The organism is Ochrobactrum sp. PL_is501, from assembly GCF_055816895.1.
This window is the reverse complement of the sequence record NZ_JBVPGR010000036.1, coordinates 115,344-169,670: the sequence shown is the minus strand read 5'-3', so window position 1 is coordinate 169,670 and position 54,327 is coordinate 115,344. Positions and strand designations below refer to the sequence as shown.

Genomic DNA, 54,327 nt, shown 5'->3' with positions numbered 1-54,327 from the left:
GGGAATGGCGAAAGGCCCGAGCGGCTCGACTCCCTTAATATAGAGCGTCACCTTCTGGCCCTTCGGTGGCGCGGGAAAGACGCCGTGCCAGACGCCGACGACCTGGCCCGTGCCGAACAGGGAAACTGAAGCAGGCGCGAGCGGCTTGCCTTCGGAATCCTTCAGCAGAAGATATTTTTTGTCGCCTGCGAGAAGATAATATTCATTCTCGTAGTCTTTGTCCGACAGTTCTCTGTAAAGCGTCGTCGAAACACTCCCGCCTTCCTTGGCATTGATGAAACGGACCTTGACGGTCACCTTGTCGCCATCAGCCACGACACCGCTCACCTCTGCGGTGGCCTGACCGCTGCTGTGATAGCCGCTTGCTATGGGCTGTCCGGTTGTCGCCTGGGCATTGGCAATGTGAGGAAGCGTACTGGCCGAAAGCAGGGCAGCCGCAAGAACGGTACGGGATAGAAGCGCCATGTTTATCGCTTTCATCTGTTGGGGGGGCTTGGAAATAGCGAAACCGGATGGACAACATCTGGCATTGCCAAGGTGGTGAAAACAAATAAGCGGAGCAGTTCACGGATGTGACTGAAAGGTGAACTGCTCATGATGCGTTGCAGAAACCTAGCAGGCAGACGAAAGAGATCGTGTAAACTTTCGAGGCAGCCATTAATATTTGCGTGACCGGGAATTTTTCTCATTCGGGTGGCAATGATTGCAATCGTGATCGCAACCAGTGTTTAATTTCGCACTTTCGGGTTGAGCTTGGCTCTGGCGACTGCTAATCCGCCCGCTCCCCGATTTCCTCCAAAAAAGGTGCAGTAATGACGAAGGCTGACCAGAGCCCATTTGATGGCGTGACTTTGGGCATCGATTTCGGCACGACCAACACGGTTCTTTCCGTTGCCGCGCCGGATGGCACGACTGCCGTTCTGAGTGTGCCGAAGGATGGGGTTGATATTACCGGCTACCGTTCGGTTCTCTGCTTCTGGCAGGATCGAGAAACCGGGGAGCGCACCGTCGAAAGCGGGCCGTGGGCGATGGACGTATTCGTCAATGCGCCGCACTCCACGCGCATGCTGCAATCGTTCAAGACATTCGCGGCCTCGAAATCCTTCACCGACACGCCTGTTTTCGGCAAGCGGTTCAAGTTCGAGGATATCCTGACCACTTTCCTCAACACGGTTGCCGCGCGGCTGGGCGACCGTCTGCCGCCAAAGGGCAATCGCGTGGTTATCGGAAGGCCCGTGATCTTTGCGGGCGCATCGCCCGATGAAGCGCTGGCCATGCAGCGCTATGAAAAGGCGTTTCGGGCGTTCGGCTTCACCGACATTCATTATGTTTATGAGCCTGTCGCCGCTGCCTATTTTTATGCGCAGGAACTGACAGCCGCATCCACTGTTCTGGTGGCCGACTTCGGCGGCGGCACCAGCGACTTTTCCATCGTGCGGTTCGACGTGGGCAGGCAAGGCTTGAGCTTCACGCCGCTCAGCCAGACGGGCGTCGGCATCGCGGGCGATACGTTCGATTACCGTATCATCGACAATGCCGTTTCGCCGCTGCTTGGAAAGGGGACTGAATATCAGTCCTTCGGCAAGAGGCTGACCGTGCCCAACCATTATTATGCAAATTTTGCACGCTGGAACACGCTGTTCCTGATGAACTCTCCGGCCACCATTCGCGATCTGGACGAACTGGCCCGGCAAGCGGTTGACCCGAAGCCGCTCGAACATTTCATCAACCTGATCGAGAACGATTACGGCTACGAAATTTACCGCGCCGTGTCGGACCTCAAGGTGCGCCTTTCAACGCAGCGCATGTCGGAACTGCACTTCAAGGCCGACGATTTTGAAATTCGCACCGACATTACCCGCAATGATTTCGAAAACTGGATCGCGGAGGATGTGCGCCAGATCGAAAACTCGGTGCAGCAGGCGGTCGACAAGGCAGCGCTGGAAACCTCGTCTATCGATCGGGTTTTCCTCACGGGCGGCACGTCTTTCGTGCCGGTCATCCGCACCGTGTTTGAAAGCCGCTTCCCCGATGCCGAGGTGACAAGCTCGAACCAGTTCGATTCCATTGCCAACGGCCTCGCCTTGATCGGGCAGAGCGCGGATATCGAACGCTGGTCGGTCAAGAGTTAGTGCGGTTTCAACGATCCCGTTAAAGCAGGAACCGCTCGAAAAGCATTTGGAAGATCAGGGCAGGATTTCAATCGGCGTCCCGGTCGGAACCCTGGCCCATATGTCACGCATTTCCGCATCGGTGACGGCAATGCAGCCATCAGTCCAGTCCCAGAGCCGGTGTGCCGATGCCAGCCAGCCCCAGCCATTCGGCAGACCATGGATCATGATATTGCCGCCCGGTGCGTGACCGGCTGTCGCTGCGGCCTGCTTGTCGTTTTCGTTCGGATAGGAAATATGCAGGCTCAGATGCGCCATCGAACGCGGGTTGCGCCAGTCGATGACGTAACGCCCTTCCGGTGTCTTTTCATCGCCTTCGCGCTGCTTGTGCCCGCCATCGCCGTTGCTGCCGAGCGATATGCGATAGGTGCCGATTGTCCTGCCGTCGCGAAGCAGGAACATCTGACGACTGGCCTTTTCCACGCGGATCGCATCGGCCTGCTGGTCGGACGGTGCGGCAAGGGGAGGCTCGACGAGGCTGATCCGGGCCATGACCTTCGTATAGCCGAACAGGCCAATAGCGATGAGCGCTACGGCGAAAAGGATTTTCTTGGTCATGCCCCACACTTCGAATAGATCTGTATCCGGTCGCTTCTCACCAATAATTGGGGCCTTCACAAGGCAACTATGATCTGTGGAGCCGTCCCTCCCACTTAGCACTACAGTTGCATTCTTCGTGATGCCGGGCTGCAAAAAGCAATTTGTCTGCGTTCCGGTGCTCACGTACCTTTAAGTACGCTCCGCTCCGGTACTCGAAAATCACTCTTTTCGCCACGGCCTGACGAATTTGCAACTGTAGTGCTAGGAAGCGGTTGCCGTATCCGCGAAACAGGTGGCGATTTCCTTGTTGGCGCCGAGCTTTTCAGCCCATTTGACCAGATCGGGTATCTCGCTTCTTTCAGCCATCCCGCCCCAGACGTCCTTCAGTTTGGGTGACTTGCCGGAAAGGTCGAAAAAGAAATAGCCCGGATCAGCCACCGGAACATCCGCATAGGCGACCGCCCAGTTGCCATATTGCATGAAGCTCTCAATGTTGACGGAAGCCGGTTTGACTTTCTTGCCGAGGCTTTGCGCGATGAGAGACCTGTAGTCCGTTTTCTGTTGCTTGGTCAGTGTCGTCGTCACGCCGTCACAGGCAGATTTGGCGAAGGCACTGCCGGTCGGAAGAGCCATCGCAACAGCAAGCAGAAGCGCCGCACGGGCAGGCGAAAAATATGTGTTCATTCTTTCCCTCAGAAAAATGTCCACTTCATTTAAGCAGCATAACCAATCCGTCGCCGATGCATAAGGGGATTTTGACAGGCGCATTGCCGATGCGGAACAGCGCCGATAAGGTCCGGTCACTAAAATATAAAGGAGTCGGTCTTTTTATGCCAAGTGATGCCAAAGCCGGACGTTTCACCGACGGTCTTCGTCAGAACGCCGAACCATTCTGGTCGCAAGCCGTCGGCCATCGCCTTGTCAGCGAAATTTATGCCGGTACGGTCGCGCCCGATGTCATGACGCGCTATCTGGTGCAGGACCATCGGTTCATCGACTGCTTTTTATCACTGCTGGGCGGAACACTCGTCAATTGTGACCGGATGGAAGCCAAGCTGACTTTAGGCCGCTTCATCGGCATGATCAGCAGCGATGAAAACTCCTATTTCGAGCGCGCTTTTGCAAAACTTGCGGTCTCCGACGCCGAGCGTTTCGATGCGCCTGACGCGGCGCCAACTGCTGCATTCAAGGATCTGATGCTGGAGGCTGCGCGCTCCGGTTCCTATGCGGTCTGCCTGTCAGTGCTGACGGTCGCCGAATGGCTTTATCTCGACTGGGCTGAAAAAGCGCCGAAGCCTTCGCCTGACGATTTCATTTTTTCAGAATGGATCGTGCTGCACGACAATCCATATTTTGTGGAGTTCGTGGGCTTCCTGCGTTCGGAGCTGGACCGGGTCGGCCCGGCGGCGGAAGAACGATGCCGGCAGTTCTTCCGCCGCGCAGTAGAACTGGAAAAGGCATTCTTCGACGCCGCCTATGAGAGCCGCAACTAATCAGTTACTGGCGGCAGGGAAGGGGCAATTGCTGTCTCCTTCCTCGCATTTGAGGTATTTCTTGAGGTCGTTGATGCGCTGTTGCGTAAGGCCGGACAGGCAGATCGAATAGGCCATGCCCGAAATGCTGCCGCCGCCCGCTGTCTGCATGTCGCATTCGGCATCACGAAACGCGATCCAGGCGCGCTGCGACTGAACCAGCTTTTTCTTCAGGTCGGCATCGTCGGCGCGGCGCTGCAAGGTCTTGAACACCTTGTTCAGCTCGGCATCCGACTTTTTGTAGGCTTTGCCATAGCATTCATTGAGTGCGGCTTGCGAACTGGCGTTCTGGCAGTCATCGGCCTGTGCCGTGGCAATGGCCGCAAATGAACTCAACAGGGCGCCAAAAATCCCGATTTTCAACCCGCGCATAAAATTACCCCCAAGGCAGTGATCACAATATCGCAGATAGAGCGGCTGTCGTGAAAGAAAAGATGGCAGCTAGGATGAGGACTTGATCAAATCCTCATCCTCATCCTCATCCTAATCCTCAAAGCGGCTCGATCCCTCACGGTCGCGCTCATAGCCATGCATTGCGGGGAAAGACGGCAGCCAGCTTTCGCGGCGGATGGTCCACAATTCATAGGTCGGCTTGAACTGATCCGGTGCGTTGAGCGAGCCGAGATTGATTTCGATCTCATCGCCGCTGTGTCCGAAAACGGACGACCCGCAGCGCGGGCAAAAATGGCGTCCCGCATAGTCGCGGGTTTCACCCTCGACCGTAACCGCGGTTTCGGGAAATATCGCAGAGGCGTGAAACAGTGCGCCGTGATGCTTGCGGCAGTCGAGGCAATGGCAGATGCCGACCCGGTAGGGCTGTCCCGCTGCTTCGAAGCGAACATTGCCGCACAGGCATCCGCCCATGACCTTTTCCATGATGCACCTCCTCATCGTAGCTGCCCGGTATTCGCAAAGCAGGATTCGCTTAAACCCTGCATTAACCATATTCGTTCATGGTTAACGCGCTGCTGATAATGACTGTATTCGCCAGAGCTGCAAGCGCGTCCTCACCCATCGGACAAGGTTAATACTCCGTTATCGCCGCATCGGTTTAGTCAGTGTGAGTGGAGTGTGCGGTGCGTCTTGTATCTTTACGAGCGCTGTTTGGTCGAAGGAAGGCCGTTGTCGAGCCGGTGTGGCATTACCCTGTCACGGGCTATTGCCCGGAAGAGGGGCGCTATTACGCCGTCCGTGCAAAGCCGCGCCAGACAGTCCATAAGCCGCACCGGCTGGTGCCGCTGGTTCTGGCGGTCATGGCATATCTTTTCAACGCCAATACAATTGCCTTTCAGGACATGGCAAGCCTGGTGCCCTCGGCCGACATGGGAACGCACCGCTGGACCGCCTTTGTCGCCAAGGCGCCGGTCGGCTCCGTCCATCAGGCCGAAATGCCGTTCGTGGATGCAACGACCGTGACGGGCAGCATCGCCGCCAACGGCATCGAAGTACCGGGCATAGGTCGCGTTGCGCTCTCTGGCGGACGCAAGACGGCAAAGCTCGGCACGGACGATCCGAACCCCGACGAAAACCGCATCAATCGTTCCGACAAGACGGGTCGCCTGGTCTCGGTTAAGCCGAAGGCCCCCGCCAAGGCCTTCACTGCCGGCAGCATGTTCGACAAGATCAGCATGATCACGCGTCCGCCGGAAAAGACGGACACGAAGATGGCTTTCTCCAGCAAGCTGGAAGGCAAGGAAATCGGCATCACCATGGCTTTCCATGCGGTGAAGCCGCCAAAGCCGCGTTCTGAAATGCCGACCCAGCTTGCCAAGCTCATTACCAATGACCAGCCGGATGTGCTGGCCCTTGGTTATGCGCCTGCAACGCCGGATTATGGCAAGACCTCGCCTTTCGAAAGCATTTTGAAGCCGCAGCCCGACGAAGGCCGCTTCGTGCCGCCGATCAGCGAACAGGATCATGAATGGGCGGCTACGCCCCTGCCGCCTTCCGCTTTCAGTTCGAGCGAACAGAAATGCCTTGCCGAAGCAGTTTATTATGAAGCGCGCGGCGAAACGGTGAAGGGACAGGTTGCGGTCGCCCAGGTTGTCCTCAACCGCGTGCGCAATCCCGCCTATCCGGGAACGATCTGTGGCGTCGTCTACCAGAATCGCGACTGGCTCAATGCCTGCCAGTTTTCCTTTGCCTGCGACGGCCAGAAGCACCGCGTCACTGAAATGCCGCAATGGCGCATGGCGCAGCAGGTGGCAAAGACGGTCTCGGCTGGCCAGATATGGCTGCCGGAAGTCGGTTCCGCCACCCATTATCACGCGACGTATGTTCGCCCGTTCTGGGCCCCGACCATGAAGAAGGTCACCAAGATCGGTCTTCACGTTTTCTACCGGACCTATGGCGGCGGGTGGAGCTGAGCGCCCATCGCCGGATTTCAACTCACGTTTTTGTTAGCGGACTAAACGGTCGAACAGGCGCATAAGATCGGCTTTCATCTCAAGCCGGGTATGGTGCAACCATCCAAAAACGATTCCGTTTTTTTAGCCAATAATGTGGCCAATCTGGTTCTTTGGTCGGAAAATGAGTCGCACCAATATCTAAGCGCTTGAGATTATTTGATAAAAAACCTTCTGGACCAATGCTTGCACCGCCTTGACTAGCGGACGGCGTGTCAATATGTTGCGCGCAACTTGGAAATGGGATTGAAAACCTCGTATTTCTTGAAAAAAGGAGCTGCCAATGGCGCGCGGGACTGAACCCGGAAAGCCATCCGGTGCGATCAAGAATACGAAGAATGAACCCGGTTCCGGGGAGCTGGATCAGCGTTTGAACCGCCTTGAGGCCGAGCTGGCCAAAAAGGGTGTGCTCAAGCAGCCAGTTTCCGAGGATGAGCGATCGGCGACGGCAAGTTCGGTCGCGCAGGCCATGAAGATTTCCAGCGAGTTCATCGCAGGGGTTCTGGTCGGTGCGCTGATAGGCTGGTTCATCGATCGTGTCGCCGGTACGTCGCCCTGGGGATTGATCGTATTTCTCCTTCTGGGCTTCGGTGCGGGCGTCCTCAACGTGCTTCGTTCCGCTGGATATGTTGCCGAACAGGGCGGCATCAAGTCTAGCGCGGAACAGAACGACAAGAAATAGGGCTTGACGGGCTTCACGGTAAAGTTCGTTCAAGTGTAAGTGAACAAACGGGCCTTCTGGTCCGAGACTGAAACGCCTTTGGGCAGCAAGCTTGCCTTCAGGTAGCAGAGTTGCCTTCGGGCAGGCCAAATTGCCTTCGGGCAGGGAAGACAGACGAGGTTAAGGTGGCGAACGATCCGATCCATCAGTTCCAGGTTTCCCGGTGGATTCCCATCGACGTAGGCGGTGTGGACCTTTCGTTCACGAATGTTTCGGCCTTCATGGTCGCAACCGTCGTGGTCGCATCGGCCTTTCTCTACCTGACGTCTTCGGGCCGTGGCCTGATCCCGACCCGTCTTCAGTCGGTGTCGGAAATGGCTTACGAATTCGTGGCCACCAGCCTGCGGGATTCCGCGGGATCGAAGGGTATGAAATTCTTCCCCTTCGTCTTCTCGCTGTTCATGTTCGTTCTGGTCGCAAACTTCCTCGGCCTTTTCCCGTATTTCTATACGGTTACCAGCCAGATCATCGTGACCTTCGCGCTTGCCGTTCTGGTCATCGGCACGGTCATCGTCTACGGTTTCTTCAAGCATGGTCTCGGCTTCCTCAAGCTGTTCGTGCCGAGCGGCGTTCCCGGCATCATCGTGCCGCTGGTTGTCGCCATTGAAATCATTTCGTTCCTGTCGCGTCCGATCAGCCTGTCGGTACGTCTCTTCGCGAACATGCTGGCCGGCCACATCACGCTCAAGGTTTTTGCGGGCTTCGTCGTCTCGCTGGCAGCCCTCGGCCCCATCGGCATCGGCGGCGCTGTCCTGCCGCTCATCATGACGGTTGCGATCACCGCACTCGAATTCCTCGTAGCCTTCCTGCAAGCCTACGTGTTTACCGTTCTCACCTGCATGTACATCAACGACGCAGTACATCCGGGACACTGAGTTCAAGCCGGCGGGCGACCGCCAGAACTGAAATCCGCGCTTATATTCAATCCAGAAGGAGCTTAACATGGAAGCGGAAGCAGCAAAGTACATCGGCGCCGGTCTCGCCTGTTTCGGTATGGCCGGTACGGCTCTCGGCCTCGGCAATATCTTCGGCAACTACCTCTCCGGCGCTCTGCGCAACCCGTCCGCTGCTGACAGCCAGTTCGGCCGTCTGGTGTTCGGTTTCGCCGTTACGGAAGCTCTGGGCATCTTCTCGCTGCTCATCGCGCTTCTGCTCCTCTTCGCCGTCTAATCAACGGTCGCAAGAAACGGGCTGGCCGCGATCTGTATCTCGAATGCAGCGCGGCTGGCTTTTGCATATGACGTCTGAGTAAGGCGCGATCCTTTTCCATCTGGATCGGATTGTGCTGGATTAAAGGGGAAATCTGGATGTTCGTGTCCACGGCGTTTGCCCAAACCGCCACCGAATCGCAACCGGCACCTGCTGCTGGCGAGCACGGCGCAGCCGATGCTGTGCACACCGAGACCGGGGTCGCCAACGATGCCGGACACGGCAGCGGCGTATTCCCGCCGTTTGATTCCACCCATTATGCTTCGCAGCTTCTGTGGCTGGCGATCACGTTCGGGCTTTTCTATCTTTTCATGTCGCGCGTGGTCCTGCCGCGCATTGGCGGCGTGATCGAAACCCGTCGCGACCGCATCGCCCAGGATCTCGAGCAGGCAGCTCGCCTCAAGCAGGATGCCGACAACGCTATTGCTGCCTATGAGCAGGAACTGGCCCAGGCCCGCACCAAGGCTGCTTCGATTGCAGAAGCTGCACGCGAGAAGGGCAAGGGCGAAGCCGACGCGGAACGCGCTTCCGCCGAAGCAGCGCTGGAAGGCAAGCTCAAGGAAGCCGAAGAACGTATCGCCGCGATCAAGGCCAAGGCCATGAACGACGTCGGCAATATTGCCGAGGAAACCACGGCGCAGATCGTTGAACAGCTTCTGGGCACCAAGGCCGACAAGGCATCGGTAACAGCAGCCGTCAAGGCCGCCAACGCCTGAGGAGAGGACAATGGACGCTACATTCTGGGCACTGATTGGCCTCATCATCTTTCTGGCGATCCTCGCCTATCTGAAGGTTCCGGGCATGATCGGCCGGTCGCTCGACGAGCGCGCAGACCGTATCAAGAACGAACTGGAAGAAGCCCGCACGCTTCGCGAAGAAGCCCAGCAGCTGCTGGCTGAATATCATCGCAAGCGCAAGGAAGCCGAAAAGGAAGCAAGCGACATCGTTGCTTCCGCCGAGCGTGAAGCCAAGGCGCTTCTCGAAGACGCCAAGCGCGCGACGGAAGAATATGTTGCACGCCGCAACAAGCTTGCCGAGCAGAAGATCGCAACGGCTGAAGTCGATGCCATCAATGCAGTTCGCGCTTCGGCAGTCGATCTCGCAGTCGCTGCGGCTGGCAAGATCGTTGCTGAAAAGGTCGATGCGAAGGTCGCAGGCAACCTGTTCAAGGATGCGCTGGCGCAGGTCAAGTCGAACCTGAACTGATCACGGCTCGCATAGTTTTCAGAAAAACGCCGCCTCGAAAGGGCGGCGTTTTTGTTTTACGTGCGGAAGTGTTTTTAAAACCGCTCTGGTCCGGGACCAGTTTTCATTCCGCCCAGGCTGCGGAACAGCGCGCGGTACTCTTCCAAGGCGAGATCATCCAATGCTTCCGCTTCCTGTGGTGTGAACCATCGCAGCTCCGTGTGCTCGCGGTCGCGAATGGCAGGCTGACCGTCCCATGCGGTGGAGGTATAGAGATGGAATGACGCAGTCGGATTTACGACCTCTATAGTCGTGAGAAAAGAAAACGAACGCAGCGTCAGTCCAAGTTCTTCCTCGATTTCACGCCGGAGCGCGCTTTCGAAACTCTCTTCTGCTTCCACGTGACCGCCTGGAAAGCTCCACCGGTTCGGATAGACGCGGCGATCAGAGCTGCGGCGCCCCAGTAGAACGCCTTCGGGCCCGATGAGAACTACGTTGACGATATCCGGCATAAGGGCTCCTATGGTCCGAAATGAAGTCAGTGTTCGTTATCGGTCAGTTGCGCAAGCGGCAGCTCTCCCTGTGACTTGACCGTCTGAATAGCGAAATTGCTCCGAATGTCGATGACGCCGGGAAGACGCAGCAGCGTGCCAGACAAGAACCGCTCATAGGCGGCGAGATCGGCCACTACGACCTGTAACAGAAAATCGGATTCCCCGGATACGAGATGACAGGAGAACACTTCAGGCAGAGTTTGCACCGAAGTGCGGAACGCCGTTGCTGTCTCCTCGTGATGGCGCTCCACCCGGATGCCGACGAAGACCGTCAGCCCAAGCCCAACCGCATTGCGATCCAGGGCTGCGTGATAGCCCCGAATGACGCCCGCCTTCTCGAGCATCTTGACGCGGCGCAGGCAGGGAGAGGGCGAAAGACCGACTTTTTCTGCCAGCTGGACATTGGAAAGCCGGGCATCTTCCTGAAGTGCAGTCAATATCTTGCGATCGATGGCGTCTAGTTTGATTTTTGGCATGATCTCGCAACTTCAGTTGATTCATTGGCGGATTATACCAAAACAGTAAGATTTTGCGCCACAAATTGCAAGGACATGCGCTTCCGTTCGTGGATATTATCGAACGTGCAACTGTTTCGCAGTCGGTTTTGGGAACTTTCGCGCCACGGTTAGCTTGGCATGATTTCTACAGGCGATAGCAATGAGCGAGATGTGGTTATACGCGGGGGCATTGGCTGCCGCTTTTCTTATTCCGGGACCGGATATGATCCTGTTGCTCCAGACCGGCGCAGCGCGGGGCAGGGGCCATGCGCTGGCAGTTGCGGCTGGCCTTGCAATCGCGCGCACCTGCCATGTGGCTCTTGCCGCACTCGGTCTGGCGGCGCTTCTGCATGCCTTTCCTGTCGCGTTTCAGTGCGTGCGGATCGTAAGTGCTGGGTATCTGGTCTGGCTTGCTATCGGGATTCTGCGCCATCCCCTGCCGACAGTGGATGCGGTTGGCGGCCTGTGTGAACGGCGGTCCTATCTGGCTTCGGCCCGCAAGGGGCTTCTCACCAATCTGCTCAACCCGAAAGCGCTGCTTTTCTGTTCCGTCCTGCTGCCGCAGTTCGTTCACCCCGCAAATGGCAGCATCGCGCTGCAATTTGCGGTTCTTGGCGGCATCATGACGACGGTCGGCTTGTTGTTCGACACGCTTTATGCCTTTACAGGCTCCTCGCTCGGAACCCTGTTCAAACGTTATCCCGCTATACAGTCGGTCCAGCGCTGGGGTTTTGCAGCGCTGCTGTTCGGCTTTGCCGCCAAGCTGGCGACGGTTTAAACGCCGAAGCGATCCTTGATGGGGGCGAAAGTGTAACGGTGGATGCCGGGTACGGGGCCAGCAGTCTCGATGGCCGCCCGGTGCCTTTCGGTGGCATAGCCCGCATGAATTTCCAACCCGTAGGGTGGATGCGCCGCACCGGCCCTGATCATCATGCGGTCCCGCGTGACCTTGGCGACGATGGAAGCCGCAGCGATCGAAATGGAGCGCTGATCCCCTTTGACGAGAGCAGAACCCGGGCAAAGAAGTCCCGGCGGAACATCGCGGCCATCGATCAGCGCGTGGCAGGGCCGCAGCGTCAGGCCGATGGATGCGCGCCGCATCGCTTCAAGCGCTGCCTTCCGGATATCGCTTCCGTCGATGCTGCGTGCGCTGAGGCTTGCAATCGAAACCGTTATGGCCTTCGCCAGAATGACGTCGTAGAGCGCCTCGCGTTTTGCAGCCGTAAGCCGCTTGGAATCGTCCAGCCCGTCCGGGAGATTGTCGATATCGAGCACGACGGCAGCGGCAACCACCGGGCCAGCCAGGGGGCCGCGTCCGGCCTCATCTATGCCGACGATATGTTTCAATCCACGTGCAAGCAGCCTTTTCTCTTCCGAGAAGTCAGGCGCGATCGGGATATCAAAGAGGAGCGGAGAATCAGAAGCCGAGCGTTTCATTTGGCGGCAATGCTCGCATTGCTTCCGATTCTCCGCAAGGGCCCTGCTCGAGGATGGTGGCGTGAAAGCAGGCAGCCCCTCCGTCTGAAGGACAATCAGACGGAAATTCAACAGGCAACTGGCAGGCTGTGCAGGATTGGCACCGCTCCAACTATTTGTTTCATCGCATCATCCAACGCAAAACCGGCGCACACTTTTGCTGAAAATGCTCTAGAACAGCGAAAGCTGCTTGCCTCCCTTTTCGACCGGCTCGAACAGATCGGTACGTAATTGAAGGCGGCGTGCATTGAAGCCGAGCTTGCGCGCGGTGATTTCGAAACGGCGACCGATCTGCCATGCATAGGGGCCAGTGCCGCGCATGCGCTTGCCCCATTCGGCATCGTAATCCTTGCCGTCCCGCATGGAACGCACCAGCGACATGACGTGCCGGTAGCGATCCGGATAATTGCGCAGCAGCCAGTCCTTGAACAAGGGCGCGACTTCCAGCGGCAGGCGCAGCAGGACATAGCCTGCCTCGCGCGCGCCTTGCGCATAGGCGGCATCCAGAATGCGCTCGATCTCGTGATCGTTGATGCCGGGAATGACCGGCCCCATCATGACGGAGGCTGGAATGCCCGCATCGGCGAGTTTGCGGATGGCCTGAAGGCGCAGTGTCGGCGTCGAGGCGCGCGGTTCCATCGTGCGCGACAGATGAGCATCGAGCGTCGTGACCGACAAGGCGACCTTGGCCAGCCCTTTCTCCGCCATGCGGCTCAAAATATCGATGTCGCGCACGACGAGCGCGGACTTCGTCACGATGCCGACCGGATGATTGGCCGCCTCCAGCACTTCAAGAATTTCGCGCATGATGCGCCATTTCTTCTCGACCGGCTGATAGGGATCGGTATTGGTGCCGATGGCGATTGTCTTCGGCTGATAGCTGGGCTTGGCCAGCTCGCGCTCCAGAAGACGTGGGGCATCCGGCTTCGCAAACAGGCGGGATTCGAAATCGAGACCGGCAGAAAGCCCCATGTAACTATGCGTCGGCCGGGCAAAGCAATAGATGCAGCCATGCTCGCAGCCGCGATAGGGATTGATCGAGCGATCGAAACTGATGTCGGGTGAATCATTGCGGGTGATGATCGTCCGCGGCTTTTCGATCTGCACATCGGTCTTGAACGGCGGCAATTCCTCAAGCGTGGTCCAGCCGTCATCGAAGTCGTGGCGTGTGGTCGGCTCGAAACGCCCGGTCGGATTAATGCCCGCGCCGCGCCCACGCCGCCGGGCGTGATCGATGCGCAAGCCGGCCTCGCCGATCACCGCATTGGCGTGATCCGCGCGCCCGCTACCGAAGGCAGCCCTGTCGGCCTGCTTGATGATATCTGCCTGCTGGATCACTTCCATCTTCGTCTCCCTGAATGGAAACATCTGGCCTTGTACAATCACGGCGACAGCGAACCCTCAGGTCCGGCAACTCTTCCGTTGCGCGTGCTGTGCCGCCATGCGACTCTGTTCTGATGAATCTATTCCTATAATAAGAATTAGAACAAAGCAAGAACATAAAAGTGTCAGCTTTCCGGTCACACGTTCTTGATATATGAAGCGCTCATGTTATCCGTCGTCATCGAGACCCTGAATTCTGAACGAGCGTTGGCTCACACGCTTTCGGCACTGGTGCCGGCTGTTGTGGAAGGTTTGCTGCGTCGCGTGACGGTAATCGACAGGGGATCGTCGGATGAAACCGCTCTGGTCGCGCTGGGTGCGGGCTGTGCGTTCCATTCCGAAATGGATATTGAGGCGGCGCTCGATGAAATCCGCACGCCATGGGTGCTGCTGCTGAGGCCCGGCGCTATCCCGCAGGAAGGCTGGGAGGAGGCGCTGCGTCGCCATATGGAAAATGGCGGCGGGGCCGCGCGCTTTTCATTGCCGGAAGATAGCGGTTTGGGGACGGTCCGCAAAATCTTCGGCCACAAGGCGACGCTCGATGCCGGACTTCTGGTGCGCCTGGATGTGGTAAAGCCGCTCCTGCTCGATGGCGTGGCGTTCGATCAGCTTCCGCAGCGTTTGAAGCCCATCCGGCTCAAGCATTCCATCCTGCCGCCCGACGAAGACTGAACAAGCAAAAGGGGAAGCTCGAAGCTCCGCTTTTCAACCGACATGCGGGTTTTCAGGACGGGACGCTTTGGGTCGCGATTACGAACCAATCGGGTCTTTCGGCTGAGAGATGTCCAGCGGCCCGTTCGGTGGCAGCAATGTCCTCGTAGATCGCATAGCAGGTGGCGCCTGAACCCGACATTTGTGCGTAAAGCGATCCGCTCTCGCGAAGCAGGTCGAGCTTGGCGCCGATCCGCGGTGCAAGTTTCAATGCCGGGGACAGGAGATCATTGCGGGTTGTTTGCAGATAAGCGCAAAGAGAGCCGATATCCGGGTGCGAGCCAAGTGCCAGCGCCGGATGATCGCGCTTTTCAAGCGCGCGAAAAACATCTGGCGTTGCAACGGCAGTCCCGTCATTGACGAGCAGCATGGGCAAGGCGGGGAAGCCGCTGACCGGGGTTAGCTCTTCACCGATTCCGCGGGCGGCAAGCGGCCTCCCCTTCGATGCGCCATGCAGACACATGGGCAGGTCCGCGCCGAGGGCGAGCCCGATTGAGGCAAGCCGCTCGAAACCGAGACCGAGCCTCCACACCTCATCGAGTGCGAGCAGGGTTGCGGCTGCGTCGCTCGATCCGCCGCCGATGCCTGAAGCAATCGGAAGGTTCTTTTCCAGATGGATCGCGACAGGCGGCGAAATCCGCTGTGTCTCGCCGCGCAGCGCCTCGCGGGCCTTGAGAATCAGATTGCCGCCGTCGAGCGGTATGCCCTTTGCGAAAGGACCGCTGACCGTAAAGCTGTCCTCTTCCGCAATTTCGACCCGAATAATATCGCCATAGCGCGCAAAGACCACCAGCATGTCGAGCAGATGATAGCCATCGTCACGACGCCCCGTGACATGCAGCGCGAGATTGATCTTGGCGGGAGCCAGACGCGTCACCGCACGCGGAGAACCGGCATCGGCATGTGTTTCGGTTTTCGGGAACATGTTCATTTCTGCTGGTGGACCGGAACACGAGTGACGGCGATCGCACCGCTTCGCCGGCAATTGTTCGTGGCGGAAAGGTCAGTCCTTCTTGACGTAATATTCGCCGGTCTTGGGGTCTTGCACCAATGTGCCGTGAGCCCGGTTCTGCGCTTCCTTTTCCGCCTGACGCACGCGCTGCGACACGCGCGCGGCTTCACGCTTGAACGAGCGGTAGCCGTACCAGGCGGCGGCGATGATCAGCAGCAGAAATATGAGCTGGGGCATGGCCTCAAGTCCTTAAGGTTGCGCATCGGATTGCCGGGTCGCGAAGGCCGAAACGCCGTATATTCATGGAGGGGCGGGAAGCGGCCCGCCCCGCTTTTTGACACCATATCATGGTGAAACGAAGGAATTCAAAGCATTGGTGGGAAAATCGGCGGTGTTTTTCGCAAGCACGTTATTTTTCCCATTATTATTCAAAGCCCGTAACGTGCCCAAAGCGCTTTTTCCTCTGCTACCGAAAGCAGGCCGTCGCCCAGATGCGCGGCGATGGAAGCCGGTTCAAGATTGCCAAGCGCCATATCCACGCCGGGAACCTTGCGTCCCAAAAGGCCGCGCTTCTGTTCAGCCAGCTTCAGCTTGACCTTGTCGCCATAGGTTTTGCGCAGGAAGCTGCGCATGTCGCCAAGCCCGTCGATCAGGCCAAGCTGTTGCGCCTTGATGCCGGTCCAGAACAGCCCGGTAAACAGGTCTTTGTCGTCTGCAAGCTTGGTTCCGCGCCGTTCCTTCACCATGTCGATGAAGGTTTCGTGGATTTCGAGTTGCAGCGATTTCAGCCGCTCGATGTCAGCCTTCTTCTCTGGCTGGAACGGATCGAGCGTCACCTTGTTGGAGCCAGCCGTATAGACGCGGCGCTCAACGCCGATCTTCTTCAACAGTTCAGGGAAACCGAACGAGGCCGACACAACGCCGATAGAGCCAACGATGGACGATGGATCGGCGATGATCTCATCTCCCGCCAGCGCGATCATGTACCCGCCCGAGGCGGCGACGTCTTCGACGAAGATGAAGACCTTTTTCTGATGTTCAGCGGCGAGATCGCGGATGCGCCGGTAGATCAGCCGGGATTGCACGGGCGAACCGCCGGGCGAGTTGAGCGAAATGGCAACGGCAGGCGCTTCCTTGTCGGTGAACGCCTTTTCAAGAACCGCTGCCGCCGACGCCAGTGAGAGCATCGGCCGGAAGGCAGAGCCACCGGACATGATCGCGCCATGCAGTCGCACGACTGGTATCTCGATGGAAACCGGGCGGAAGCGGCGTGGAACAAGACGCGTCAATAAACCGGGCAAGGCGAACTCCTGAACTGAAATCTCTCAGCCGCAATGTAGGGAGCAATATGGGAAACACAAAGAAAACCGCCCGGAAATTTGTTTCCGGGCGGCGGTATTTGTTTCGTCAGGCGTTTTTCGGCTTCGTGACCAGCCGCAGCAGAATATAGCCGCAAATCGCCGACAGGCCTGAACCGGCGAGCACGCCGATCTTGGTTTCGGCCTGCATGAGTTCGGACGGGAAGGAGAGGAGGCCGATGAAGATGCTCATCGTGAAGCCGATCCCGCACAGGACCGCTACGCCGTAAAGCTGCACCCATGTCGCGCCGAGCGGCTTTTGGGCAAGGCCCGTCTTGATGGCGAGCCAGGCTGCGCCGAAAACGCCAAGCTGCTTGCCGATGAAGAGGCCGAGCATGATGCCAAGCGTGAGTGTGTCCCGCATCACCGAGGCGTCGAGACCTGCGAACGATATGCCCGCATTGGCGAAGCCGAAAACAGGCACGATGAAGAATGCGACAGGCTTGGCCAGCGCATGTTCCAGCACATGCAGGGGCGAGGTCATATCGTCGGGCTTGCCGGGCGCGGGTTTCAGCGGAATCATCAGCGCCGTCACCACGCCTGCGACCGTTGCATGAACGCCGGAATTCAGCACGAAGAACCACAGTGCTGCCCCGCCGACCAGATAAGGCAGCAGCTTCATCACGCCCATGCGGTTCATGGCGAACAGAACCAGAGCGGCGGCGAAAGCCGCGCCAAGATAGGGCAGGGAGATTTCAGCCGTGTAGAAAATGGCGATAATCACGACCGCCGCAAGATCGTCCAGAATGGCAAGTGTCGCCAGAAACACCTTGAGGCTGGAGGGAACCCGCGATCCCAGCAGCGACAGCACGCCAAGCGCAAAGGCGATGTCGGTTGCGGAGGGCACGGCCCAGCCGCGCACCTTGGCGGGATCGTGCCAGTTGAGCGCGGTAAAGATGATGGCTGGCAGGATGACGCCGCCAGCGGCGGCAATGCCGGGCAACATGCGGTTTGGCCAGCTTGCCAGCTGTCCGTCGAGAAACTCGCGTTTGATTTCCAGGCCTACGAGCAGGAAGAACACCGCCATCAAGGCGTCGTTGATCCAGTGAGAAAGGCTGAGCGGTCCGATATAGAGGTGCAACGCTTCGAAATAGACGTGCGAGAACGGAGAGTTCGCCACGATGAGCGCGAGTGCTGCCGCCGCCATGAGGCTTATGCCGCCTGCGGATTCACTATCGAGGAAGCGCCGCATGATCGATACGGGGCGGCTATTGTCTGGGCTGTGGTTCATGGGTTCCCGTTGCCTGTTCTTATCTGTTTGTTGTCTGCGCGTTTTCGGAAAAGGGCGGCGGGGAGCCGCAGAACGAAAATTGCGGTTTAGGAATATTGGCTCGAATATAGGGTTTCAATCAAAATCACCTGCCTTGATGGAAATAGGCAAGTTCTGGGTCGTTGGAACTTATGAAATGCTGCCGTGTTATCCGATCCGGGAGGAGACCGCGATGGCGCTCACAGCAATTTTTGCCCAGCTCACCTGTTCCGATCTTGAACGCAGCACGGAATGGTTTGCGACGATCTTCGACCGCAACCCCGATGCACGGCCGATGGACGGGCTGGCGGAATGGCATCATGGGCCAAGCGCGGGGTTCCAGCTTTATCTGAACCCGGCCGATGCGGGGCACGGTACGCTGACGCTGATCGTCGGCGATGTGCGGGCCGAACATGCGCGGCTTTCATTCGATGGGATTCGCCCCGGAAATATCGAAGCCGCCGACTATATGATGATTCTGAAATTGCGCGACCCCGACCGCAATCTGGTCGTGCTGGCCCAGCCGAGAAGTCAGAGCGCATCCCGAAAAGTGTGAAACGCTTGCTCTAAATGAGGGCATCAAGCCCGTTATTGATGCCGTCGGCGCGCGGCGTGAAACCATGCCCCTCGCCGCCATGGAGAATGAGCGCCGGCATCAGGGAAAGACCCGCGCGGCTCCCGCGTGTGCCTGTCGCGACGATGCGGATTGCCGCCGCGTCTGGCCGTGGCTGGACGGGGACGATCTTCACGCCGCCAAACCGTCCTGAAAGTGCTTCGAGAATGGCAGAAATGGAACCGGGGCGGGCGATGATGGCAATGCCGCCGCCGGGTTTCACGATGGCTGCCGCGGTGCGCACCCATTGGTCGAACATGCCTTCGGGCATGACATGCGCTTCCGCCTTCAATGGATCGGGGGTGCTGCGATCCCGCGCTTCGTTGAAGGGCGGGTTCATGATGGCGAAATCGAAGCTGTTGTCGGCAAGTCCGGCGGCGATGCGCGCCTTGCCTTTGAGCGATACGTCGGCTTCGATCACGCTGATGCGCCCTGCCAGAGCGGCATTCAGTGGATGGTTGATGCTCTTGCGGGCAAAACCGGCCATGAAACCGGAACGCTCGACGAGGGTGATCGCGGCTCCGGGGCAGCGGGAGGCGACGGCAAGCCCGGCAGCGCCCGCACCGCTGCCAAGATCGGCCACGCGCCCGGCGAAACCGTTTGGAACAGCGCTTGCCAGAATCATCGCATCCACGCCGGAGCGATGGCCTTTCAATGCGGGCTGGACGAGATGAAATGCCCCACGATGAAACACATCCAGCGTTTCTGCGGCCTCATTTTCAGTTTCCGAACCTGTTTCCGAATTCATTGATCGCGCAGTTCGTGTTCCATCTCGGCATCAATCAGAATTTGCCGCGCTTCCTCAAGCTGCTCCTCGCTGACCAGAAGCCGGCGCGGTAGCACGCCCAAAGAGCCTTCGATGATGCTCATATTCGTGTCGGCAATGAAATAAGCGATCCCGGCCTCTTTCATCAAGGCCTCGGCAAAGGACAGCAGAACGGAATCATTCGTGCGCATAAGTTCGATCATTTGAACAGTTTGTAGCGAATGCACCGCATTGACAACAGCTTCCTTCAATGGTGAACAGGCGTTGGAATAGTAACGCTTTGAGGGCGCTTTGGGGGCAGTTGCGTCTTGAGCAATCCGGGCAGCTTTAATAGTGTGGCCGGGCAGCTAGGAGAAATGGCATTGGGTGTGGTTCTGAATCTGGACGGTAAAAAGAAACAGGAAGGATCGGTTCAGCCGCTTGTCGATCTGACAAAGGCCGATATGGCGCGGGTGAACCAGATGATCCTTTCCCGCGCCGGATCCGATGTCGAAATGATACCGGAAGTCGCCAATCATCTGATTTCCTCGGGCGGCAAGCGCCTGCGCCCCATGATGACGCTCGCGGCAGCGCGCATGTTCGGCTACGAGGGCGACGGCCATGTGCGTCTCGCGACGGCCGTGGAATTCATGCACACCGCCACGCTTCTGCACGATGATGTGGTCGATGAAAGCGATTTGCGCCGCGGCAAAAGCACGGCGCGCATGATCTGGGGCAATCAGGCGAGCGTTCTCGTCGGCGATTTCCTGCTGGGGCAGGCCTTCAAGATGATGGTCGATGTCGGTTCGCTTGATGCGCTTGACGTTCTGGCAACCTCGGCTTCGGTGATTGCCGAAGGCGAAGTGATGCAGCTTGCCGCCGCCAAGAACATGGAAACCACCGAAGACGAATATCTGGCGGTCATCAAGGCCAAGACTGCGGCGCTGTTCTCGGCGGCGGGTGAAGTTGGCCCCATCATCGCAGGCGCGCGGGAGGCGGATCGCGCAGCCTTGCGCGACTACGGCCTCAATCTCGGCCTTGCCTTCCAGCTTGTCGATGATGCGCTGGATTATGGCGGCTCGGCGGTCGATCTGGGCAAGAATACCGGCGATGATTTCCGCGAAGGCAAGATCACCCTTCCGGTGATTCTCAGCTATCGCCGCGGCACCGACGACGAGCGCGCGTTCTGGAAGAACGCGATCGAAGACGGCGCCAGTGACGACGCCTCGCTCGAAAAAGCCATCGGCCTGATGACGAAGCACGGCGCGATTGCCGACACGGTGCAGCGCGCGCGGCATTTCGGCGAAATTGCTCGCGATGCTTTGGCGCCCCTGAAAGCAACGCCCCAGAAGGATGCGCTGATCGAAGTCATCGATTTCTGCATCAGCCGCGTGAACTGACCGGCAGTTATTGCGACACTCCGGCCAGCGCCGATACTCAGGAAAAGCATTCTCACGGATGCTTTTCTTGCCCCGCCATCCCAAAAAGGCCATGCTTGGGGTGCCTTTTCCGGCAAAGAGACAGCCTGCACGGCTCTTGGGGGTTTACTTGCCGGTATCTGTCACAGGGATTTGAGAAGAGGATAGGGCTTTATGCGGCAAGGATCGAAATACCGCCCGCTTTATGGTTTGCTGCTCTCGCTTCTGGCGGGAATAGCGATCCCGACAAGCGGTGCTTTGGCCAAGGCGACAACCGATCCCGTACCGCCTCCTGTTCGCGCCGGGTCGTTCGCCGGGGCCTATCTTGCCGGACGCACTGCCGAATCCGATAATAATCTCGCCGCTGCCGTCGATTTTTATCGACAGGCCATGGCATTCGATCCGAATAATGCGCAGATCAAACAGGATTTGCTGCTGGTTCTGCTGACGGAAGGCCGTTTCAAGGACGCCCTGCCGCTGGCGGAAGAATTGAAGAACATCCCGGACATCGAGCGTTTTTCGCGGGTGGCGCTGGCCATCGACGCCATGAACCGCAAGCAATATCGCAAGGTCGGGCCGCTTCTGATGCTGTCGATGCAATCCGATATGGATCGCCTTGCGACCGGCTTCATGAATGCATGGGTGAAGGTCGGGCAGGGCAACCCCAAACAGGCGCTCGCCGACATTCAGAAGATGCAGGGGCCGGAATGGTACGGCTTGTTCCGCACCTATAATTCCGCGCTGATTGCCGATCTTGCTGGTCAGAAGCAGGAAGCGCGTGATTTCTACCAGCAGGCCGTCGATGACAGGCCGGGCGGAAGCGCTGCACCTGACACTTATGAACGCATCGTGATGGCCTATGCCTCCTTCAAGCTCCGTCAGGGCGACAAGGAAGGCGCGATCAAGACGCTGAAAGATGCCGAGGAACTTCTCAACGGCCGCATGACGATCACCGAAATGCGCGAAAAGATCGAGGCAGGCGAAAAATACGGACGCCTGATCAAGACCGCTCAGGAAGGTGCCGCCGAAGCGCTCTATACGCTTGGGACCGCGATCAACCGCAGCGGCGCGGAAGCTTTTGCAAAGCTATATCTGCAGATGTCGCTGCCGCTGCGCCCCGACAATGATGCGACGCTTTATCAGCTGGGCGATATTTCCGCGAAATTGCGTCAGCCGGAAAAGGCCATCGAATATTATGGCCGCGTACCGGAGAAATCGCCTTACCGCCGCGATGCCGAAATGCAGCGCGCGCTCAATCTGGCCGAAAACAGCCAGTCGGCGGAAGCCATCAAGCAGCTCAAAATTCTTCTCGACCGCGACAAGACGGACATGCGCACCTATCTGGCGCTCGGCGGCGTCTATGCGCAGGACAAGAATTTCGCCGATGCGGCGAAGATCTACGATGCTGCTGTCGAGCAGATAAAGACGCCGGAGCGCAAGGACTGGCCGGTCTTTTATCAGCGCGGCATAGCCTATGAACGCCTGAAGGAATGGGACAAGGCAGAACCCAATTTCCGCAAGGCGCTGGAGCTTTATCCCGACCAGCCGCAGGTGCTGAACTATCTTGGTTATTCCTGGGTGGATCGCGGCGAGAATCTCGATGAAGCGCTGGGCATGATCAAGAAGGCGGTCGAACTGCGCCCGCAGGACGGTTATATCGTCGACTCGCTCGGCTGGGCCTATTACATGCTTGGCCGCTATCCGGAAGCGGTGATCGAACTGGAAAAGGCGGTCAAGCTTCGTCCGGAAGACCCGACGATCAACGACCATATGGGCGACGCCTATTGGCGCGTCGGCCGTCTTCTCGAAGCGACGTTCCAGTGGAACCATGCCATTGCAGGCAAGCCGGAGCCTGAAGAGCTGACCAAGATCGAGGAAAAGCTCAAGAAAGGCTTGCCGGATATTCCGGGGAAATCTTCCGCCGATGCGGCAAAGCCTGTTGAGCAAAAGCCGGAAGCACCCGCTCCATCGCCTGCGCCTGCCGGACCTTCCGGCACGACTCCTGAAAAGCCGACAACGGATTAACGGCTTCGGGCTGCCGGTTTCAGGGTGGTGTGACACCGAAACCGGCAGCCTGTGCTTGACCCTGCCGTGCTGACAAATTAGACCGGGCCATCATTTCAATTACGAGGCCCGACCCCGTGTCCAGTACGTTGCCAGCACATATGCATCCCACCCGTTCCTTTCAGGGTTTGATCCTGACGCTCCATAACTATTGGGCTGAGCGAGGTTGCGCCATTCTGCAGCCATACGACATGGAAGTGGGCGCGGGTACGTTGCACCCGGCGACGACGTTGCGTGCGCTCGGACCGCGCCCGTGGAATGTTGCCTATGTGCAGCCGTCGCGCCGCCCGAAGGATGGCCGCTACGGCGAAAATCCGAACCGTCTCCAGCACTATTACCAGTATCAGGTTCTTCTGAAGCCAAGCCCGCCCAATTTGCAGGAACTCTATCTCGGTTCGCTGAAGGCCATCGGCATCGACATGAACCTCCACGACGTGCGCTTTGTCGAGGACGACTGGGAAAACCCGACGACGGGTTCGTGGGGCCTCGGCTGGGAATGCTGGTGCGACGGCATGGAAGTGTCGCAGTTCACCTATTTCCAGCAGGTCTGCGGCATCGAATGCTCGCCGGTTTCGGGCGAACTGACCTATGGTCTCGAACGCCTCGCCATGTATGTGCAGGGCGTGGACAATGTCTACGACCTCAACTTCAATGGTCTCGAAGGCGACGAGAAGGTCACCTATGGCGACGTGTTCCTGCAAGCCGAGCAGGAATATTCCCGCTACAATTTCGAGATGGCCAATACCGAAATGCTGCATCAGCACTTCATCGATGCGGAGCGCGAATGCGAAGCCGTTCTGAAAGCTGGCAGCACTGGTGAAAATTCTCTCCATAAATGCGTTTTCCCGGCCTACGACCAGTGCATCAAGGCGTCCCACGTCTTCAACCTGATGGATGCGCGTGGCGTGATTTCGGTCACTGAACGCCAGAGCTACATCTTGCGTGTGCGAAATCTTGCGCGTCAGTGCGGCGAGGCGTTTCTGTTGACGGATGCCGGTGGTTTCAATTTCAAGCGTGAGGGCGAGTGATATGCCTGATTTGTTGCTCGAACTCTTTTCCGAGGAAATTCCAGCCCGCATGCAGCGCAAGGCCGCAGGCGATCTGAAAAAGATGATCACCGATGGTCTGGTCGATGCTGGCCTGACCTATGAAGCCGCAACCGCGTACTGGACGCCGCGCCGTCTGGCGCTCGACATTCGCGGTCTCACCGTGCGTTCCAAGGACGTGCATGAGGATATCAAGGGCCCGTCGGTCACAGCCCCGGAACAGGCAATTCAGGGTTTTCTGCGCAAGGCAGGCTTGACGGATGTATCGCAGGCGCATGTGCACTCCGATCCGAAGAAGGGTGATTTCTACGTCGCTCATCTGACGAAGCCCGGCCGCGCGGCAGAAGAAATCATCGCCGAACTGGTGCCGCAGACGATCCGCAACTTCCCATGGCCGAAATCCATGCGCTGGGGCGCTGCTTCGGCGAAGCCCGGTTCGCTCCGTTGGGTGCGCCCGCTGCAATCGATCCTCTGCACCTTCGGCCCTGAAACCGAGGAAACGCAGATCATCGATTTTGATGTCGACGGCATCAAGTCGGATAACGTCACCTATGGTCATCGTTTCCTGAGCGACGGTCAGGCAATCAAGGTGCGCCGTTTCGAGGATTATGTCGAAAAGCTCGAAAAGGCTTTCGTGGTGCTCGACGCCGAGCGCCGCAAGGAAATCATTTCGCAGGACGCGCATAATCTCGCCTTCGCTTCCGGTCTTGAATTGGTTGAGGACGATGGGCTTCTGGAAGAAGTGTCGGGTCTCGTTGAATGGCCAGTCGTGCTGATGGGCGAGTTCGAGGAGGAATTTCTGGCCATTCCGCCGGAAGTCATCCGCCTCACCATCCGCGCCAATCAGAAGTGCTTCGTCACCCGCAAGCAGGGCGAGGCGGAAGCGCTTTCCAACAAGTTCATTCTGGTGTCCAACATCGCGGCCCGCGATGGCGGTACGGAAATCGCCTACGGCAACGGCAAGGTGGTGCGCGCGCGCCTGTCGGATGCGCTCTATTTCTGGCACACCGATCAGCATGATCTGCCCGACCTCGACAAGCTGGCCGCTTCGGCGCAGAAGTTCGGTCTCGATCTGAAGAAGCCGCTTGATCAGCGCATGGCGCGTCTGGATGCGCTGAATGTGACCTTCCACGCCAAGCTTGGCACGCAAGGCGAGCGCGTCGAGCGCATTCGCGAACTGGCCGCGCAGATTGCGCCGCTGGTCGGTGCCGATCCGAAGCTTGCCACCCGTGCCGCTGTTCTGGCCAAGGCCGATCTTCAGACGGAAGTTGTGGGCGAGTTCCCCGAGCTACAGGGCGCCATGGGCCGCAAATATGCGTTGCTTCAGGGCGAAGACGAAGCCGTCGCCGCAGCGCTTGAGGAACATTACAAGCCGCAAGGCCCGTCGGACGTGGCGCCGAAGAACCCGGTTTCGGTTGCTGTGGCTCTGGCCGACAAGCTCGACACGCTGGTCGGGTTCTGGGCGATTGACGAAAAGCCCACCGGCTCGAAAGACCCTTATGCGCTGCGTCGTGCGGCTTTGGGCGTGATCCGTCTGCTGTTGTCGCAGGAATGGAAATTCTCGCTGCTGCCGCTCTTCCGTTCGGCCTTTGCTGCGTTGAAAGAAGGTCAGGTCCAGCGCAAGCTGCGCGAGTTTGAAGCCAAACTTGCTGCGGAAAACTCCGGCGATGTTGACGGCGAGCAGGATGTGGACAACGCATTGGCCAGCTATGAAAAGCAGGCTCGCGCCGAGGCGGAAGCATCGTCCGAGCTGGTGCTGGCCGATCTCCTCTCCTTCCTCCATGATCGTTTCAAGGTGCATCTGAAGGAAGAGGGCGCACGTTACGACGCCATCGACGCCGTGCTGACGCCGGAAGCCGACAATCTGCTGCTGGTCGCGCGCCGTCTGGAAGCGTTGATCGTCTTCATCAACGAGGAAGACGGCAAAAACCTTCTGGCTGGCACCAAGCGCGCCGCCAATATTCTTGCAGCCGAGGAAAAGAAAGGCACCAAGGTCGCTGACCGCGTCGATGCAGCTTTGCTGCGTGAAGCGGAAGAGAAGGCATTGTTCGAAGCTGTTACTTTGGCGTCAACCGAGGCAGAAGCTGCCATCGCCCGCGAGGATTTCAACGGCGCGATGCTGGCACTCGCAAAGCTGCGCGGTCCTGTCGATACGTTCTTCGAAAAGGTGCTGGTCAATGACGAAGACGAGAATGTCCGCGCCAATCGCTTGGCATTGCTCGACCTGATCCGTACGGCCACTGGCAAGGTGGCTGATTTCTCGAAAATCGCCGGCTGATAACTCAGCCCAAGCGACATCTTTCCCTCATTCAGAGGAGCCTCCCTGAGCTTGTCGAAGGGAGGCATCTCGAAGGGCTGAGGGAAAATGCACAACGCCGCCTCCCCAAGATGAGGAGCGAGGCGGCGACGTCATTTTGCTTATTTTAAACCGGGTCTGAGTTCGAGGGAGCCGAGGTCGGTTTCGCCGGATGCCACGGCCCAGGCATCGCCGACGACACGCACTGGCTTGGCGGGGTCAAAATCCTCCGCTGGCGTGGCGGCGGGTTCAAGCAGGTCGTCCGGGACAGGCTGGCCTTGCATGCGCGCCATATAGGCGCGGGCGCGCTTGCGGCGGGCTTCGATTGCCTTCTGTGCGTCGAGTTCCGCAGCCTTCTTCTCCGCGCAAGGGCCGCAGACCGGCAGGCCGTTGGCGCCAATCTTGTCATAGCCGATATAATCGATGGAGCCGACCTGATAGGTTGTTGGCGCGCTTTCATTTCCGTTTGCGAAAGCAATTGCGGGCAGTCCGATGGCCGTCAGCGAAATAGCGATAAATCGCGATAACATTATTCACCTCACGCATGAATAAAATCACCATGCCCGGAAAAACCTAACAAAACGCAATTTTTCATGCGTAATTGTGATCGTCTTGCCGTGATTGTGTCTCCAGCAGCTCTGAGCTTGCTTGCGCAGGGGCTTGAGCTTGTGTAGGCAGAACGGGCTTAACTTGGGACGCCCGAGAGGCGGAAAACCAGTGTCCGATATAGTCAAATTCGATGATGAGGCAGTCCAGCGCGCAGTGGAGGTGCTGCGGCGCGGCGGTCTCGTCGCCATTCCGACCGAAACCGTTTATGGCCTCGCCGCCGACGCTTCGAACGGCGAGGGTGTGGCCGGAATCTTCGCAGCCAAGGGACGCCCGCAATTCAATCCCCTGATCGCCCATGTAAGCGGCATCGCCATGGCCGAGCGCTATGTCACTTTCGACGTCCTGTCGCGCAGGCTCGCGGAAATATTCTGGCCCGGCCCTCTGACTATCGTTCTGCCGCTGAAAGACAAACAGGATACGGATCGCCCCATCCATCCGCTTGTGACGGCGGGACTGCAAACGCTGGCTATCCGTATGCCGCTTGGCCGTGTGTGCGATATTATCGGGGAGCTGGATAGTCCGGTGGCGGCACCGAGCGCCAACACGTCCGGCCGCATCAGCCCGACAAGCGCCAATGCTGTCGCGGTCGATCTCGGCGACAAGCTTGATCTGATCCTCGATGCCGGTCCATGCGGCGTCGGCGTCGAATCCACCATCGTCAAGGTTGACGGCGATAGGGTGCATCTTCTGCGTCCGGGCGGGCTGGCCGCGGAAGAAATCGAGGCTGTCATCGGTGAAAAGCTGGTGCGCGCCGACCACACTTCCGCAATTCAGGCGCCGGGCATGATGGCCTCGCATTATGCGCCTGACGCGGCAATGCGGCTCAATGTCGGTTCGGTGAAGCCGGGTGAGGCGCTGCTTGCCTTTGGCCCGCAGCGCGTGGCCGGTGCAGAAAGCGCCGCAACGATCATGAACCTGAGTGTAGGTGGCAATCTGTGTGAAGCAGCGGCCAATCTGTTCGATTTCATGCGCAGGCTTGATGCAACGGGTGTCACCACCATCGCTGTCGAACCAATCCCTTTTGACGGTCTCGGCGAGGCCATCAACGACCGTTTGAAACGCGCGGCGGCCCCGCGCTAATCCTCCCTTTGAATTCAAGAGACAGACTATGCTGGACACCGCTCTGATCGAACGCTTCTCCGCCATCGTGGGTGAAAAGAACGCGCTGACCGCGCCGGAAGACCTCGCCGCTTATCTCGTTGAGCAGCGCGATCTTTATCATGGCCGCACGCCGCTCGTTCTTCGCCCCGGTTCGACGGAAGAAGTTGCGGCGATCATGAAGCTTGCCACCGAAACCATGACGCCTGTGGTGCCGCAAGGCGGCAATACGGGCCTCGTCGGCGGACAGCAACCCGATGAAAGCGGTACGGCCATCATTCTGTCGCTGGGCCGCATGAACCGCATCCGCAATCTCGATACGGTCGGCAATCTGGTGACGCTCGAAGCTGGCGTGATCCTGAAAAACCTTCAGGATGCCGTTGAAAAGGCCGGTCGCCTGTTTCCGCTGTCGCTGGGTGCCGAAGGCTCTTGCCAGATTGGCGGCAATCTTGGTTCGAACGCGGGCGGCACGGCTGTGCTAGCCTATGGCAATATGCGCGAGCTTTGCCTTGGGCTTGAAGTCGTGCTGCCGACCGGCGAGGTTCTCAACGATCTTCGTTATGTAAAGAAGGACAATACCGGCTACGACCTGAAAGACCTGTTTGTCGGCTCGGAAGGCACGCTTGGCGTCATCACGGCAGCGGTGCTGAAAATCTTCCCGCAGCCGAAGGGCAAGGGCGTGGCCTATGCGGGCCTGCGCAACCCGGAAGATGTGCTGCGCCTGTTCCAGCTTGCGACCGAACATGCAGGTCCGTCGCTGACCGGCTTCGAACTGATGCCGCGCGTTGGCGTGGAGTTCACCGTGCGCCATGTCGATGGCGTGCGCGATCCGCTCGAAAGCCCGCATGACTGGTATGTGCTGATCGACATTTCCTCCTCCCGCTCGGAAGAGGATGCGCGCACGACGCTGGAAACGATCCTTACCGAAGCATTCGAGAACGATATTATTCAGGATGCCGCCATCGGCGAAAGCGTGGCTCAGGCGCAATCCTTCTGGAAGATGCGCGAGGAAATGTCCTGGGCGCAGAAGCCGGAGGGCGGCTCGATCAAGCACGATATTTCCGTGCCGGTCGCTTCCATCCCTGCCTTCATCCATGAAGCCAATGCCGCGACGCTGGAAATGATCCCCGGTGCACGCGTCGTCTGCTTCGGCCATATCGGTGACGGCAACCTGCATTATAACGTTTCGCAGCCGGTGGGCGCCGACAAGGAAGCCTTCCTTGCACGCTGGCACGAATTGAACCATCGTATCCACACGATCGTTGCGAGCTATGGCGGCTCAATCTCGGCGGAACACGGCATTGGCCAGTTGAAGCGCGAGGAACTGGCCTTCTTCAAGCAGGATATTGCGCTCGACCTGATGCGCCGCATCAAGGCGGCCTTCGACCCGGCGGGCATCATGAACCCCGGCAAGGTTCTGTAAAAGCCGCAATATTACGGAAACAAGACGGGCGGTGTTTACCGTCCGTTTGTTTTAGTAAACGCTTCTTCAGAAGAATTTCCGAATTCTTACCCCTGGTTGCATTCTGCTAACCAAAGGAAAAGGCAGGGAAAAGTTAACCCAACTCATTAAGCTCATAGGTAAGGATCAGCGCCTATTCTCCATCTCAACAAAGAGCAAAAGCTCGACAAGGGAAGTTGGAATAACCGGCTCCCGAGACAAAAGAGACAGAGAGACAGAGGCGTCGAAAATGATGAGCAAGGGACTGAAGCCCGATTGGGCAGGACGGGAATTGCGGCTCGATCCGTTTCACTTTCCGCAGGTCGTGACCTATGCAACCCACGACGGGCGCACCGATGTAACCTTCACCATCAACGAGCGCGGCGCGGTGATCCGGCAGGTTCTGCCGTCAAGCGGCCTGCCCATGTCCATCGCTCTTCCGGCCAACGCATTTGTCGGCGTTGCCGCTCGCGCGGTGGAAGATGAGTTTGGCGAAATCACGGTGACGCTGGAACTGATGCATGAAGATCCGCAGCTTTCCGTTCCCCTGCTTGTCGCACATGATCTGACTGATGTTGCCGCCGACTGGCGCGCCTGGGCCGCAAGCTTCAACCTGCCGATGATGCTGGTCGAGGAAGATGGCGTTGCCCGCCCGCTTTACAAAAGCACCGGCGCGGTCCGCAGCGGCGAGCCGCAGGCTCGCCGTCAGGGGCAGGAGCCGCGCCGCCGCCGTCCGCGTTTTCTCGCCCGCCGCAAGACCGGTACGCTTGGCGTTCGTCTGGTGATCTCGGGCAAGGAAATCATTGCGCGGAACTGATCTTTGGAATTGAATAAGCCACTCGGTTAGAATGGCTTATTACTAGATTTGGCTGACCTCCAAAAAGCCCCCGAATGTCTTGGGGCGCATCCCGAAAAGTGGAAACCGGTTTTCGGAAAAAGATGCGCCCGGAAAAAGACGTTCGGGTTTATTTTTTGCGGCTGAGGAATGCCATGACAGCCTCGCGGGCTTCATCCGAAGTGAGCCGTTCGGCGAAATGCCTGGCTTCACGCGCAATGCGTTCGGAAACTTTTTCAGCGGGCATGCGCATCAGCGCGCGGGCAATCTGCATGGCCTGCGGCGGTTTGGAGGCGATTTCTTCCGCTGCCTTCATCACTTCCGTTTCCAGTGCATCGTCGGCAACGACCTGATAGACGATACCGGCTTCCCGTGCAGCTTCGGCGCTAAAACCGTGGCCAAGCGCCAAGAGAGCGAATGCCTTCTGATGTCCCATCAGCGGTGGAGCCAGCAGGCTGGAAGCCGCTTCCGGTACAAGGCCGAGATCGACAAACGGCGTGCGGAACAGGGCGCGCGACGTTGCAAATGTCAGATCGCAATGCAGGTGGATCGTAGTACCGATGCCGATAGCCAGCCCGTCGACGCCGGAAACGATAGGCTTCTTCGCGCTGGAAAGAGCACCCAGAAAATCCAGAATGTCGTTGCCGAGATCGCCGCCCGATGCCGCGACCATGAAATCCTGCATGTCGTTGCCGGATGAGAACGCCCCCGGAACGCCGAGAAACGCATGTACACGCACCGCGTCATCGGCGTCGCCATCCTTGAGCGCCTTTGCCATGGTGGCATACATAGCGCGCGTGATGGCATTCTTCTTGTCGGCCCGATTGAGCCGGATGATCTGGATCGCGCCATTGCGCTCGATCAGGATATGTTCGCTCATGCTTACGCCTCCAGCGCGGATTTGGCGGCGGCAAGGCTGGCGGCGCCGGTGATGACGGTGTCCTTCAGCGAGGACACTTCGGCAAGCATGTTTTCCGCGAAGAAGCGGCTCAGAACCGCACGTCCGCTATCGTCACCGGCAAGCGCTGCACGCGCGAGATAGGCGCCGCCTGAAACGAGCGACAAGAGGCGCTGGTAAGGCGTGGCTCCGGCAAGGGCAGCCTCAAGCTGTCCTTCCGCCACAGCCTTTTGCAGCCATTCGGTGGCCTCGCGGGCTTGCGCGATTGCCTCGGAAAGACGCGCGCCGGTTTCGCCCAGTTCCGGGCGATTGGATGCGCTGGCCTTGTCGGCATCTGCCTGCAATTCTGCGAGAAAGCCCTTGATGTGCTCGCCTTGCCCAAGCGGCAGCTTGCGCATCACCAGGTCGATGGCCTGAATGCCGTTGGTGCCTTCATAGATTGGGGTAATACGGGCGTCGCGCAGCAATTGTGCCGCACCCGTCTCTTCGATGAAGCCCATGCCGCCATGAATCTGAACGCCCAGCGAAGCGACATCCACGCCTGCATCGGTCGCAAAACTCTTGGCGAGCGGCGTCAGCAGCCCGGCGCGGTCCGACCAGAACTGCTGGTCTGCGCCGTCCGTCGCATGGCTCATGTCGATGGCATGCGCACAGGAATAGGTAATGGAGCGGGCAATCTGCGTCAGCGCCTTCATGGTCAGCAACATGCGCTGAACATCCGGGTGCTCGATGATCGGGCTCATGCCGCCTTTGGGGTCTGCGCCGATGGCACGGCCCTGTTTGCGCTCCTTGGCATAGGCAAGCGCCTGCTGATAGGCGGCTTCGGCCACGCCGACGCCCTGAATGCCGACCAGAAGGCGGGCATTGTTCATCATGGTGAACATGCAGGTCAGCCCGCGATTTTCCTCGCCGATCAGGTAGCCGACCGCGCCCTGTTCCTCGCCCTTCACGAAACCGTCGCCATAGATCATGGTGCAGGTCGGAGAGGCGTGGATGCCCATCTTGTGCTCAAGGCCGGAGCAGAACAGATCGTTGCGGCGGCCAAGCGACCCGTCCTCGTTGACGAGAAACTTCGGCACGAGGAAAAGCGAAATACCCTTTGTGCCAGCCGGGGCATCGGGCAGGCGCGCCAGCACCAGATGCACGATATTGTCGGTCAGGTCATGTTCGCCATAAGTGATGAAAATCTTCTGGCCGAAGATGCGGTAGGTGCCGTCACCGGCACGTTCCGCACGGGTGCGAAGGACACCAAGGTCGGAACCTGCGTGCGGTTCGGTGAGGTTCATGGTGCCCATCCACTCGCCGCTGATGAGCTTTTCGAGATAGATGTCCTTCAGTTCCTTGGAGGCGTGCTTCTCAACCGCTTCGACCGCGCCCATGGTCAGCGTCGGAGCAATGGCAAAGGCCAGCGTGCCGGAGTTCCACATTTCGCTGACTGCCACCGACATCATTGTCGGCAGGCCCTGGCCGCCATAGTCCGGCGTGCCGGTCAGCGAGTTCCAGCCGCCTGCGATCCAGTCGCGGTAAAGCTCCTTCCAGCCCGGCGCGGTGGTGACGACGCCGTCCTTGACGGTCGCGCCATGCTTGTCGCCGGTGATGCGCAGAGGCTCGACGCGCTCTGAGGCAAACTTGCCGGCTTCATCCAGAATGGCTTCCGCCAGATCGGCGGAAAATTCAGGGAAACGGTTGTCATCAAGAGCTTTTTCCAGCCCTGCAACCTTCATCAGCGTATGGGAAATTTCAGAAACCGGCGCGCGATACATCTTTCCTCCAAATATGATTTGCTAGTGGATTGAATTTGACGTTTGCATCCCGACTGACCCACAGGTTGTTTCAAACGTCAAATTCGAAAAATCCACTAGATACATGAAGTTACTAGTGGTCTTTTTGATTCCAACATTTGCTCGGCGCTTGAACCGAGGGATGCAAATGTTGGAATCAGACCACTAGCTTCTCCTCAGAAGCCCCCTGCATCGGCGCTGTTCGCATTCCGGCAGGCGCCAAAACGGCTATCCGACATAAGAGCTATCGGCTTATTACGTAAACGTCAATGTTTTCGATACACGTCATCGTGATGGGATGGCGGGCGGCCATCCACAGGCAAAAAGCCCTCAGCCGCAAGGGCGAGGGCGCTTAAAAAAAGAGGATTATTGCGGGGTGATGAGGCCGATCGGCGATGTCAGGACTGTTTCTCACGCTCGACAGCACGCCAGCCGATATCGGAGCGATAGAAGCCTTCCGGCCAGTCGACGCGTTTCACGGCTTCATAGGCTTTGGCCTGCGCTTCGGCGACCGTATCGGCGATTGCCGTGACGTTCAGCACGCGACCACCATTGGCAATGATGTTGCCGTCCTTCTCCGCCGTGCCTGCGTGGAATACCTTGACGCCATCCATGCCTTCGAGCTTGTCGAGGCCACGGATCACGCTGCCCTTTTTCACATTGGAAGGATAGCCTTCCGCAGCCATCACCACCGTCAGCGCCGGCCGGTCTTTCCAGTTGAGCGAGACTTCATCAAGCTTGCCGTCCACGGCAGCATTGATGAGTGCCAGCAGGTCGCTATCCAGGCGCATCATCAGCACCTGGCATTCCGGATCACCGAAACGGGTGTTGTATTCGATCAGTTTCGGGCCGTCCTTGCCGATCATAAGGCCGAGGAACAGGATGCCGGAGAACGGCGCGCCGATTTCGGCCATGCCGCGCATCGTTGGCTCGATCAGTTCGCGCATGGTGCGTTCGACGATTTCCGGCGTCATCACCGGAGCGGGGGCATAGGCACCCATGCCGCCGGTATTCGGGCCGGTATCGCCATCGCCGACGCGCTTGTGATCCTGCGCCGAGCCGAGCGGCAAAGCGGTCTTGCCATCGCAGATACAGAAGAAGCTTGCTTCTTCGCCGTCCAGAAATTCCTCGACCACCACTTCTGCACCGGCAGAGCCGAACGCGCCTTCGAAGCAGGCATCGACCGCATCGAGGGCTTCATCGAGTGTCATCGCCACGACCACGCCCTTGCCTGCGGCAAGCCCGTCGGCCTTGACGACGATGGGTGCACCCTGCTGGCGGATATAGGCCTTGGCCTTGGGCGCATTGTTGAAGCGACCATAGGCGCCTGTTGGAATATCGAAGCGCGCGCAGAGATCCTTGGTAAAACCTTTCGAGCCTTCAAGCTGTGCCGCAGCCTTGGAGGGGCCGAACACGCGGATACCCTCAGCGCGCATTTCATCGGAGAGGCCAGCCACGAGCGGCGCTTCCGGCCCGACCACCACGAGGTCGATCTTCTTGTCCTTGGTGAAGGCGATCAGCGCCTTGTGGTCATCGACGCTGATGTCGACCAGCTCGGCGACCGTCGCAATACCCGGATTGCCGGGTGCGCAATAGAGCTTTTCGAGCAGGGGAGAGGCGGCAAGTTTCCATGCAAGAGCGTGCTCGCGTCCACCGGAACCGATCAACAGAACTTTCATGCCTTGCTCCCTGTGCTTGAGGTAAGTAAACACTTAACTAACCCGGCTCTGTATTGCCCATCGCACACGCGGGCAAGGGCAGGCTCGCGTTTTTTGCAGAAAAAGCGGGTAGAGTCGTTCAGTTTCGAGAAAGCAGGCGGTCATGCAGCAACCACAGGCGAATTCCGATATCCAGTCGCGCATGGCGCGTGGGCGGGTGAAGGATGCTCCGTCCGGCCATTGGGTTTATCACGTCCTGCCGCACTGGCTGTGGCCTTATGCGCAGCTTGCCCGCTGGGACCGTCCCATCGGCTGGCAGCTTCTGCTCTGGCCATGCTGGTGGTCGGCCGCGCTCGTGGCGGGCGCAGGCGCAAAACCCGGCGATGGAGCATGGGCCGTCATGCCTTCTATCTGGCATCTGTTTCTGTTTCTGGTCGGCGCCATCGCCATGCGCGGTTCTGGCTGCACCTATAACGATCTTGTCGATCAGGATATTGATGACAAGGTGGACCGCACGCGCTCGCGTCCGCTGCCATCGGGGCAGGTCACACGCAGTCAGGCCAAGCTGTTTCTGGTCTTGCAGGCGCTGGTAGGCCTCGTGGTGGTGCTGCAATTCAACTGGTTTTCCATCGGCCTTGGCATTTTCTCGCTTCTGATCGTCGCCGCCTATCCCTTCATGAAGCGAATTACCGACTGGCCGCAATTCGTGCTTGGTCTCGCTTTCTCATGGGGCGCGCTCATGGGCTGGGCCGCGGTGGAAGGCTCGCTCGCGCTTCCGCCGGTGCTGCTCTATTGTGGCGCTATCCTGTGGACGATCGGCTATGACACGATCTATGCACATCAGGACAAGGAAGATGACGCGCTGGTGGGCGTGCGCTCCACGGCGCGCCTGTTCGGCAAGCACACCAAGACGGCGTTGATGGTCCTCTATGGCGGGGCTATCGGCTTCTTCGCGGCAGCTTTCGCCGTGGCTGAGGTGCCGATGCCAGCGCTTGCCGGATTGCTCGCCGCAGGCGTGCATCTCTATCGCCAGATCATCGTGCTCGATATCGACAATCCCGACCAGTGCCTGAAACTGTTCAAATCCAACAATATCGTGGGCTGGCTGATCTTCCTCGGGCTTGTTGTCGGAAGCCTGTGGGTAGCGGTCAAGCCGCTGGTATAAATAAGAAGGCCACCGGAAACGGTGGCCTTGCTTTGTCGGATCAGGGATAGAGCCTGTCCTTGTTCCAGTCGCCCTCCGGCGTCGGCCGCGTGAAAAGCACGCGGTCATGCAGGCGGAAGGCCCGGTCATGCCAGAATTCAATCGAGACCGGGCGGATACGGAAACCCGACCAGTAGGGCGGGCGAGGAATATCGCCTATGGCATATTTGGCGGTATATTCCGCGACTGCCTTTTCCAGCGCGAACCGGCTTTCCAGCGGACGTGACTGTTTGGATGCCCATGCACCGATGCGGCTGCCGCGCGGGCGCGAGGCGTAATAGGCATCGGCTTCGGCGTCGCTGACTTTCTCCACCACGCCGCGCACGCGTACCTGACGCCGCAGCGTCTTCCAATGGAAGCACATCGCGGCCTTTTCCGCCGACAGGATTTCCTTGCCCTTGGTGCTTTCATAATTGGTGTAGAAGACGAAGCCCTGCTCGTCAAAATCCTTCAGCAGCACCATGCGCACATTGGGCAGGCCGTCGGGGTCAACCGTCGCCAGCGCGACCGCATTCGGATCGTTCGGTTCGCTCTGTTTGGCATCGGCCAGCCAGTCGGCAAAGAGCTTGAACGGCTGGGAGGATTCGGTGAAGTCATCGCTTGCGTTTGTCATTTTGGATTTTCAACAGCCTGTCGGAAATTTGTGGGGCATCCTGCCAAAGAATCCCCGCAGTCGGAGTCTAAGGGGAGCTTCTTCGATAACCGCCGTTTTGTCCATCGCTTTGCCGGGATGTGTCGTCGCAGGGCCTGCATGGCTTTACTTGACACACAACTTCTTGTAGGGCGCCCGGTCAAGGTAGGGGCTATGCCAGAACTCGATTTCCTGACGCTCTATATAGTCATATTTTTAAATTCACTGACGGTCTGTATAATCTGGACCGCTATCGCCTTCTCTTATCGGAAGTTCAGGCCGGCCCGGATATGGCTTCTTTCGACGGCACTTCTGCTTGTCGGAGGCTTCGTTCTTTCGCTGCAGGGCAATGAGGGGGCGTTCTGGCCTGCTGTCATCGGCAACACCATCATCATCTACGGATTTTGTCTGGCCTACATCGGCGCGCGCCATTTCTACGGTCAGAGAGGCGGCTGGCGGATGGCAATAGGAATATCGCTCGCAAGTTTCGCCGTCATGGCCGCGTTTCATGCAAGCTGGCAGGGGCGCAACATCGCCTATGCGGTGGGCCAGTCGGCGCCCATGGCGATGACGGTGTTTTACCTGGCGCGGCAAAAGAGCCTCGGTCTCGGCGGCCGTATCGCCATCGTCGCTTTTTTGCTTGGCATCATCGGGCATGCGATCGAGACATCGCTGAACATCGCCGCATGGGCGGGAGAATTCGACCAGTCGCTTTATTTTGCTATTGAGAGTTATGCGCTCGTCTGCGTGATCTATAGCGGCATGATCTGGAATTTCGGTTTTATCGTCATGGCGATGAATCGCCTGCACGGCGATATGGCAAAGGTCGCCGAGACCGATGAATTGACCGGACTCCCGAACCGCCGCCATTTCATGAAAAGGCTGGCGAGGGCGGAACTCGCATTCAGCGAAGACGGGGCGGCTTATACCGTCATGCTGATCGATATCGACAATTTCAAGCAATGGAACGACACATATGGCCATGCGCTGGGCGATCAGGCCCTCGTGCATTTTGCCGATATTGGAGTCGATGTCCTCAATCGGCGCGGCGTGCTGGCACGCTTTGGAGGCGATGAATTTTCGATTCTGCTGCCTGGAATGCATGAACAGGAAGCGACGGAAATCGCACGGGAAATCGTCGGGGCTATCAACCATACGCCGCTTGTTTTCAATGGCCGGAAACTCATCTTGACGGTGAGCGTCGGCATTGCGAGCGAGGAACCGGGTAACGAAACGAGTGATCTCGACGTTTTTGCGCGGGCCGATCTGGCGCTTTACAAGGTTAAGCAGGCAGGCCGAAACGGCTATGCCACCCGCACGACGACGGTGAATGTCCCAGATTCTCCTTTTTCTGAAAGGCAGCTGGTCCCTGGGTGAGCGGTGGCTGCCCAAAGAAAATGGATAGCCGGGAACAACCTTTGACGGCTGAATAATTTGCGGGAGTGGCCGTTGTGCTCCGATTCCGATTTGTTTACCTTTCCGGCACACCGCTTGTTAACTCAAGCTCACTCATAATCTCTGCATCTTAAGCGTGTAGAAATAAGGGAATAGCGTTGGCCGTTGAGACGCTTCGCAACAAATATAATCTCTGGAGCCTCGGCTGCGGCGCGAATGTGCTGCGCAAGGCTGCGATCGGCATATGCCTTTTTTCGCTTGCCGGTTGCGCCATGGGTGGCGTGAGCATTGAAAAAGCCGTCCCTGATTCTTCAACGATCACCGGTTCCGTGAAGCATGCACAGCCAGTCGAAACCGATACCGGCAAGCTTTCCGACCAATCCGCGATAAAGAACGTGGTTTCTGCGCTTAATTTTACGGAATGGGGCAAGAAGCCCGTACCGTGGGCCAATCCCGATACGGGTAGCCAGGGCACGATCACGACAATTGCCGAAAACAGCAAGAACAATCAGCTCTGCCGCGAGTTCGAAACCTCGCGCGAAGCTTTTGACGGCGTTTCCATCTATCGCGGCGAAACCTGCATGCAGCGCGGCGGTCAATGGACCGTGACTTCGTTCGCCCCGATCTGAAAAGAAAAGCCTGACCTGACTGGAACTTTTCCAGACAGATGCGCATATTATGGGCAACGAGTCTTACTCATCTCACAGTCATTTTCCTGAAAGAGGAACTATATGCGCGATCCCTATAGCGTGCTGGGCGTCGCCAAAACGGCGAAGCCCGATGAAATAAAATCGGCTTTTCGCAAGCTGGCCAAAAAGCACCATCCGGATCAGAACAAGGACGATCCGAAGGCGCAGGAGCGCTTCGCAGAACTGAATCAAGCCTACGAAATTTTGGGTGACAAGGACAAGCGCGGGCAATTCGATCGCGGCGAGATCGACGCCGAGGGCAAGCCCGCTTTCCAGGGCTTCACAGGCGGACAGGGCTTCGGCGGCGCACATGGCGACCCGTTCGCCGGTTTCCGGCAGGGCGGCGGCAACAGCCATTTTGAATTTCGTTCCGGCCCCGGCGGCTTTCAGCAGGGCGGTGGCTTCGGCGGCGCAGAAGATATCCTGAACGATCTTTTTGGTGGCGCTTTCGGCGGCGGGGGCAGGGCAGGCGGCGCAAGGCAGCGTGGCCCATCCAAGGGGGCAGACCTTTCCGCCTCCATCGATATTACGCTGGAACAGGCCGCAGGCGCGGAGAAGGTCGAAGCGATTTTCCCGAACGGCAAGCACCTCAAGATCAAACTGCCGAAATATGTCGAAGACGGCCAGACCATTCGCCTGAAAGGGCAGGGCGAGACCTTGATGGGCGGAACGGCAGGCGATGCGCTGGTCACTATCCAATTCAAGGCGCATCCGCGGTTTCGCCTGGAAGGCCGTGACGTGCATGTAGACCTGCCGGTCGAGCTTGCAGATGCGGTGCTTGGCGGCAGGCAGGAGGTTGAAACGCTCGACGGGCGGATTGCGGTGAAAATACCGGCATGGTCAAGTTCCGATCGCGTGCTGCGCCTGAAGGAAAAAGGTCTTCCGCTGAAAGCTGGCGGGCGCGGCGATCTTTATGTTCACGTACGGATCATGCTGCCGGAGGGCGGCGACACGGAACTGGAAGAATTCCTGCAAAAACGCAAACAAGCCTGAACAGGTCTTCAATCGTTTGAAGCCGGGTGTTGTCTCTTTGCGGCAGTAAAGTGACAATGCCCGGCTTTTTCACTGCAATTGCTTGAAGGAGAGCCGAGGCTGTGCGATAGGGCAACAAGTTAATTGTTTTCAATGAGGACCCCTAATGACCGCACAGTCAGGTTTGTTGCAGGGCAAGCGTGGATTGATTCTGGGCGTCGCCAACAACCGCTCCATCGCATGGGGTATTGCCAAGGCCGCTCGCGATGCAGGCGCAGAGCTCGCATTCACCTATCAGGGCGATGCATTGAAGAAGCGTGTCGAGCCTCTGGCTGAAGAGCTTGGCGCTTTCGTTGCCGGACATTGCGATGTGGCGGATGCCGCCAGCATCGATGCTGTTTTCGAGACGCTTGAAAAGAAGTGGGGCAAGCTCGATTTCGTCGTGCACGCCATCGGTTTTTCCGACAAGGACGAGCTGACGGGGCGCTATGTCGATACTTCGGAAGCGAATTTCACCAACACGATGCTGATTTCGGTCTATTCGCTGACGGCGATTTCGCGCCGCGCGGAAAAGCTGATGGCTGACGGCGGCTCGATCCTGACACTGACCTATTATGGCGCCGAAAAGGTCATGCCGAACTACAATGTCATGGGTGTCGCCAAGGCTGCCCTTGAGGCCAGCGTGAAATATCTGGCCGTTGATCTTGGACCGCAGAACATTCGCGTCAATGCGATTTCGGCAGGCCCGATCAAGACGCTCGCCGCCTCCGGCATCGGCGATTTCCGCTATATCCTCAAGTGGAACGAGTACAACGCGCCGCTGCGCCGTACCGTCACCATCGAGGAAGTGGGCGATGTCGGCCTTTATTTCCTTTCCGACCTGTCCCGTTCGGTGACCGGTGAAGTCCATCACGCGGATAGCGGTTATCATGTCATCGGCATGAAAGCGGTCGACGCGCCGGATATTTCGGTCGTGAAAGACTGAAGCAGCGAATATCAAATCCCGAAAAGCTGACCGGCTTTTCGGGATTTTTCTTTCCCGATGCGGGAAAGCTATGCATACAACGACTGACGGCATATTGGGGTAGAGCTGTGGCTCGGGAAATCATCTACTTTTCGCGTCACGGCGAGACGGACTGGAATGTTTCGCAGCGCATTCAGGGACAGCTCGACATCGATATCAATGCCCATGGCCGCACTCAGGCGGATCGCAATGGCGATATGCTGAAATCGCTGATCGGTGACGGCGCGGGCTTCGACTTCGTGGCAAGCCCTCTGCGTCGAACCCGCGAAACGATGGAGCGCATCCGCCTGCGCATGGGGCTCGACCCTTATGATTACCGCACAGACCCGCAGCTGATGGAAGTCAATTTCGGCGATTGGCAAGGCTTCATGATGGAAGACATTGCCAAGGAACGCGAAGATCTCCTCGAAGCGCGCGCCCGCGACAAGTGGAATTTTGTGCCGCCGGGCGCAACCGCTGAAAGCTATATGAGCCTCTCGCGCCGTATCGGGCGCTGGGTGGAAGCTGTGGAATGGCCTACCGTCTGTGTGACGCATGGCGGCTGCATTCGCACGCTGTTTTACCTTTACGGCGATATGGATGGCCACGCCGCCGCTAATCTATCCATCCCGCAGGACAAGCTTCTGAAGTTCGAAAACGGCAAGCTTGAGTGGATTTGAGACACGAGCAGTCGACGACTGAACCGATCAAATATTGAAAGCCACATTTCGGGGGGGGGGGGATGATGCTCGGTTCTAAAGGTCTTACGTTCAAATTTCAGCAGGTCGATGTCTTCGCGTCCCGGCCGTTGGGCGGGAATCCGCTGGCTGTCGTTGTCGATGCAGATAGTTTGGACGACACCCAAATGGCTGCGTTTGCAAACTGGACCAATCTGAGCGAGACTACTTTTCTGCTAAAGCCGACAAAAATCGGGGCAGACTATCGCGTCCGGATTTTCACCCCGTCGCGTGAGTTACCTTTTGCGGGACACCCGACTTTAGGGAGCTGTCATGTCTGGCTCGCTTCGAATGGGAGAGCCGATGGTGGGGAGGTCGTGCAGGAATGCGAGGCCGGATTGATCCGCATACGCAGGAACGGCGACATGCTTTCCTTTGCCGCCCCCGAGCTCATCAGAAGCGATGCCCTTGAACCGCAATTGCTGCAACGTATCGCAGGAGCCTTGCATATCAGCATGGACACTATTGTTGATGCGCGGTGGCTCGACAACGGTCCGGGCTGGCTGGCTGTCCTTCTGAAAAGCAGGGAGGACGTTTTAGCCCTTCGTCCAGATTTCGCGGCAATTTCTGGCCTGCGGGTTGGTGTCGTCGCACCATGGAGACAGGCCGAGGACGATTCCGCTGCCGATTTTGAAGTCCGGGCTTTTACAGCGGCTGGCTTTGAAGATCCGGTTACAGGAAGTCTAAACGCGGGCATAGCCCAGTGGTTGATCGGCAGTGGTATAGCGGACGAATCCTATGTTGCCAGCCAAGGCACTGTCCTTGGGCGGGCAGGGCGCATTCACGTCCGGCGCGAAGTCGATGGCATTTGGATTGGCGGCAATGTCGTTACATGTGTTGACGGGCACGTGACCCTTTAACCGATCATTCAACGCGCGCGAATTAGCCCGTCAAGGTCTGCTTACGGCGCTTCCTGAATATCGGTGATGAAGCGCGTGCTGTCGACCATATCATAAATGATAAGGACCTTCATGCCCTTGTTGATCGCGCTATAATCGAACTCGCCAGGCAGCTTGTATGTCTGGCCGTCATCCAGCGTAATGGTTTCGCTGTCCTTGTTGATACCGGTGATCTTGCCTTCGGCATCGTCCGCCATCGCTACCGTGGAGAAAAGCGAAGCAACGATGAGGATTAATCCGACCAGATAATGCATGACTTCCGTTCCTTTGGTTGTGCCTCGGATTGGGTTGTCGCCTGACCGATTCGACACGATTGTCGCTATTTGGTGTTTTGGCGCGTCGCGCCGGATATCCCACAATGTAACGTGCTGAATGTGTCAAAAAAAATGCCGGATATCGATCTTCAGAAGGAAATTTTACGTCGCCGGAGAGCTTGATTTGACCGGCGTCAAAAAGCCCAATAAAACCGGCCCGTAAAGTAGCTGCTCTCTCCTTGGCCTGCTCCGGACAAGGACAATTTATTCAGGCGTCGCGCATGTCTCACAATAGTTTCGGCCATCTGTTCCGCGTAACCACCTGGGGCGAAAGTCACGGTCTGGCGCTCGGTTGCGTTGTTGACGGCTGCCCGCCCGGCATCACGTTCACGGAAGCTGAAATTCAGGCCTATCTCGACAAGCGCAAGCCCGGCCAGTCCAAATATACCACGCAGCGCCGCGAACCCGATCAGGTGCGCGTGCTTTCCGGCGTTCTTCTGGGCGATGACGGCGTGACCATGACGGCCACCGGCACGCCGATTTCGATGATGATCGAGAATACCGATCAGCGCTCCAAGGATTATGGCGAGATTGCTCGCCAGTACCGTCCCGGCCATGCCGATTACACCTATGACGTCAAATATGGCATTCGCGACTATCGCGGCGGCGGGCGTTCGTCGGCGCGTGAAACCGCAGCCCGTGTTGCAGCTGGCGCCATAGCGCGCAAGATCGTGCCGGGGCTGGAAGTCAAGGGCGCGCTGGTTGCCATGGGCGTGCACGGCATCGACCGCCGTCGCTGGAACTGGTCCGAAGTGGACAACAATCCTTTCTTCTCGCCGGATGCGGGTTCGGTCGAATTGTTCGCGGACTATCTCGATGGCATTCGCAAAAGCGGATCGTCGGTCGGTGCGGTCATCGAGATTGTTGCTGAAGGCGTGCCTGCTGGCATTGGCGCGCCGATCTATGGCAAGCTTGATCAGGACATTGCCAGCCTGCTGATGTCGATCAACGCCGTGAAGGGCGTCGAAATCGGCAATGGTTTCGAGGCGGCGCGTCTCACCGGCGAAGAAAATGCTGACGAAATGCGCATGGGCAATGACGGCAAGCCGTTGTTCCTGTCCAATCATGCAGGCGGCATTCTGGGTGGCATCGCAACCGGCGCGCCGGTTGTGGCGCGTTTCGCGGTCAAGCCGACCTCGTCGATTCTGACCCCGCGCCGCTCTGTCGATAAGGACGGCCAGGAAGTGGATGTGATGACCAAGGGCCGTCATGATCCATGCGTGGGCATTCGCGCCGTGCCAATCGGCGAGGCGATGGTGGCTTGCGCGATTGCCGATCATTATCTGCGTCATCGCGGCCAGACTGGCCGCGTCTGATTCATTTGGGGCCAGACTGGCCATAATCTAACCGGCGATTGGGCCAGTCGGTTGTCTGACATATAGAGGTCGAAATGAGCTATAATCAGAAACAGGTCGTTGATGCGCTTCGTGCATTCGAACGCGGCGAAATCGTTGTAGTCATGGATGATGACGGGCGCGAGAACGAAGGCGACCTGATTGTCGCCGCCGTGCATTGCACGCCGGAAAAGATGGCCTTCATCGTTCGTCATACGTCCGGTATCGTCTGCACGCCGATGACACGCGAGGAAGCCAAGCGGCTCAACCTCGCACCCATGGTTGCTGAAAACGAATCTGCCCACACGACAGCGTTCACTGTTACGGTCGATTACCGCCATGGCACCACGACCGGCATTTCGGCGGAAGACCGCACGCTGACCGTTCGCAATCTGGCCAATCCCAATGCAGGCGCTTCGGATTTCGTGCGTCCCGGCCATATTTTCCCGCTGGTTGCCCGCGAAGGCGGCGTTCTGATGCGGTCCGGCCATACGGAAGCCGCTGTCGACCTCTGCAAGCTCGCAAATCTCCCGCCGATCGGCGTGATCTGCGAGCTGGTCAACGATGACGGTTCCGTCATGCGCGGCCCCGACGTAAAGGCTTTTGCCGAAAAACACGCTCTGCATCGGGTCACGGTTGCCGACCTCATCGCCTATCGCCAGCGCAAGGAAACGCTGGTCAAGCGCGTTGGCGATGCACTCGTAAGCACCTGTGCGGGAAGCGCCCACGCCTACACATATGAACTGCCATGGGAACCGATGCAGCACGTGGCCGTCGTATTCGGCGACATTCGTGACGGTGAGGAAGTGCCGGTTCGCCTGCACCGCGAGGATGTGCTGAACGACGTTTTCGGCAAAGGCAGCAGCAATCTTGACGCCATCATGGAAAAGATGGGCAAGGAAGGTCGCGGCGTACTGGTCTATCTGCGCGAAGGCTCTGTCGGCGTGCGTTCCGATCATCACGATACCCGCGCTCGCGATGCGATCCAGGGCGAGCATGAAAGCCACGCCGAAGCGGTTGCCCGCGAGGAAGAGTGGCGTCAGATCGGTCTTGGCGCACAGATATTGAAGGATCTCGGCATCACGTCGATTGTGCTTCTGGCGTCGCGCGAGCGCCACTATGTCGGTCTTGAAGGCTTCGGCATTCACATCGCCCGCACGGAAATCATCTAACCGCGTTTCAGACAGATCAGGCGCATGGCCGTCATGGTCATGTGCCGGTGAGATGCTATAGTGAAACTATGACGACACGGCTTTACTGGCATCCGATCTATCTGGAACATTTGACACCGCCCGGCCATCCCGAGCGTCCGGATCGCATCCGGGCGCTGATGAGTGAATTGGAGGGGCCGGATTTCTATCGGCTCGACCGGGTTGAAGCACCGCGCGCCGACGAGACGGCTGTACTTCTTGCGCATCCGGAAGAACATCTGGAAGCGATACGCGCCGGAATACCCGAGCCTTCTCTGGACGAGGAAGCACCGGCGCCCGTGGTGCGGCTCGACGGGGACACTTATGTCAGCCCGAAAAGTCTGGAAGCCGCGCTGACGGCAATCGGTGCGGCCACGGCTGCGGTTGATGATGTATTTTCGGGTGCTGCAAATAATGTGTTCGTTGCGGCTCGCCCGCCGGGACATCATGCCGAACGTTCCACAGCAATGGGTTTTTGCCTTTTCAACAATGTTGCGATTGCTGCCCGCCATGCACAGCGCCGCCACAGTGCCGAGCGCGTCGCCATCGTCGATTGGGACGTGCATCACGGAAACGGAACGCAGGATATTTTCAAGGACGATCCAAGCGTCCTGTTCTGCTCGACGCATCAGTTTCCTTTATATCCCGGCACGGGTGCGAAGGATGAAACCGGCGTCGGCAATATCTTCAATGCGCCGCTTTCCCCCGATACGGGAAGTCGCGAATTTCGCGAGGCATTTAATAGTCGTGTATTGCCTGCCTTGGACAATTTCCGGCCAGATTTGATCCTTATTTCGGCGGGCTTCGATGCTCATTTTCGTGATCCGCTGGCCGAGCTTAATCTTGACGAAGCGGATTTTGATTGGGCGACGGGCAAACTCATGGAGCGGGCAGAAAGGTTCTGCGATCACCGGCTAGTGAGTGTGCTCGAAGGTGGATATGATCTAGAGGGCTTGTCGCAGTCCGCGTCTACGCATATTACGCGGCTGTTGAAAGGATGAATCATGGTAACCGAACCGTCCAACGCCGACATTGCGGTAATGAGCTTCGAGGATGCGCTGAAGCAGCTTGAGAAGATCGTCGACGATCTGGAGCGGGGCGACGTGCCGCTGGAGGAATCCATTCGCATCTATGAGCGCGGCGAAGCCCTGAAGAAGCATTGCGACACGCTTCTGAAATCCGCCGAGGACAAGGTGGAGAAAATCCGCATTGGCCGTGATGGGCAGCCGGTCGGAACGGAACCGCTGGACCCTGAGTAATATCGGCCAGAGTGTTTCCGGTCAGAAGAGCGTTTTGAGCTGGGTGATGTAAGGTGCTAAAACGCCGCTCAGCATGTAGGGGCCAAGTCCCCAGGCAAGCGTCCATCCTGCAGCGCCGACAATATTGGTGGCCAGAAAATGCAGCGGGTTCATTTTCATTGAACCCGCAACAATGCCGTTAAGCTGTCGCAGCAGCACGACGAAGCGCGCCGTTGCGACCACATAAATTCCCTTGCTGTCGAAGAGTTTTTCAAACTGCTCCAGACGTTCCGGCGTGAGTTTGACGAGATGGCCGTATCGCAAGATCAGTCGGCGTCCACCAAAACGCCCGATCAGATAGCCTGTGCAATCACCTAGCACCGCGCCAACAAAAACCGCGAGAAGCACAGCTTCGATGTTCAGCGTTCCGTGCAGCGCAAGCAGCGAGCTTGCTATGAGGGCGCTTTCGCCGGGCAAGGGGGCGCCGAATGATTCAAAATATACGATAAAGAAAAGCGCCAGCGCGCCATATGCGGCAATATAAGGTTCCAGAAAGCTCATTGATTTGCAGGTCTTTCGGCAAACGCCGATCTGATCCCAGTCAGATCGAAACACGATAAAAGGCCCCGGACGAGCCGGAGCCTGAAATCTGTATCTATCACATCAACCGATGGAACGCTTGCCGGTAATTGCGTGGTACACCCACAACACGATTATTGAGCCGACTATCGCAATAACAAGGCTGATCGGATCGAACGCGCCGGTGACGCCACGTCCAAAAAGCTGAGACGAAATCACACCGCCGACGATGGCGCCGACAATGCCGAGAGCAATATCCAGGAAAAGGCCCTGGCCGCTTTTATTGACAATCTTGCTGCCGATGAAGCCGGCAATCAAGCCTAGTATTATCCAGCTTATAACAGACATCTAATATCTCCCGATGCGTAAATACACTTTTGCATCACGCACTTAGGAAATTTTCACACTGCTACAAAATTTGCAAGGTATAATGCTTGTCAAAATGGGAAACCCATTTACCTTTATCTTACCGAATGCACCGTTGGCATCGGATAACAGGGAGTATCGTGTGATGGGAAGTTATGACGACAACTCGGGCAATTCGCCTATTCCTGGCGGAAGCCTGGCGAAGCCGGTTCTGATTGCGCTCGGCGCCCTGCTGATCGGCAAGATGTTGAAGGGCCATGGCGACGATACGGCGGCTGCTCCGGCGCAGCCTGTGCCGGTGCCGGATCAATCCCAGGCAGGCGGCGGGCTGCTCGGCGGCATCCTTGGCGGGCTTGGTGGTCTGCTCGGTGGTGCGGCTGCCGGCAATGCTTCTGCGGCTCCCTCCGCGCCGGGACCTCTCGGCGGCGGACTTGGCGGTCTTCTCGATCAACTCAAGCAGGCTGGTCTCGGCGACAAGGTGGATTCGTGGGTTGGTCAGGGTTCCAACCATCCAATCGAGCCAGGGCAGCTTGGCGATGCGCTCGGCCAGAAAACGCTCAGTGAAATCGCGGCGCATGCCGGCATCGATCAGCAGGAGCTTCTGGACCAGCTCTCGCAGGTGCTGCCGGGCTTGGTGGACAAGCTGACGACGAACGGACAGGTTCCCGACACCAGTGCGCTTTCCAAGCTGTTGCAAGGGCGCTGACAGGATTTTGCATGGAGACTGAACCGCACCGCTCGCCGGTGCGGTTTTGTTTTGAATGCGCTTTCGATAAACTGCAATCAGCTCTTATATAAGCTCTACAGATTAATGGCTGGAGTCGCGTTTCATGAGTTTCTTTCCGTGTCCTGATCCGGTTCTTGGCGACAAGACCTCGGTAGATAGCATCGAAACGCTGGTCATCCCGCGTACAAGCGACATTGGCGGGCTGGAAGTGCGGCGCGCTTTGCCAACGGTGCGTCGCCGTCTGGTGGGGCCGTTCATTTTCTTCGATCGCATGGGGCCGGCTGTTCTGCGCGATGGCGATGCGCTGGATGTGCGCCCGCATCCGCATATTGGCCTTTCCACGGTGACCTATCTTTTTGACGGGCATATCCGGCATAGGGATAGTCTCGGCACTGAAATGGTCATCCGTCCTGGTGATGTGAACCTGATGACGGCAGGCCGGGGCATTGTGCATTCGGAACGGTCGCCGGAAGAGGAACGCAACGGACCGTTGTCGATTTCCGGTATTCAGACATGGCTCGCGCTTCCTGACGCACTGGAAGAAATCAACCCGGAATTTTTTCATACCAATGCTCCCGATCTGCCGGTGATGGAGGACCGTGATTTTTCCGGCCGCCTGATCATGGGGGCCATGCTGGGGCTGAAGTCTCCGGTGATCCAGCACGCCGATACGCTCTATGCAGATATTCGAATTGAGCCGAACGGACGTTTCCCGATCCCGCCCGTGGCTGAAGAACGTGCTATCTATACGTTGCAGGGCAATGTCGGCATTGGCGGAGAAGTGTTCCCGCCTGATCGCTTGCTGGCCTTTCGCCCCGGCGACGATATCGTAGTGCAGGCCGGACCGGAGGGAGCGCATATCATGCTTTTTGGCGGTGCGGCCCTTGGCTCGAAGCGCTATGTATGGTGGAATTTCGTATCCTCTTCACGGGAGAGGATTGAGCAGGCCAAGGAAGAATGGCGAACCGGGCGTTTTGATATTGTGCCCGGTGACGAAAAGGATTTCATACCTTTGCCTGAATGAAATGAATTGAGTTGGGACACGATGTCTCCCTGCTTGATCCCGTCGCGTAGCTGCTATACCGACAACAAGGCCGAACCAGAAACAGGTTGTTTTAATGTCCCGACCCCTGACCCCATTGCTCGACAAGGCGCCGACCCCGGATCGCCTGCGTGCATTGCCGGAATCCGACTTGCCGCAGCTCGCGCAGGAATTGCGCGCGGAGTTGATCGACGTGGTTTCGACCACTGGCGGGCATCTGGGCGCGGGATTGGGTGTGGTGGAACTGACCGTGGCATTGCACCATGTCTTCGATACCCCGCACGACCGCATCATCTGGGACGTTGGCCATCAGGCCTATCCGCACAAGATTTTGACCGGGCGTCGCGACCGCATCCGCACATTGCGCCAGACCGGCGGCCTTTCTGGTTTCACCAAGCGCACTGAAAGCGAATATGATCCTTTCGGGGCGGCGCATTCTTCGACATCGATTTCGGCTGGCCTCGGCATGGCCGTCGCATCCGATCTTTCGGGCGAAAAGCGCAATGTGATTGCGGTCATCGGCGATGGTTCCATGTCGGCAGGCATGGCCTATGAAGCGATGAACAATGCCGGTGCGCTGGATGCGCGCCTTATTGTCATTCTTAACGATAATGACATGTCGATTGCGCCGCCGACCGGCGCAATGAGTGCTTATCTGGCGCGTCTCGTCTCCGGCAAGACTTACCGCAGCGTCCGCGAAGCCGCCAAGCAGGTCGCCAAAAAACTGCCGAAGTTCCTTCAGGACAAGGCCCGCAAGTCGGAAGAATATGCGCGTGCCTTTTTCACTGGCGGCACGCTGTTTGAAGAGCTTGGCTTCTATTATGTCGGCCCCATTGACGGGCATAATCTGGATCACCTGTTGCCGATCCTGAAAAATGTGCGCGACACGCAGGAAGGCCCGGTACTGATCCACGTGGTCACGCAAAAGGGCAAGGGTTATGCGCCTGCGGAAGCTGCCGCCGACAAATATCACGGCGTCAATAAATTCGACGTCATAACCGGTCAGCAGTCGAAGCCGCCCGCAAATGCGCCGAGCTATACCAAGATTTTCGGCACCAGCCTTATTGAAGAAGCTCGCCACGACGACAGAATAGTGGCGATCACCGCCGCCATGCCGTCGGGCACCGGGCTTGATCTTTTTGGCGAGGTGTTCCCGCAGCGCACATTCGATGTCGGCATTGCCGAGCAACATGCGGTGACTTTCGCCGCCGGTCTCGCAAGTGAAGGTTTCAAGCCGTTCTGTGCGATCTACTCCACCTTCCTGCAACGCGGTTACGATCAGGTCGTGCACGACGTTTCGATCCAGAACCTGCCGGTGCGCTTCCCTATCGATCGCGCCGGTCTGGTTGGGGCCGATGGCCCGACCCATGCAGGCTCGTTCGATACAGGATTCCTTGCCGCTCTCCCCGGTTTCGTGGTGATGGCCGCTTCCGACGAGGCCGAACTGCGCCATATGGTGCGCACGGCCGCTGAATATGACGAAGGTCCGATTTCCTTCCGCTATCCGCGCGGCGATGGTGTCGGTGTCGATCTGCCTGAACGCGGGCAACTGCTTCAAATCGGCAAGGGGCGCATCGTGCGCGAGGGCACGAAGGTCGCGCTCCTCTCCTTCGGAACGCGCTTGCAGGAATGTCTTGCCGCCGCCGATGAGCTGGGCGCTGCCGGTCTTTCGACCACGGTTGCTGATGCACGTTTTGCCAAGCCGCTCGATCATGATCTGATCCGCCGTCTGGCGCGTGAGCATGAAGTGCTGGTGATGGTGGAAGAGGGTGCGGTTGGCGGTTTTGGCAGCCACGTGCTGCAATTCCTCGCCACGGACGGACTTCTGGATCGTGGCCTCAAAGTGCGCGCGCTGGCCTTGCCGGACAGCTATCAGGATCACGGCAAGCCGGACGCCATGTATGCCGAGGCCGGTCTCGACCGGACGGGCATCGTACATGCGGTGTTTGCCGCTCTTGGCCGCGACCAACTGACTACCTCCCACCGTGCCTGAACCGGGTGGCGATAAGAACCTGCGGCTCGACCAGTTGCTGGTGGAGCTTGGGCTGTTTGCAACGCGCTCGCGGGCGCGGGATGCAATCCAGCGCGGCACGGTCAAGGTGGACGGCAAGCCCGTCACCAAGCCGGGCCAGACGGTTCCGCGCACGGCGAAGATCGCCGTTGATGATCCGGCAAGCGCCTATGTTTCTCGTGCTGCCCTGAAACTAATCGCGGCGCTCGACCATTTCGACGTCGATGTGAAAGGGCGCACAGCGCTCGACATTGGCGCTTCGACAGGCGGCTTCACGCAGGTGCTTCTGGAGCGGGGTGCAAGCCATGTTCTGGCTATCGATGTCGGCCATGACCAGTTGCATGAATCCCTGCGCGCCGACCCTCGTGTAACCAACAAGGAAGGGCTCAATGCTCGCGGGCTTGAGCTCTCCCATCTGGATGGGCGCGAAATCGATTGCGTGGTTTCGGATGTCAGTTTCATCTCGCTCAAACTGGCCTTGCCCCCGGCATTGGCCTTGGCGCAAAAAGATGCTATCTGCGCGCTTCTCGTAAAGCCGCAATTTGAAGCGGGGCGCGAGGCCATCGGCAAGGGCGGCATTCTGCGCGATCCGAAAGATGGCGAACGCATTGCGGAAGAACTGAAATCGTGGCTGGAGACGCAGGCAGGTTGGCGTGCGCTCGGCCTCTGCCCATCGCCTATCGAAGGCGGAGATGGCAATCGTGAATATCTCCTGGCAGGAAAGAAAGACCGATGACGACCCAGATTACAATCCGCTCGATTGGTGCGGGCGGCGATGGCGTCGCCAACCTTCCAGACGGCCAGATTTATGTGCCTTTCACGCTGCCGGGCGAGGTGGCCAATGTCGCGCGTGACAAGAACCGAGCGACGGTTATGGCTCTTCTGGAAACATCGCCTGAGCGTCAGGCGCCCGCCTGCCAGCATTTCGAGGATTGCGGTGGCTGCGCCTTGCAACACTGGCAGGATGAACCCTATCGTCTGTGGAAGCGCGAACTGGTCGTCTCCGCGCTGAAGGGCAGGGGGATTGATGCGGAAGTTGCGCCTCTGGTCGCTTGCCAGCCGCGTACGCGCCGCCGCGCTGTTTTTGCGGCACGCAAGACGGAGAAGGGCGTCCTGCTTGGCTTCAACCGTCACTTGAGCCACGAAATCATCGACATCGTTGAATGTGCGGTAACTGTTCCCGAGATCATTGCGCGGCTTGACGATTTGCGTGAAGTTGGTGCTTTGATCGCGCCTGGCTCCAAGCCCTTCAAGCTGGCGGTGACGTTGACTGCATCCGGTCTTGATCTCGCGGCGAGCGGCTGCGGCAAGCTGAGCGACGATCAACGGCGCGCGCTGACCGCTCTTGTCATGAAAAAGGGCTTTGCGCGTCTTTCGCATGAAGGCGAAATCATCGTTGAGCCGAAAAAGCCGCTCATTCACTTCGGTAAGGTGCCGGTGCCGGTGCCGCCCGGCTGCTTCTTGCAGGCAACGACCGATGCGGAAGAAGCAATGGTGCAGCTGGTGCTGGATCATTTCGGCAAAGCCAAGCGTGTCGCGGACCTGTTCTGCGGCGTCGGCACATTTGCGCTGCGGATTGCGGAAAAGAGCGCGGTTCATGCGGTCGAGAACGACGCGCTGGCGCTTGCGGCTCTTGATCGAGGCGTGCGCCATGTGCAGGGCTTGAAGCCCGTCTCGGTTGAGCGGCGCGATCTGTTCCGCCGGCCACTGATGCCGAAGGAACTGCTGACCTACAATGCCGTGGTTTTCGATCCTCCGCGGGCAGGCGCAGAAGAGCAGGCGCTTGAACTGGCAAAATCCAAGGTGGAAAAGGTTGTCGCGGTTTCGTGCAATCCGGTGACGCTGGCTCGCGACCTCGCCATTCTGACAAAAGGCGGTTATCGCGTCACGCGTGTCACGCCGATTGACCAGTTCCTCTGGTCGCCGCATGTTGAAGCCGTGGCGACACTGGTGAAGAAGTAAATCGATAAATGCCGGGCTCGATCACCCGGCATTTTCATTTCTGTCGGCAGGATCAGTTGGCCAGTCCGTCGAAATTCGTCAGAATGGTGGTCCAGCCTTTGATATGGCCGTCGCGGGCTTCAGGGCTGCGGAACTTGACCTGTTTCAGCGTAATGTCGGTGGTATTTGGATCTACTTCCTTGAGGTCTATCGTCACCACGCTGTCGTCCAGCGAGTGGGGCGAATTCCACGTGAACGCCAGGCGTGAATGTGGGTCGATTTCCAGATAAGTGCCCGAATGGGGCACGTCGCGATCGACCATGTGCATGACGATGGAAAAGCGTCCGCCTTTCACCGCATCCGTGCTGACATCGGAAGGTCCGGTGCTGTCACTTGATGCGCGCATGAATTTCGCCAGCGTTTCAGGCGACAGCCATGCGTTGAATACCTTCTCCCGTGGGGCCGCAATCCTGCGATTGACTGTCAGTTCGAGCTCACTCATTTTCATGTTCCTTAGAAACGAGTACATCTTCCAGCGCCGTGAGGCGCAGTTCCCAGACAGACTTCAGTTCCGCAAACCATGCCTCCACTTCCCGCACGGGCTCCAGCTCGGCGGCAATGAAATGCTCGCGTCCTAAAGTCTTGCGGGTGACCAGCCCTGCCTCCTCCAGCACCTTGATGTGTTTGGAGACCGAGTTGAGCGACATGTCGAAATGAGCGGCGAGCGCAGTCACCCTTGACGCGCCCTCCTGTACGAGAAGCGTCAAGATGTGCCGTCGGGTAACGTCCCCCACGGCCTTGAGAATATGCGACAAAGCATCATCGTTCATTATTCACCCGTGAGGTTGAATATACTGCATTGCGAAAGATAGTCAACCATATGGTTGAATATTTGCACGGCGCTCGACGGGAAGCAAGCGAATGGCATTGAAGTTCCGGAAAGAATGGTTTTCCTGCCGGGTAAAATCTCCAGGGTTTTCTCAGGATTTTGAGGAAAGGGCGGCATCAACCGCCGCCTCGGCATGCAATCGTGTCGTGTCGAAAACCGGCACAGGGCTATCTTGCTGGCCGATGAGCAGCATGATTTCGGTGCAGCCGAGAATGATGGCGTCCGCCCCGCGCCCAACCAGACGATGGATGACAGCGCGGTATTTTTCGCGTGACGCATCGCGCACTTCGCCAATCACCAGCTCCTGATAGATGATGTCGTGCACGGTCTTGCGGTCGGCATCGTCGGGCGTTAGCACCTCAAGCCCATGTTTGGCCGCGAGGCGGCCCTTATAGAAATCCTGTTCCATCGTGAAGGCGGTGCCGAGGAGCCCGACTTTTGAAAGGCCTGCTGCCTTGATCTTTTCCGCCGTGGGGTCGGCAATATGCAAGAGCGGGATAGATGTGGTGTTTTCGATGTCCGCAGCCATCTTGTGCATGGTGTTGGTGCAGATCAGGATAAAATCCGCGCCGCCCCGTTCAAGGTTCTGCGCGGCCTCGATCATGAGTGTGGTCAGCTCATCCCATCGGCCTTCATGCTGGAGGCCCTCGATTTCACCGAAATCCATGGACCACATGATGCTCTTGGCGGAGTGCGTTCCGCCAAGCCGTGCGCGGATTTC

Annotated in this window: 60 protein-coding genes and 1 pseudogene (2 of these 61 running past the window's edge); 34 read left to right on the top strand and 27 right to left on the bottom strand. The window is 58.3% G+C overall.

Annotated features, from left to right (window positions below):
- A protein-coding gene (locus AC0TOF_RS14220; RefSeq protein WP_473768736.1) for a hypothetical protein crosses the window boundary here: on the bottom strand, window positions 1-465 show its 5' portion. It extends 9 nt beyond the left edge of the window; only the first 465 of its 474 coding nucleotides appear in the window; the start codon lies at window positions 463-465; the stop codon falls past the left edge of the window.
- A 347-nt stretch (window positions 466-812) separates the two neighbouring features.
- On the opposite strand from AC0TOF_RS14220, the gene AC0TOF_RS14215 reads away from it, so the two are divergent.
- The gene (locus AC0TOF_RS14215) at window positions 813-2,132 is read left to right on the top strand and encodes an Hsp70 family protein (protein ID WP_473768735.1); all 1,320 of its coding nucleotides are present in this window, start codon (window positions 813-815) and stop codon (window positions 2,130-2,132) included.
- 54 nt (window positions 2,133-2,186) lie between these two features.
- Here the strand turns inward: AC0TOF_RS14215 and AC0TOF_RS14210 are convergent, their stop codons facing one another.
- Both AC0TOF_RS14210 and AC0TOF_RS14205 read right to left on the bottom strand, forming a co-directional pair.
- Window positions 2,187-2,729 (bottom strand): L,D-transpeptidase family protein, encoded by a 543-nt coding sequence (locus tag AC0TOF_RS14210; protein WP_473768734.1) that lies wholly within the window; start codon window positions 2,727-2,729, stop codon window positions 2,187-2,189.
- 243 nt (window positions 2,730-2,972) lie between these two features.
- On the bottom strand, window positions 2,973-3,395 hold the full coding sequence (locus AC0TOF_RS14205; RefSeq protein WP_473768733.1) for a hypothetical protein: 423 nt from the start codon (window positions 3,393-3,395) through the stop codon (window positions 2,973-2,975).
- A gap of 146 nt (window positions 3,396-3,541) precedes the next feature.
- Here AC0TOF_RS14205 and AC0TOF_RS14200 point away from each other — a divergent pair, with 146 nt between their 5' ends.
- A complete protein-coding gene (locus AC0TOF_RS14200) occupies window positions 3,542-4,204 on the top strand; it encodes a TenA family protein (protein ID WP_473768732.1) in 663 nt (220 codons plus the stop codon).
- On the opposite strand, the gene AC0TOF_RS14195 is transcribed toward AC0TOF_RS14200, so the two are convergent.
- Entirely contained in the window at window positions 4,205-4,615 is a 411-nt protein-coding gene (locus AC0TOF_RS14195; RefSeq protein ID WP_122000559.1) for a lysozyme inhibitor LprI family protein, read from the bottom strand.
- 111 nt (window positions 4,616-4,726) lie between these two features.
- Window positions 4,727-5,119 (bottom strand): GFA family protein, encoded by a 393-nt coding sequence (locus AC0TOF_RS14190; RefSeq protein WP_473768731.1) that lies wholly within the window; start codon window positions 5,117-5,119, stop codon window positions 4,727-4,729.
- Between the two features lie 200 nt (window positions 5,120-5,319).
- Between AC0TOF_RS14190 and AC0TOF_RS14185 the strand changes: the two genes are divergently transcribed.
- From AC0TOF_RS14185 to AC0TOF_RS14160, 6 genes are all read left to right on the top strand, one after another.
- Window positions 5,320-6,609, top strand: coding sequence for a cell wall hydrolase (locus tag AC0TOF_RS14185; RefSeq protein WP_473768730.1), 1,290 nt, complete (start codon window positions 5,320-5,322; stop codon window positions 6,607-6,609).
- 322 nt (window positions 6,610-6,931) lie between these two features.
- The gene (locus AC0TOF_RS14180) at window positions 6,932-7,330 is read left to right on the top strand and encodes an AtpZ/AtpI family protein (protein ID WP_473768729.1); all 399 of its coding nucleotides are present in this window, start codon (window positions 6,932-6,934) and stop codon (window positions 7,328-7,330) included.
- Between the two features lie 164 nt (window positions 7,331-7,494).
- Complete coding sequence (locus AC0TOF_RS14175; RefSeq protein WP_473768728.1) at window positions 7,495-8,244, top strand: F0F1 ATP synthase subunit A; 750 nt, start codon at window positions 7,495-7,497, stop codon at window positions 8,242-8,244.
- A gap of 67 nt (window positions 8,245-8,311) precedes the next feature.
- Window positions 8,312-8,539, top strand: coding sequence for a F0F1 ATP synthase subunit C (locus AC0TOF_RS14170; protein WP_006466154.1), 228 nt, complete (start codon window positions 8,312-8,314; stop codon window positions 8,537-8,539).
- 137 nt (window positions 8,540-8,676) lie between these two features.
- Window positions 8,677-9,294: a F0F1 ATP synthase subunit B gene (locus AC0TOF_RS14165; protein WP_122000555.1), complete on the top strand. Its 618-nt coding sequence runs from the start codon at window positions 8,677-8,679 to the stop codon at window positions 9,292-9,294.
- 10 nt (window positions 9,295-9,304) lie between these two features.
- The gene (locus tag AC0TOF_RS14160; protein ID WP_122000554.1) at window positions 9,305-9,784 is read left to right on the top strand and encodes a F0F1 ATP synthase subunit B; all 480 of its coding nucleotides are present in this window, start codon (window positions 9,305-9,307) and stop codon (window positions 9,782-9,784) included.
- Between the two features lie 74 nt (window positions 9,785-9,858).
- On the opposite strand, the gene AC0TOF_RS14155 is transcribed toward AC0TOF_RS14160, so the two are convergent.
- Both AC0TOF_RS14155 and AC0TOF_RS14150 read right to left on the bottom strand, forming a co-directional pair.
- Entirely contained in the window at window positions 9,859-10,275 is a 417-nt protein-coding gene (locus AC0TOF_RS14155) for an NUDIX domain-containing protein (RefSeq protein ID WP_473768727.1), read from the bottom strand.
- 26 nt (window positions 10,276-10,301) lie between these two features.
- Window positions 10,302-10,793: an Lrp/AsnC family transcriptional regulator gene (locus tag AC0TOF_RS14150; protein WP_122003152.1), complete on the bottom strand. Its 492-nt coding sequence runs from the start codon at window positions 10,791-10,793 to the stop codon at window positions 10,302-10,304.
- Window positions 10,794-10,974: 181 nt separating this feature from the next.
- Between AC0TOF_RS14150 and AC0TOF_RS14145 the strand changes: the two genes are divergently transcribed.
- Window positions 10,975-11,592: a LysE family translocator gene (locus tag AC0TOF_RS14145; protein ID WP_122003153.1), complete on the top strand. Its 618-nt coding sequence runs from the start codon at window positions 10,975-10,977 to the stop codon at window positions 11,590-11,592.
- On the opposite strand, the gene AC0TOF_RS14140 is transcribed toward AC0TOF_RS14145, so the two are convergent.
- Both AC0TOF_RS14140 and AC0TOF_RS14135 read right to left on the bottom strand, forming a co-directional pair.
- A complete protein-coding gene (locus AC0TOF_RS14140) occupies window positions 11,589-12,251 on the bottom strand; it encodes a ribonuclease HII (protein ID WP_473768726.1) in 663 nt (220 codons plus the stop codon). The two genes, AC0TOF_RS14145 and AC0TOF_RS14140, sit on opposite strands and share 4 nt — an antisense overlap.
- Before the next feature lie 210 nt (window positions 12,252-12,461).
- Window positions 12,462-13,634: a PA0069 family radical SAM protein gene (locus AC0TOF_RS14135; protein ID WP_473768725.1), complete on the bottom strand. Its 1,173-nt coding sequence runs from the start codon at window positions 13,632-13,634 to the stop codon at window positions 12,462-12,464.
- A 204-nt stretch (window positions 13,635-13,838) separates the two neighbouring features.
- On the opposite strand from AC0TOF_RS14135, the gene AC0TOF_RS14130 reads away from it, so the two are divergent.
- Complete coding sequence (locus tag AC0TOF_RS14130) at window positions 13,839-14,345, top strand: glycosyltransferase family protein (RefSeq protein WP_473768724.1); 507 nt, start codon at window positions 13,839-13,841, stop codon at window positions 14,343-14,345.
- 52 nt (window positions 14,346-14,397) lie between these two features.
- Here AC0TOF_RS14130 and AC0TOF_RS14125 read toward each other — a convergent pair whose 3' ends face one another.
- From AC0TOF_RS14125 to nhaA, 4 genes are all read right to left on the bottom strand, one after another.
- On the bottom strand, window positions 14,398-15,315 hold the full coding sequence (locus AC0TOF_RS14125; RefSeq protein WP_473768723.1) for a 4-(cytidine 5'-diphospho)-2-C-methyl-D-erythritol kinase: 918 nt from the start codon (window positions 15,313-15,315) through the stop codon (window positions 14,398-14,400).
- 72 nt (window positions 15,316-15,387) lie between these two features.
- Entirely contained in the window at window positions 15,388-15,573 is a 186-nt protein-coding gene (locus AC0TOF_RS14120) for a hypothetical protein (RefSeq protein WP_122003158.1), read from the bottom strand.
- Between the two features lie 191 nt (window positions 15,574-15,764).
- Entirely contained in the window at window positions 15,765-16,637 is an 873-nt protein-coding gene (locus tag AC0TOF_RS14115) for a S49 family peptidase (RefSeq protein WP_473768722.1), read from the bottom strand.
- A 106-nt stretch (window positions 16,638-16,743) separates the two neighbouring features.
- A complete protein-coding gene (nhaA, locus tag AC0TOF_RS14110) occupies window positions 16,744-17,925 on the bottom strand; it encodes a Na+/H+ antiporter NhaA (protein ID WP_122003160.1) in 1,182 nt (393 codons plus the stop codon).
- 211 nt (window positions 17,926-18,136) lie between these two features.
- Between nhaA and AC0TOF_RS14105 the strand changes: the two genes are divergently transcribed.
- Window positions 18,137-18,499 carry a VOC family protein gene (locus AC0TOF_RS14105; protein WP_473768721.1) on the top strand — a complete coding sequence of 121 codons (363 nt, stop codon included), beginning with the start codon at window positions 18,137-18,139 and terminating at the stop codon, window positions 18,497-18,499.
- Window positions 18,500-18,509: 10 nt separating this feature from the next.
- Here AC0TOF_RS14105 and AC0TOF_RS14100 read toward each other — a convergent pair whose 3' ends face one another.
- Both AC0TOF_RS14100 and AC0TOF_RS14095 read right to left on the bottom strand, forming a co-directional pair.
- Complete coding sequence (locus tag AC0TOF_RS14100) at window positions 18,510-19,304, bottom strand: methyltransferase (protein ID WP_122003161.1); 795 nt, start codon at window positions 19,302-19,304, stop codon at window positions 18,510-18,512.
- The gene (locus AC0TOF_RS14095; RefSeq protein WP_122003301.1) at window positions 19,301-19,525 is read right to left on the bottom strand and encodes a putative signal transducing protein; all 225 of its coding nucleotides are present in this window, start codon (window positions 19,523-19,525) and stop codon (window positions 19,301-19,303) included. Before AC0TOF_RS14095 ends, AC0TOF_RS14100 begins: the two co-directional genes overlap by 4 nt.
- A 159-nt stretch (window positions 19,526-19,684) precedes the next feature.
- Between AC0TOF_RS14095 and AC0TOF_RS14090 the strand changes: the two genes are divergently transcribed.
- The 4 genes from AC0TOF_RS14090 to glyS all read left to right on the top strand — a co-directional run bounded on the left by AC0TOF_RS14090 (window position 19,685) and on the right by glyS (window position 26,107).
- Window positions 19,685-20,701 (top strand): polyprenyl synthetase family protein, encoded by a 1,017-nt coding sequence (locus AC0TOF_RS14090; RefSeq protein WP_122003300.1) that lies wholly within the window; start codon window positions 19,685-19,687, stop codon window positions 20,699-20,701.
- Between the two features lie 192 nt (window positions 20,702-20,893).
- Window positions 20,894-22,744 carry a tetratricopeptide repeat protein gene (locus tag AC0TOF_RS14085; protein WP_473768720.1) on the top strand — a complete coding sequence of 617 codons (1,851 nt, stop codon included), beginning with the start codon at window positions 20,894-20,896 and terminating at the stop codon, window positions 22,742-22,744.
- Between the two features lie 140 nt (window positions 22,745-22,884).
- Window positions 22,885-23,811 (top strand): glycine--tRNA ligase subunit alpha, encoded by a 927-nt coding sequence (locus AC0TOF_RS14080; protein WP_122003163.1) that lies wholly within the window; start codon window positions 22,885-22,887, stop codon window positions 23,809-23,811.
- 1 nt (window position 23,812) lies between these two features.
- Window positions 23,813-26,107, top strand: a complete 2,295-nt coding sequence (gene glyS / locus AC0TOF_RS14075; RefSeq protein WP_473768719.1) for a glycine--tRNA ligase subunit beta — start codon at window positions 23,813-23,815, stop codon at window positions 26,105-26,107.
- Window positions 26,108-26,247: 140 nt separating this feature from the next.
- Here the strand turns inward: glyS and AC0TOF_RS14070 are convergent, their stop codons facing one another.
- On the bottom strand, window positions 26,248-26,655 hold the full coding sequence (locus AC0TOF_RS14070) for a hypothetical protein (RefSeq protein ID WP_122003165.1): 408 nt from the start codon (window positions 26,653-26,655) through the stop codon (window positions 26,248-26,250).
- Window positions 26,656-26,842: 187 nt separating this feature from the next.
- Between AC0TOF_RS14070 and AC0TOF_RS14065 the strand changes: the two genes are divergently transcribed.
- Both AC0TOF_RS14065 and AC0TOF_RS14060 read left to right on the top strand, forming a co-directional pair.
- Window positions 26,843-27,814 (top strand): L-threonylcarbamoyladenylate synthase, encoded by a 972-nt coding sequence (locus AC0TOF_RS14065; RefSeq protein ID WP_473768718.1) that lies wholly within the window; start codon window positions 26,843-26,845, stop codon window positions 27,812-27,814.
- 28 nt (window positions 27,815-27,842) lie between these two features.
- Window positions 27,843-29,255: an FAD-binding oxidoreductase gene (locus AC0TOF_RS14060; RefSeq protein WP_473768717.1), complete on the top strand. Its 1,413-nt coding sequence runs from the start codon at window positions 27,843-27,845 to the stop codon at window positions 29,253-29,255.
- 66 nt (window positions 29,256-29,321) lie between these two features.
- Here the strand turns inward: AC0TOF_RS14060 and AC0TOF_RS14055 are convergent.
- Window positions 29,322-29,534, bottom strand: a pseudogene (locus tag AC0TOF_RS14055) (hypothetical protein).
- Here AC0TOF_RS14055 and AC0TOF_RS14050 point away from each other — a divergent pair.
- Window positions 29,524-30,090, top strand: a complete 567-nt coding sequence (locus tag AC0TOF_RS14050) for a DUF6101 family protein (protein ID WP_122003170.1) — start codon at window positions 29,524-29,526, stop codon at window positions 30,088-30,090. The pseudogene AC0TOF_RS14055 and the gene AC0TOF_RS14050 sit on opposite strands and share 11 nt — an antisense overlap.
- A gap of 148 nt (window positions 30,091-30,238) precedes the next feature.
- Here the strand turns inward: AC0TOF_RS14050 and AC0TOF_RS14045 are convergent, their stop codons facing one another.
- The 3 genes from AC0TOF_RS14045 to purD all read right to left on the bottom strand — a co-directional run bounded on the left by AC0TOF_RS14045 (window position 30,239) and on the right by purD (window position 34,466).
- Window positions 30,239-30,988, bottom strand: coding sequence for a crotonase/enoyl-CoA hydratase family protein (locus tag AC0TOF_RS14045; protein ID WP_473768716.1), 750 nt, complete (start codon window positions 30,986-30,988; stop codon window positions 30,239-30,241).
- Window positions 30,989-30,990: 2 nt separating this feature from the next.
- Window positions 30,991-32,769, bottom strand: a complete 1,779-nt coding sequence (locus tag AC0TOF_RS14040) for an acyl-CoA dehydrogenase family protein (RefSeq protein ID WP_473768715.1) — start codon at window positions 32,767-32,769, stop codon at window positions 30,991-30,993.
- 416 nt (window positions 32,770-33,185) lie between these two features.
- Window positions 33,186-34,466: a phosphoribosylamine--glycine ligase gene (purD, locus tag AC0TOF_RS14035; protein WP_473768714.1), complete on the bottom strand. Its 1,281-nt coding sequence runs from the start codon at window positions 34,464-34,466 to the stop codon at window positions 33,186-33,188.
- Window positions 34,467-34,608: 142 nt separating this feature from the next.
- Between purD and ubiA the strand changes: the two genes are divergently transcribed.
- Entirely contained in the window at window positions 34,609-35,610 is a 1,002-nt protein-coding gene (gene ubiA / locus AC0TOF_RS14030) for a 4-hydroxybenzoate octaprenyltransferase (RefSeq protein ID WP_473768713.1), read from the top strand.
- A gap of 40 nt (window positions 35,611-35,650) precedes the next feature.
- Here the strand turns inward: ubiA and pdxH are convergent, their stop codons facing one another.
- Entirely contained in the window at window positions 35,651-36,262 is a 612-nt protein-coding gene (pdxH, locus tag AC0TOF_RS14025) for a pyridoxamine 5'-phosphate oxidase (protein WP_122003175.1), read from the bottom strand.
- A gap of 192 nt (window positions 36,263-36,454) precedes the next feature.
- Here pdxH and AC0TOF_RS14020 point away from each other — a divergent pair, with 192 nt between their 5' ends.
- From AC0TOF_RS14020 to AC0TOF_RS13995, 6 genes are all read left to right on the top strand, one after another.
- Window positions 36,455-37,657 (top strand): GGDEF domain-containing protein, encoded by a 1,203-nt coding sequence (locus AC0TOF_RS14020; protein WP_473768712.1) that lies wholly within the window; start codon window positions 36,455-36,457, stop codon window positions 37,655-37,657.
- A 236-nt stretch (window positions 37,658-37,893) separates the two neighbouring features.
- Entirely contained in the window at window positions 37,894-38,304 is a 411-nt protein-coding gene (locus AC0TOF_RS14015; protein ID WP_473768965.1) for an RT0821/Lpp0805 family surface protein, read from the top strand.
- A 102-nt stretch (window positions 38,305-38,406) separates the two neighbouring features.
- The gene (locus AC0TOF_RS14010) at window positions 38,407-39,357 is read left to right on the top strand and encodes a J domain-containing protein (protein ID WP_122003178.1); all 951 of its coding nucleotides are present in this window, start codon (window positions 38,407-38,409) and stop codon (window positions 39,355-39,357) included.
- Window positions 39,358-39,502: 145 nt separating this feature from the next.
- A complete protein-coding gene (fabI, locus tag AC0TOF_RS14005) occupies window positions 39,503-40,321 on the top strand; it encodes an enoyl-ACP reductase FabI (protein ID WP_006466187.1) in 819 nt (272 codons plus the stop codon).
- A 107-nt stretch (window positions 40,322-40,428) separates the two neighbouring features.
- Window positions 40,429-41,019 (top strand): histidine phosphatase family protein, encoded by a 591-nt coding sequence (locus AC0TOF_RS14000; protein ID WP_122003181.1) that lies wholly within the window; start codon window positions 40,429-40,431, stop codon window positions 41,017-41,019.
- A 62-nt stretch (window positions 41,020-41,081) separates the two neighbouring features.
- Window positions 41,082-41,936, top strand: a complete 855-nt coding sequence (locus AC0TOF_RS13995; protein ID WP_473768711.1) for a PhzF family phenazine biosynthesis protein — start codon at window positions 41,082-41,084, stop codon at window positions 41,934-41,936.
- A gap of 41 nt (window positions 41,937-41,977) precedes the next feature.
- On the opposite strand, the gene AC0TOF_RS13990 is transcribed toward AC0TOF_RS13995, so the two are convergent.
- A complete protein-coding gene (locus tag AC0TOF_RS13990; RefSeq protein WP_010658359.1) occupies window positions 41,978-42,229 on the bottom strand; it encodes a DUF1344 domain-containing protein in 252 nt (83 codons plus the stop codon).
- Between the two features lie 281 nt (window positions 42,230-42,510).
- Here AC0TOF_RS13990 and aroC point away from each other — a divergent pair, with 281 nt between their 5' ends.
- From aroC to AC0TOF_RS13970, 4 genes are all read left to right on the top strand, one after another.
- Window positions 42,511-43,605 (top strand): chorismate synthase, encoded by a 1,095-nt coding sequence (gene aroC, locus AC0TOF_RS13985; RefSeq protein WP_473768710.1) that lies wholly within the window; start codon window positions 42,511-42,513, stop codon window positions 43,603-43,605.
- Window positions 43,606-43,679: 74 nt separating this feature from the next.
- Window positions 43,680-44,795: a 3,4-dihydroxy-2-butanone-4-phosphate synthase gene (gene ribB, locus AC0TOF_RS13980; RefSeq protein ID WP_122003184.1), complete on the top strand. Its 1,116-nt coding sequence runs from the start codon at window positions 43,680-43,682 to the stop codon at window positions 44,793-44,795.
- Window positions 44,796-44,863: 68 nt separating this feature from the next.
- Window positions 44,864-45,814 carry a histone deacetylase family protein gene (locus AC0TOF_RS13975; RefSeq protein ID WP_473768709.1) on the top strand — a complete coding sequence of 317 codons (951 nt, stop codon included), beginning with the start codon at window positions 44,864-44,866 and terminating at the stop codon, window positions 45,812-45,814.
- Window positions 45,815-45,817: 3 nt separating this feature from the next.
- Window positions 45,818-46,072 carry an exodeoxyribonuclease VII small subunit gene (locus AC0TOF_RS13970; protein ID WP_002963588.1) on the top strand — a complete coding sequence of 85 codons (255 nt, stop codon included), beginning with the start codon at window positions 45,818-45,820 and terminating at the stop codon, window positions 46,070-46,072.
- A 21-nt stretch (window positions 46,073-46,093) separates the two neighbouring features.
- On the opposite strand, the gene AC0TOF_RS13965 is transcribed toward AC0TOF_RS13970, so the two are convergent.
- Both AC0TOF_RS13965 and AC0TOF_RS13960 read right to left on the bottom strand, forming a co-directional pair.
- Complete coding sequence (locus tag AC0TOF_RS13965; protein ID WP_473768708.1) at window positions 46,094-46,612, bottom strand: DedA family protein; 519 nt, start codon at window positions 46,610-46,612, stop codon at window positions 46,094-46,096.
- Window positions 46,613-46,714: 102 nt separating this feature from the next.
- On the bottom strand, window positions 46,715-46,978 hold the full coding sequence (locus AC0TOF_RS13960) for a GlsB/YeaQ/YmgE family stress response membrane protein (protein WP_071633375.1): 264 nt from the start codon (window positions 46,976-46,978) through the stop codon (window positions 46,715-46,717).
- 163 nt (window positions 46,979-47,141) lie between these two features.
- Here AC0TOF_RS13960 and AC0TOF_RS13955 point away from each other — a divergent pair, with 163 nt between their 5' ends.
- From AC0TOF_RS13955 to AC0TOF_RS13935, 5 genes are all read left to right on the top strand, one after another.
- Complete coding sequence (locus tag AC0TOF_RS13955; RefSeq protein ID WP_122003188.1) at window positions 47,142-47,702, top strand: YidB family protein; 561 nt, start codon at window positions 47,142-47,144, stop codon at window positions 47,700-47,702.
- 124 nt (window positions 47,703-47,826) lie between these two features.
- Entirely contained in the window at window positions 47,827-48,747 is a 921-nt protein-coding gene (locus tag AC0TOF_RS13950) for a pirin family protein (protein ID WP_473768707.1), read from the top strand.
- A 94-nt stretch (window positions 48,748-48,841) separates the two neighbouring features.
- On the top strand, window positions 48,842-50,758 hold the full coding sequence (dxs, locus tag AC0TOF_RS13945; protein ID WP_473768706.1) for a 1-deoxy-D-xylulose-5-phosphate synthase: 1,917 nt from the start codon (window positions 48,842-48,844) through the stop codon (window positions 50,756-50,758).
- Window positions 50,751-51,512 (top strand): TlyA family RNA methyltransferase, encoded by a 762-nt coding sequence (locus tag AC0TOF_RS13940; protein WP_473768705.1) that lies wholly within the window; start codon window positions 50,751-50,753, stop codon window positions 51,510-51,512. Before dxs ends, AC0TOF_RS13940 begins: the two co-directional genes overlap by 8 nt.
- Window positions 51,509-52,738 carry a class I SAM-dependent RNA methyltransferase gene (locus AC0TOF_RS13935; RefSeq protein WP_473768704.1) on the top strand — a complete coding sequence of 410 codons (1,230 nt, stop codon included), beginning with the start codon at window positions 51,509-51,511 and terminating at the stop codon, window positions 52,736-52,738. Before AC0TOF_RS13940 ends, AC0TOF_RS13935 begins: the two co-directional genes overlap by 4 nt.
- A 52-nt stretch (window positions 52,739-52,790) precedes the next feature.
- On the opposite strand, the gene AC0TOF_RS13930 is transcribed toward AC0TOF_RS13935, so the two are convergent.
- The 3 genes from AC0TOF_RS13930 to AC0TOF_RS13920 form a co-directional block, all read right to left on the bottom strand.
- Window positions 52,791-53,219, bottom strand: coding sequence for an SRPBCC family protein (locus tag AC0TOF_RS13930; protein WP_113368648.1), 429 nt, complete (start codon window positions 53,217-53,219; stop codon window positions 52,791-52,793).
- Window positions 53,212-53,547: an ArsR/SmtB family transcription factor gene (locus tag AC0TOF_RS13925; RefSeq protein ID WP_021586135.1), complete on the bottom strand. Its 336-nt coding sequence runs from the start codon at window positions 53,545-53,547 to the stop codon at window positions 53,212-53,214. The genes AC0TOF_RS13930 and AC0TOF_RS13925 overlap by 8 nt, the downstream gene beginning before the upstream one ends.
- Before the next feature lie 150 nt (window positions 53,548-53,697).
- Window positions 53,698-54,327 carry the 3' portion of an aspartate/glutamate racemase family protein gene (locus AC0TOF_RS13920; protein ID WP_473768703.1) on the bottom strand. Its footprint extends 72 nt past the window's final position, so 630 of the gene's 702 nt are visible here — the last part of the coding sequence; its start codon lies off the right edge, out of view; the stop codon is at window positions 53,698-53,700.

Coding starts and splice junctions, on each gene's coding strand:
- AC0TOF_RS14060 (WP_473768717.1), top strand. CDS start 27,843: ATGCTGGACACCGCTCTGATCGAACGCTTCTCCGCCATCGTGGGTGAA.
- AC0TOF_RS14180 (WP_473768729.1), top strand. CDS start 6,932: ATGGCGCGCGGGACTGAACCCGGAAAGCCATCCGGTGCGATCAAGAAT.
- AC0TOF_RS14125 (WP_473768723.1), bottom strand. CDS start 15,315: ATGAACATGTTCCCGAAAACCGAAACACATGCCGATGCCGGTTCTCCG.
- AC0TOF_RS13950 (WP_473768707.1), top strand. CDS start 47,827: ATGAGTTTCTTTCCGTGTCCTGATCCGGTTCTTGGCGACAAGACCTCG.
- AC0TOF_RS14085 (WP_473768720.1), top strand. CDS start 20,894: ATGCGGCAAGGATCGAAATACCGCCCGCTTTATGGTTTGCTGCTCTCG.
- AC0TOF_RS14135 (WP_473768725.1), bottom strand. CDS start 13,634: ATGGAAGTGATCCAGCAGGCAGATATCATCAAGCAGGCCGACAGGGCT.
- AC0TOF_RS14160 (WP_122000554.1), top strand. CDS start 9,305: ATGGACGCTACATTCTGGGCACTGATTGGCCTCATCATCTTTCTGGCG.
- AC0TOF_RS14080 (WP_122003163.1), top strand. CDS start 22,885: ATGCATCCCACCCGTTCCTTTCAGGGTTTGATCCTGACGCTCCATAAC.
- AC0TOF_RS13960 (WP_071633375.1), bottom strand. CDS start 46,978: ATGTCTGTTATAAGCTGGATAATACTAGGCTTGATTGCCGGCTTCATC.
- AC0TOF_RS13975 (WP_473768709.1), top strand. CDS start 44,864: ATGACGACACGGCTTTACTGGCATCCGATCTATCTGGAACATTTGACA.
- ribB (WP_122003184.1), top strand. CDS start 43,680: ATGAGCTATAATCAGAAACAGGTCGTTGATGCGCTTCGTGCATTCGAA.
- AC0TOF_RS13935 (WP_473768704.1), top strand. CDS start 51,509: ATGACGACCCAGATTACAATCCGCTCGATTGGTGCGGGCGGCGATGGC.
- AC0TOF_RS14170 (WP_006466154.1), top strand. CDS start 8,312: ATGGAAGCGGAAGCAGCAAAGTACATCGGCGCCGGTCTCGCCTGTTTC.
- AC0TOF_RS14165 (WP_122000555.1), top strand. CDS start 8,677: ATGTTCGTGTCCACGGCGTTTGCCCAAACCGCCACCGAATCGCAACCG.
- AC0TOF_RS14155 (WP_473768727.1), bottom strand. CDS start 10,275: ATGCCGGATATCGTCAACGTAGTTCTCATCGGGCCCGAAGGCGTTCTA.
- AC0TOF_RS13925 (WP_021586135.1), bottom strand. CDS start 53,547: ATGAACGATGATGCTTTGTCGCATATTCTCAAGGCCGTGGGGGACGTT.
- AC0TOF_RS14205 (WP_473768733.1), bottom strand. CDS start 3,395: ATGAACACATATTTTTCGCCTGCCCGTGCGGCGCTTCTGCTTGCTGTT.
- AC0TOF_RS14100 (WP_122003161.1), bottom strand. CDS start 19,304: ATGAATTCGGAAACAGGTTCGGAAACTGAAAATGAGGCCGCAGAAACG.
- aroC (WP_473768710.1), top strand. CDS start 42,511: ATGTCTCACAATAGTTTCGGCCATCTGTTCCGCGTAACCACCTGGGGC.
- dxs (WP_473768706.1), top strand. CDS start 48,842: ATGTCCCGACCCCTGACCCCATTGCTCGACAAGGCGCCGACCCCGGAT.
- AC0TOF_RS13995 (WP_473768711.1), top strand. CDS start 41,082: ATGATGCTCGGTTCTAAAGGTCTTACGTTCAAATTTCAGCAGGTCGAT.
- AC0TOF_RS14010 (WP_122003178.1), top strand. CDS start 38,407: ATGCGCGATCCCTATAGCGTGCTGGGCGTCGCCAAAACGGCGAAGCCC.
- AC0TOF_RS14130 (WP_473768724.1), top strand. CDS start 13,839: ATGTTATCCGTCGTCATCGAGACCCTGAATTCTGAACGAGCGTTGGCT.
- fabI (WP_006466187.1), top strand. CDS start 39,503: ATGACCGCACAGTCAGGTTTGTTGCAGGGCAAGCGTGGATTGATTCTG.
- glyS (WP_473768719.1), top strand. CDS start 23,813: ATGCCTGATTTGTTGCTCGAACTCTTTTCCGAGGAAATTCCAGCCCGC.
- AC0TOF_RS14045 (WP_473768716.1), bottom strand. CDS start 30,988: ATGAGCGAACATATCCTGATCGAGCGCAATGGCGCGATCCAGATCATC.
- AC0TOF_RS13955 (WP_122003188.1), top strand. CDS start 47,142: ATGGGAAGTTATGACGACAACTCGGGCAATTCGCCTATTCCTGGCGGA.
- AC0TOF_RS14070 (WP_122003165.1), bottom strand. CDS start 26,655: ATGTTATCGCGATTTATCGCTATTTCGCTGACGGCCATCGGACTGCCC.
- AC0TOF_RS14215 (WP_473768735.1), top strand. CDS start 813: ATGACGAAGGCTGACCAGAGCCCATTTGATGGCGTGACTTTGGGCATC.
- pdxH (WP_122003175.1), bottom strand. CDS start 36,262: ATGACAAACGCAAGCGATGACTTCACCGAATCCTCCCAGCCGTTCAAG.
- ubiA (WP_473768713.1), top strand. CDS start 34,609: ATGCAGCAACCACAGGCGAATTCCGATATCCAGTCGCGCATGGCGCGT.
- AC0TOF_RS14105 (WP_473768721.1), top strand. CDS start 18,137: ATGGCGCTCACAGCAATTTTTGCCCAGCTCACCTGTTCCGATCTTGAA.
- AC0TOF_RS14120 (WP_122003158.1), bottom strand. CDS start 15,573: ATGCCCCAGCTCATATTTCTGCTGCTGATCATCGCCGCCGCCTGGTAC.
- AC0TOF_RS14145 (WP_122003153.1), top strand. CDS start 10,975: ATGAGCGAGATGTGGTTATACGCGGGGGCATTGGCTGCCGCTTTTCTT.
- nhaA (WP_122003160.1), bottom strand. CDS start 17,925: ATGAACCACAGCCCAGACAATAGCCGCCCCGTATCGATCATGCGGCGC.
- AC0TOF_RS14020 (WP_473768712.1), top strand. CDS start 36,455: ATGCCAGAACTCGATTTCCTGACGCTCTATATAGTCATATTTTTAAAT.
- AC0TOF_RS13930 (WP_113368648.1), bottom strand. CDS start 53,219: ATGAGTGAGCTCGAACTGACAGTCAATCGCAGGATTGCGGCCCCACGG.
- AC0TOF_RS14040 (WP_473768715.1), bottom strand. CDS start 32,769: ATGTATCGCGCGCCGGTTTCTGAAATTTCCCATACGCTGATGAAGGTT.
- AC0TOF_RS14195 (WP_122000559.1), bottom strand. CDS start 4,615: ATGCGCGGGTTGAAAATCGGGATTTTTGGCGCCCTGTTGAGTTCATTT.
- AC0TOF_RS14150 (WP_122003152.1), bottom strand. CDS start 10,793: ATGCCAAAAATCAAACTAGACGCCATCGATCGCAAGATATTGACTGCA.
- AC0TOF_RS14200 (WP_473768732.1), top strand. CDS start 3,542: ATGCCAAGTGATGCCAAAGCCGGACGTTTCACCGACGGTCTTCGTCAG.
- AC0TOF_RS14210 (WP_473768734.1), bottom strand. CDS start 2,729: ATGACCAAGAAAATCCTTTTCGCCGTAGCGCTCATCGCTATTGGCCTG.
- AC0TOF_RS14095 (WP_122003301.1), bottom strand. CDS start 19,525: ATGATCGAACTTATGCGCACGAATGATTCCGTTCTGCTGTCCTTTGCC.
- AC0TOF_RS13965 (WP_473768708.1), bottom strand. CDS start 46,612: ATGAGCTTTCTGGAACCTTATATTGCCGCATATGGCGCGCTGGCGCTT.
- AC0TOF_RS14050 (WP_122003170.1), top strand. CDS start 29,524: ATGATGAGCAAGGGACTGAAGCCCGATTGGGCAGGACGGGAATTGCGG.
- purD (WP_473768714.1), bottom strand. CDS start 34,466: ATGAAAGTTCTGTTGATCGGTTCCGGTGGACGCGAGCACGCTCTTGCA.
- AC0TOF_RS14140 (WP_473768726.1), bottom strand. CDS start 12,251: ATGAAACGCTCGGCTTCTGATTCTCCGCTCCTCTTTGATATCCCGATC.
- AC0TOF_RS13970 (WP_002963588.1), top strand. CDS start 45,818: ATGGTAACCGAACCGTCCAACGCCGACATTGCGGTAATGAGCTTCGAG.
- AC0TOF_RS13990 (WP_010658359.1), bottom strand. CDS start 42,229: ATGCATTATCTGGTCGGATTAATCCTCATCGTTGCTTCGCTTTTCTCC.
- AC0TOF_RS14190 (WP_473768731.1), bottom strand. CDS start 5,119: ATGGAAAAGGTCATGGGCGGATGCCTGTGCGGCAATGTTCGCTTCGAA.